46 protein-coding genes (1 of these 46 running past the window's edge) are annotated in these 57,671 nt (G+C 47.6%); 20 read left to right on the top strand and 26 right to left on the bottom strand.

Translation table 11 applies throughout. The features are described from left to right. The 5 genes in view from T360_RS0106300 to efp are tightly spaced (at most 36 nt apart) and all read right to left on the bottom strand, a layout consistent with a single transcriptional unit that may run on beyond the window. Nucleotides 1–103, bottom strand: the beginning of a protein-coding gene (locus T360_RS0106300) for a UDP-2,3-diacylglucosamine diphosphatase (protein WP_028912026.1). It extends 662 nt beyond the left edge of the window; 103 of the gene's 765 nt are visible here — the first part of the coding sequence; the start codon lies at nucleotides 101–103; the stop codon falls past the left edge of the window. Nucleotides 104–139: 36 nt separating this feature from the next. Next, the gene (locus T360_RS0106295) at nucleotides 140–460 is read right to left on the bottom strand and encodes a metal-sulfur cluster assembly factor (RefSeq protein WP_028912025.1); all 321 of its coding nucleotides are present in this window, start codon (nucleotides 458–460) and stop codon (nucleotides 140–142) included. A gap of 19 nt (nucleotides 461–479) precedes the next feature. Beyond that, a complete protein-coding gene (gene radC / locus T360_RS0106290; protein ID WP_028912024.1) occupies nucleotides 480–1,169 on the bottom strand; it encodes a DNA repair protein RadC in 690 nt (229 codons plus the stop codon). Then, on the bottom strand, nucleotides 1,166–2,200 hold the full coding sequence (locus T360_RS0106285; protein WP_028912023.1) for a glycosyltransferase family 2 protein: 1,035 nt from the start codon (nucleotides 2,198–2,200) through the stop codon (nucleotides 1,166–1,168). The genes radC and T360_RS0106285 overlap by 4 nt, the downstream gene beginning before the upstream one ends. Nucleotides 2,201–2,221: 21 nt before the next feature. After that, nucleotides 2,222–2,788, bottom strand: coding sequence for an elongation factor P (gene efp / locus T360_RS0106280; protein WP_013064453.1), 567 nt, complete (start codon nucleotides 2,786–2,788; stop codon nucleotides 2,222–2,224). A 175-nt stretch (nucleotides 2,789–2,963) separates the two neighbouring features. On the opposite strand from efp, the gene rpmH reads away from it, so the two are divergent. The 6 genes from rpmH (at nucleotide 2,964) to T360_RS0106250 (ending at nucleotide 7,827) form a co-directional block, all read left to right on the top strand. Further along, nucleotides 2,964–3,119, top strand: coding sequence for a 50S ribosomal protein L34 (gene rpmH / locus T360_RS0106275; protein WP_013063965.1), 156 nt, complete (start codon nucleotides 2,964–2,966; stop codon nucleotides 3,117–3,119). Between the two features lie 106 nt (nucleotides 3,120–3,225). After that, complete coding sequence (locus T360_RS0106270) at nucleotides 3,226–3,876, top strand: PASTA domain-containing protein (RefSeq protein WP_028912022.1); 651 nt, start codon at nucleotides 3,226–3,228, stop codon at nucleotides 3,874–3,876. After that, on the top strand, nucleotides 3,873–4,922 hold the full coding sequence (locus T360_RS0106265) for an RluA family pseudouridine synthase (protein WP_028912021.1): 1,050 nt from the start codon (nucleotides 3,873–3,875) through the stop codon (nucleotides 4,920–4,922). The genes T360_RS0106270 and T360_RS0106265 overlap by 4 nt, the downstream gene beginning before the upstream one ends. 26 nt (nucleotides 4,923–4,948) lie before the next feature. Then, the gene (locus T360_RS0106260) at nucleotides 4,949–5,938 is read left to right on the top strand and encodes a D-alanine--D-alanine ligase (protein WP_028912020.1); all 990 of its coding nucleotides are present in this window, start codon (nucleotides 4,949–4,951) and stop codon (nucleotides 5,936–5,938) included. A 30-nt stretch (nucleotides 5,939–5,968) separates the two neighbouring features. After that, nucleotides 5,969–7,153 carry an acyltransferase gene (locus tag T360_RS0106255; protein ID WP_155949399.1) on the top strand — a complete coding sequence of 395 codons (1,185 nt, stop codon included), beginning with the start codon at nucleotides 5,969–5,971 and terminating at the stop codon, nucleotides 7,151–7,153. Next, the gene (locus T360_RS0106250) at nucleotides 7,150–7,827 is read left to right on the top strand and encodes a NigD-like C-terminal domain-containing protein (protein WP_036929033.1); all 678 of its coding nucleotides are present in this window, start codon (nucleotides 7,150–7,152) and stop codon (nucleotides 7,825–7,827) included. The genes T360_RS0106255 and T360_RS0106250 overlap by 4 nt, the downstream gene beginning before the upstream one ends. Here the strand turns inward: T360_RS0106250 and T360_RS0106245 are convergent. After that, nucleotides 7,824–10,085: a TIM-barrel domain-containing protein gene (locus T360_RS0106245; RefSeq protein WP_028912017.1), complete on the bottom strand. Its 2,262-nt coding sequence runs from the start codon at nucleotides 10,083–10,085 to the stop codon at nucleotides 7,824–7,826. The two genes, T360_RS0106250 and T360_RS0106245, sit on opposite strands and share 4 nt — an antisense overlap. Before the next feature lie 253 nt (nucleotides 10,086–10,338). On the opposite strand from T360_RS0106245, the gene T360_RS0106240 reads away from it, so the two are divergent. The 5 genes from T360_RS0106240 to T360_RS14785 all read left to right on the top strand — a co-directional run bounded on the left by T360_RS0106240 (nucleotide 10,339) and on the right by T360_RS14785 (nucleotide 20,202). Continuing rightward, nucleotides 10,339–13,644, top strand: a complete 3,306-nt coding sequence (locus T360_RS0106240; protein WP_028912016.1) for a TonB-dependent receptor — start codon at nucleotides 10,339–10,341, stop codon at nucleotides 13,642–13,644. Nucleotides 13,645–13,663: 19 nt separating this feature from the next. Continuing rightward, entirely contained in the window at nucleotides 13,664–15,397 is a 1,734-nt protein-coding gene (locus T360_RS0106235; protein ID WP_028912015.1) for a RagB/SusD family nutrient uptake outer membrane protein, read from the top strand. Between the two features lie 23 nt (nucleotides 15,398–15,420). After that, nucleotides 15,421–16,704 carry a glycan-binding surface protein gene (locus T360_RS0106230; RefSeq protein ID WP_028912014.1) on the top strand — a complete coding sequence of 428 codons (1,284 nt, stop codon included), beginning with the start codon at nucleotides 15,421–15,423 and terminating at the stop codon, nucleotides 16,702–16,704. A 12-nt stretch (nucleotides 16,705–16,716) separates the two neighbouring features. Beyond that, nucleotides 16,717–18,564, top strand: a complete 1,848-nt coding sequence (locus T360_RS0106225) for an IPT/TIG domain-containing protein (RefSeq protein WP_155949398.1) — start codon at nucleotides 16,717–16,719, stop codon at nucleotides 18,562–18,564. Between the two features lie 75 nt (nucleotides 18,565–18,639). Next, on the top strand, nucleotides 18,640–20,202 hold the full coding sequence (locus tag T360_RS14785; protein ID WP_081772718.1) for a cellulase family glycosylhydrolase: 1,563 nt from the start codon (nucleotides 18,640–18,642) through the stop codon (nucleotides 20,200–20,202). A 66-nt stretch (nucleotides 20,203–20,268) separates the two neighbouring features. Here T360_RS14785 and T360_RS15725 read toward each other — a convergent pair whose 3' ends face one another. Continuing rightward, entirely contained in the window at nucleotides 20,269–22,038 is a 1,770-nt protein-coding gene (locus tag T360_RS15725) for a glycoside hydrolase family 5 protein (RefSeq protein WP_051523436.1), read from the bottom strand. Nucleotides 22,039–22,538: 500 nt separating this feature from the next. On the opposite strand from T360_RS15725, the gene T360_RS0106210 reads away from it, so the two are divergent. The 7 genes from T360_RS0106210 to T360_RS0106180 all read left to right on the top strand — a co-directional run bounded on the left by T360_RS0106210 (nucleotide 22,539) and on the right by T360_RS0106180 (nucleotide 34,637). Next, a complete protein-coding gene (locus T360_RS0106210; protein ID WP_028912012.1) occupies nucleotides 22,539–25,811 on the top strand; it encodes a TonB-dependent receptor in 3,273 nt (1,090 codons plus the stop codon). Between the two features lie 15 nt (nucleotides 25,812–25,826). Then, the gene (locus T360_RS0106205; RefSeq protein ID WP_081772717.1) at nucleotides 25,827–27,716 is read left to right on the top strand and encodes a RagB/SusD family nutrient uptake outer membrane protein; all 1,890 of its coding nucleotides are present in this window, start codon (nucleotides 25,827–25,829) and stop codon (nucleotides 27,714–27,716) included. A gap of 21 nt (nucleotides 27,717–27,737) precedes the next feature. Next, nucleotides 27,738–28,454, top strand: coding sequence for a hypothetical protein (locus T360_RS0106200; protein WP_155949397.1), 717 nt, complete (start codon nucleotides 27,738–27,740; stop codon nucleotides 28,452–28,454). 68 nt (nucleotides 28,455–28,522) lie between these two features. Then, nucleotides 28,523–30,262 (top strand): DUF6057 family protein, encoded by a 1,740-nt coding sequence (locus T360_RS0106195; RefSeq protein WP_155949396.1) that lies wholly within the window; start codon nucleotides 28,523–28,525, stop codon nucleotides 30,260–30,262. 8 nt (nucleotides 30,263–30,270) lie between these two features. Then, a complete protein-coding gene (locus T360_RS14775; protein WP_036929101.1) occupies nucleotides 30,271–31,746 on the top strand; it encodes a PD40 domain-containing protein in 1,476 nt (491 codons plus the stop codon). A gap of 12 nt (nucleotides 31,747–31,758) precedes the next feature. Beyond that, the gene (locus T360_RS0106185) at nucleotides 31,759–33,150 is read left to right on the top strand and encodes a DUF6057 family protein (protein WP_028912008.1); all 1,392 of its coding nucleotides are present in this window, start codon (nucleotides 31,759–31,761) and stop codon (nucleotides 33,148–33,150) included. Beyond that, nucleotides 33,147–34,637 carry a PD40 domain-containing protein gene (locus T360_RS0106180; protein WP_081772715.1) on the top strand — a complete coding sequence of 497 codons (1,491 nt, stop codon included), beginning with the start codon at nucleotides 33,147–33,149 and terminating at the stop codon, nucleotides 34,635–34,637. The genes T360_RS0106185 and T360_RS0106180 overlap by 4 nt, the downstream gene beginning before the upstream one ends. 31 nt (nucleotides 34,638–34,668) lie before the next feature. On the opposite strand, the gene T360_RS0106175 is transcribed toward T360_RS0106180, so the two are convergent. After that, the gene (locus tag T360_RS0106175) at nucleotides 34,669–36,942 is read right to left on the bottom strand and encodes a glycoside hydrolase family 9 protein (RefSeq protein ID WP_081772714.1); all 2,274 of its coding nucleotides are present in this window, start codon (nucleotides 36,940–36,942) and stop codon (nucleotides 34,669–34,671) included. 28 nt (nucleotides 36,943–36,970) lie between these two features. After that, the gene (locus T360_RS0106170; protein WP_028912005.1) at nucleotides 36,971–37,999 is read right to left on the bottom strand and encodes a low specificity L-threonine aldolase; all 1,029 of its coding nucleotides are present in this window, start codon (nucleotides 37,997–37,999) and stop codon (nucleotides 36,971–36,973) included. 115 nt (nucleotides 38,000–38,114) lie between these two features. Here T360_RS0106170 and axeA1 point away from each other — a divergent pair, with 115 nt between their 5' ends. Both axeA1 and T360_RS14770 read left to right on the top strand, forming a co-directional pair. Beyond that, complete coding sequence (axeA1, locus tag T360_RS0106165) at nucleotides 38,115–39,563, top strand: acetylxylan esterase AxeA1 (RefSeq protein ID WP_028912004.1); 1,449 nt, start codon at nucleotides 38,115–38,117, stop codon at nucleotides 39,561–39,563. A 180-nt stretch (nucleotides 39,564–39,743) separates the two neighbouring features. Continuing rightward, a complete protein-coding gene (locus tag T360_RS14770; RefSeq protein ID WP_081772713.1) occupies nucleotides 39,744–40,703 on the top strand; it encodes an LD-carboxypeptidase in 960 nt (319 codons plus the stop codon). Here the strand turns inward: T360_RS14770 and T360_RS0106155 are convergent. The 17 genes from T360_RS0106155 to T360_RS16505 form a co-directional block, all read right to left on the bottom strand. Beyond that, nucleotides 40,681–42,594, bottom strand: coding sequence for a HAMP domain-containing sensor histidine kinase (locus T360_RS0106155; RefSeq protein WP_081772712.1), 1,914 nt, complete (start codon nucleotides 42,592–42,594; stop codon nucleotides 40,681–40,683). The genes T360_RS14770 and T360_RS0106155 overlap by 23 nt on opposite strands. 14 nt (nucleotides 42,595–42,608) lie before the next feature. Then, nucleotides 42,609–43,574 (bottom strand): acetylornithine carbamoyltransferase, encoded by a 966-nt coding sequence (locus tag T360_RS0106150; RefSeq protein WP_028912002.1) that lies wholly within the window; start codon nucleotides 43,572–43,574, stop codon nucleotides 42,609–42,611. Nucleotides 43,575–43,598: 24 nt separating this feature from the next. Further along, the gene (locus T360_RS15720) at nucleotides 43,599–45,674 is read right to left on the bottom strand and encodes a PP2C family protein-serine/threonine phosphatase (protein ID WP_231488117.1); all 2,076 of its coding nucleotides are present in this window, start codon (nucleotides 45,672–45,674) and stop codon (nucleotides 43,599–43,601) included. Between the two features lie 23 nt (nucleotides 45,675–45,697). Continuing rightward, nucleotides 45,698–46,939, bottom strand: a complete 1,242-nt coding sequence (locus tag T360_RS0106140; RefSeq protein WP_028912219.1) for a glutamate-5-semialdehyde dehydrogenase — start codon at nucleotides 46,937–46,939, stop codon at nucleotides 45,698–45,700. Nucleotides 46,940–46,946: 7 nt separating this feature from the next. Beyond that, on the bottom strand, nucleotides 46,947–47,714 hold the full coding sequence (gene proB / locus T360_RS14765) for a glutamate 5-kinase (RefSeq protein ID WP_051523432.1): 768 nt from the start codon (nucleotides 47,712–47,714) through the stop codon (nucleotides 46,947–46,949). Between the two features lie 3 nt (nucleotides 47,715–47,717). Further along, nucleotides 47,718–48,077, bottom strand: a complete 360-nt coding sequence (locus T360_RS0106130) for a YraN family protein (protein ID WP_028912000.1) — start codon at nucleotides 48,075–48,077, stop codon at nucleotides 47,718–47,720. A gap of 40 nt (nucleotides 48,078–48,117) precedes the next feature. After that, nucleotides 48,118–49,785: an AMP-binding protein gene (locus T360_RS0106125; protein WP_028911999.1), complete on the bottom strand. Its 1,668-nt coding sequence runs from the start codon at nucleotides 49,783–49,785 to the stop codon at nucleotides 48,118–48,120. A 34-nt stretch (nucleotides 49,786–49,819) separates the two neighbouring features. Beyond that, entirely contained in the window at nucleotides 49,820–50,377 is a 558-nt protein-coding gene (locus T360_RS0106120; RefSeq protein ID WP_028911998.1) for a helix-turn-helix domain-containing protein, read from the bottom strand. Between the two features lie 14 nt (nucleotides 50,378–50,391). Then, the gene (locus tag T360_RS0106115; RefSeq protein ID WP_028911997.1) at nucleotides 50,392–51,003 is read right to left on the bottom strand and encodes a hypothetical protein; all 612 of its coding nucleotides are present in this window, start codon (nucleotides 51,001–51,003) and stop codon (nucleotides 50,392–50,394) included. After that, entirely contained in the window at nucleotides 51,000–51,782 is a 783-nt protein-coding gene (locus tag T360_RS0106110; protein WP_028911996.1) for a pyrroline-5-carboxylate reductase, read from the bottom strand. Before T360_RS0106110 ends, T360_RS0106115 begins: the two co-directional genes overlap by 4 nt. Beyond that, nucleotides 51,779–52,918 (bottom strand): aspartate aminotransferase family protein, encoded by a 1,140-nt coding sequence (locus T360_RS0106105; protein ID WP_028911995.1) that lies wholly within the window; start codon nucleotides 52,916–52,918, stop codon nucleotides 51,779–51,781. Before T360_RS0106105 ends, T360_RS0106110 begins: the two co-directional genes overlap by 4 nt. 38 nt (nucleotides 52,919–52,956) lie before the next feature. After that, nucleotides 52,957–53,922, bottom strand: a complete 966-nt coding sequence (argC, locus tag T360_RS0106100; RefSeq protein WP_028911994.1) for an N-acetyl-gamma-glutamyl-phosphate reductase — start codon at nucleotides 53,920–53,922, stop codon at nucleotides 52,957–52,959. Then, nucleotides 53,919–55,121, bottom strand: coding sequence for an argininosuccinate synthase (locus tag T360_RS0106095; protein WP_028911993.1), 1,203 nt, complete (start codon nucleotides 55,119–55,121; stop codon nucleotides 53,919–53,921). The genes argC and T360_RS0106095 overlap by 4 nt, the downstream gene beginning before the upstream one ends. 50 nt (nucleotides 55,122–55,171) lie before the next feature. Then, nucleotides 55,172–55,777: a GNAT family N-acetyltransferase gene (locus T360_RS0106090; protein ID WP_028911992.1), complete on the bottom strand. Its 606-nt coding sequence runs from the start codon at nucleotides 55,775–55,777 to the stop codon at nucleotides 55,172–55,174. 11 nt (nucleotides 55,778–55,788) lie between these two features. Next, nucleotides 55,789–56,265, bottom strand: a complete 477-nt coding sequence (argR, locus tag T360_RS0106085; RefSeq protein WP_013064565.1) for an arginine repressor — start codon at nucleotides 56,263–56,265, stop codon at nucleotides 55,789–55,791. Between the two features lie 84 nt (nucleotides 56,266–56,349). Next, on the bottom strand, nucleotides 56,350–56,889 hold the full coding sequence (locus T360_RS0106080; protein WP_231488116.1) for a DUF4923 family protein: 540 nt from the start codon (nucleotides 56,887–56,889) through the stop codon (nucleotides 56,350–56,352). Between the two features lie 598 nt (nucleotides 56,890–57,487). Next, on the bottom strand, nucleotides 57,488–57,671 hold a 184-nt coding region (locus tag T360_RS16505), incomplete at its 5' end, for a hypothetical protein (protein WP_231488115.1).

The following is a 57,671-nucleotide window of genomic DNA, read 5'->3' as shown; positions in this document are numbered from 1 at the left end:
TGATACTATCGAGGAAACGAACCAGTCGGCGCTCCTGCATGCGCTGGTGCGGAATGGCCAACGAGCCTAAATGGGCATCGGATAAAAAATAGATATTTTTCATAACTGAGAACTGAGAGTTAAGAACTGAGAGGTATGGTTAATCAAATCCGAGCTCGACTCTTGCTTCTTCGCTCATCATCGACTGGTCCCAGGCGGGCTCGAACACGAGGTTTACATTTGAACCTTTCACACCCTCTACACTCTCTATCTTGGTGCGCACATCCTCCAGGATAAAGTCGGCAGCCGGACAGTTGGGGGCTGTAAAGGTCATGTCCAACTCAACAGAACTGTCGTCCTGTACATCTATCTTGTAAATCATTCCCAGGTCGTAGATGTTGACGGGAATCTCTGGATCGTAAACGGTCTTCAGTACATCTACAATCCGCTCTTCTATCTGTGTTTTCTCTTCTTGTGTCATAGCTGTATATCTTTGTTTGTTAGCATTTCCCTTGTTCGTGGTAGCTGTAGTAGTGACCATCGGTAACGATGACGTGATCTACAAAGTGAATATTCATCAGCTTGCAGGCATTGATGATGCTGATGGTTAGCTCGTTGTCTTGTCGGCTGGGCATGATACCGCCCGATGGGTGGTTGTGGCATGCCACCAACTGTGTGGCGTTGCAGAGTACTGCCTCGCGAATGATGAGGCGTATATCTACTGTTGTTGCAGTAATGCCGCCACGGGCAATACGCAGTTTTTTGATGAGTCGGTATTGCTGGTTGAGCAGCAGTACCCAGAACTCTTCTGCATCCAGGTCCTGCATCACAGGGCGCATGTGGTTGTAGATACGAGTGGCAGTGCCCAGGTCGGGGCGCTCCTCGGGTGTCTCCATCTGTCGGCGCTTGCCCAGTTCGCAGGCTGCCAGGATGGTGATGGCCTTGGCTGGTCCAACACCGTTATACTGGCATAGGTCGTGGATGGATTTCTTGCCTAAGGCATTCAGACTGTTGTTGCAGTCGGCCAGAATGCGCTTCATCAAATCCACAGCGCTCTCTTTGGTAGAGCCAGAGCCTATCAGTATGGCCAACAGCTCGGCGCTGCTGAGTGTGTCGGCACCCTGCGCTGCCATTTTTTCACGAGGACGGTCCTCCTCAGCCCACTGATTGATGTTCAGTTTCTCACTCACTTGTAGAAGTTTTTTTCGAAGGCGGTAAATTCGTCTTGTTTCAGTACGCAGCGTTTCCACCATGATTCGATGAAACCGAAGCCATAGCCCATCAACTGTACGAAGGCGGCAGGGATGCTGAGCAACCCCACCCACAAGCTCTTGTTCTGGATGCTTGAGTCGATGAAGAGGAGTAGGCTATATAATATAATAGGAACGCACGCGAGTGGCCAGAAGAGTGAGATGAGCAGCAAACCGATGACCCCCAGTGTAAAAACTGTTGGTAACAGATGTACTAACTTCATAGTGCCTGGATGGCGCTTCTCAAGATTGATGCGGGCGATACCGCTGTTATACACCTGACGGAAGAACTTGCGGAAGTCGGTACGGCGCTTGTGCCATACCCAAGCCTCGGGGATGAGGCGTGGCATGTAGCCTGCCTCGACAATACGGTACGAGAAGTCGATATCCTCGCCAAAACGCATCTTGCTAAAACCGCCCAACTGCTGATACACATCGCGACGGATGCCCATGTTGAACGAACGAGGATAGAACTTGTCGAGCTTGGCTTTTCCTCCTCCACGGATGCCACCTGTGGTAAAGAATGAGGTCATCGAATAGCTGATGGCCTTCTGTACCGGTGTAAACGAAGGATGGGCTGCATCGGGGCCGCCCCAGGCGACAAGTTGAGAGTGTACAGTGGAGAGTGTACAGTGATCATAACTGTCCACTGTCAACTGTAAACTATCCACTATGCTTTGCAGGTAGCCTTGTGGCAGCACTACGTCGCTATCCAGAATGATGACATATTCACCGCTAGCACGCTCGACGCCGTAGTTGCGACTCTGACCAGGGCCGCTGTTCTCCTTGGCGTAATAATGCAAATCAAGGATGCTTGCGTACTTGTCGCAAACATCCTTGCATGGTTTTATTGAACCGTCTTCAACAATAATTACCTCGAAATCCTTAAAAGCTTGTTGGGTCAGGCTTTCGAGTAATTCGTCCACTTCATCAGGACGATTATAGACGGGGACGATGATCGAATACTTCAATTCTTCAATCTTTATTAGGATTTACTCCTTTACACGCTGCAGGTAAGAACCGTCGCGAGTGTCAACCTGAATCAGGTCGCCCTCGTTGATGAACAGAGGAACACGAATCTCAACACCTGTCTCCAGAGTAGCTGGCTTCAGAGTGTTGGTAGCAGTGTCGCCCTTTACACCTGGCTCAGAGTGAGTAACGCGGAGAACGGTCTTAACAGGCATCTCAGCGTAAAGGATAGTACCATCGGTAGTGTCAGAAACAACCTCCACGATGTCGCTCTCCTTCATGTACTCATGACCGATTACGAGCTCGTTGTCGATGGGGATCTGCTCGAATGTCTCCTGATTCATGAAGATACGACCAGACTGATCCTCATAGAGGTACTGGTAAGGACGACGCTCGATGATCACATCCTCGAGCTTCTCACCGATGTTGAAGCGACGCTCCAGTACGCGACCGTCTGAAACGTTCTTAACTTTGATAATCATGATGGTGTTACCCTTACCTGGCTTGCGGTGCTGGAAATCGATACACACCCAGATGCCACCGTCCATGCGAATGGCGGTGCCTTTTTTAATGTCTTGTGAATTAATCATAAACCTTTAATATGTTACTTTTATATCGTTTTCGGGTGCAAAGGTACTGCTTTTTTGGAAAAAAACATAAAAAGTTTAGCTAAAAATCGTATAAAATTTGCGTATTTCAAAAGAAATGAGTACTTTTGCACCCCAAATCGGTAAATAAATAACAAAATTAAATAAGTATATCACAATGAAGAGAACATTTCAGCCACACAATCGCCGTCGCGTAAACAAGCACGGCTTCCGTGAGAGAATGGCCACAAAGAACGGTCGTCGAGTATTGGCTGCTCGTCGTGCTAAGGGCCGCAAGAAGTTGACAGTTTCTGACGAGAATCACGGAAAGTAATCCGAGAGGAACTTAGAAAATGAGTTAAAATAGAAAGAAGTAGAGTGAATTCTTTGCTTCTTTCTGTTTTTTTATGTACTTTTGTGCCGAAATAGAGAAGTAGAAGATGAAAACAAAAGAATTCTTCGGCAAGTTCTGTAGTAAGTTCCTGATTTGGAACCTCGTAGCGATGGCGCTCGTCGTCGTATTGCTGATAGTAGGCGTGAACTACGGACTCGACTGGTACACCCACCATGGTGAGGGTATCCGAGTGCCGAATATTGAAGGTGTGAATATTACCAAGGCCCGCGAGATGATGGAAGAGAAGGGACTTGAAATCGTGGTTACCGACTCGGGCTATAATAAACGCCTGCCAGCCGACTGCATACTGACACAGAGTCCTGATGCAGGATTGACTGTGAAAGCAGGCCATACCATTTATGTGACAATCAACTCTTCGAACTCACCATCGGTGGCCATCCCCGATGTGGTGGACAACAGCAGCTATCGTGAGGCTGAGGCAAAACTGATATCATTAGGATTCAAGGTGCTGCCACCTCAGTATGTTACTGGAGAGAAAGACTGGGTTTATGGCGTGACATGCAATGGTCGCCGTGTGTCGGCAGGCGAGCGCGTGTCTATTGAGCAGCCGATCACTTTGCAGATTGGCTCTGGTCGATATGGCTTGGATGAAGAACTGAACGTGGTTGGCTCAGATGAGCTTGGCGTGTCTGGAGGCGACGGCGATGTGGATGATTTTGAAGAGGTGAAAGAATGATTGACGACAATATCGATATAGAAGAACAGGAGCAGGAACAGGAGGATTTGTTGTACGAACACTTCCGAATGGAGGTGGATAAAGGGCAGGTGCCCATACGTATCGACAAATATCTGGTGGAGCATCAGCCACACTCTAGTCGCAACCGCATCCAGCAGGCTGCCGACGCAGGTTTTATTCATGTGAACGACAAACCTGTGAAGAGCAACTATAAGGTGCGCCCAGGCGATGTCATCACACTGATGCTCGATCGTCCGCATTATGATACCACGATAGAACCTGAGGATATCCCGCTGGAAGTGGTTTACGAGGATGACGACCTGATGGTGATCAACAAACCGGCAGGTATGGTGGTGCATCCTGGTTGTGGCAACTTCAACGGTACACTGGTCAATGCCATCGCCTGGCATCTGAAGGATCTGGCCAGCTATGACCCTAACGATCCCGAAGTTGGTTTGGTGCATCGTATCGATAAGGATACCAGTGGACTGCTGGTAGTGGCCAAAACGCCCGATGCCAAAACGTCATTAGGAAAACAATTCTTTAATAAGACCACCCATCGCAGCTATAATGCCCTGGTGTGGGGTAACTTTGTAGAGGATGAAGGTCGTATCGAAGGTAATATCGGTCGCGACCCTAAGGACCGTCTGCGTATGGAGGTGTTCCCACCCGATTCAGAGATAGGTAAACCAGCCGTGACCCATTACCGGGTGATGGAGCGTTATGGCTATGTAACGCTGGTGGAGTGTATCCTCGAGACTGGGCGCACCCACCAGATACGTGCTCACATGAAGCATATCGGTCACCCCTTGTTTGCCGATGAGCGCTATGGCGGAACAGAAATACTGCGTGGCGAGCGCACTGCCAGCTACAAGGCTTATATCCAGAACTGCTTTAAGCTCTGTCCGCGTCAGGTGCTGCATGCCAAGACCTTAGGTTTTGTGCACCCACGAACAGGTGAACAGATGGACTTCACATCGGAGTGGCCTGCTGATATGACGGCCCTGATTGATAAGTGGAGAAAGTATTTGAAAGTTAAGAGTTAAGAATTAAGAGTTAAAAAAATATAGATATGAAAAACTTGAAGAGAACTATTGCCATCGTTTGTGGTGGTGACTCATCAGAACACGACGTTTCTCTGCGCTCGGCACAGGGACTTTATTCATTTTTTGATAAGGAACGCTACGATGTGTATATCGTAGATATCAAAGGACAGGACTGGCATGTGGAGTTGTCAGATGGAACTACAGCTAAGATTGATCGAAACGATTTCTCGTTTATGGAAAATGGCGAGGCTAAGGTTTTCGACTATGCTTATATCACCATTCATGGCACCCCAGGCGAGAACGGTCTGCTGCAGGGCTATTTCGATCTGATTGGTCTGCCTTACAGCACCAGTGGCGTATTGGTTGAGGCTATGACTTTTGATAAGTTTGTGCTGAATCAGTATCTGCGTGGCTATGGCGTCAAGGTGGCCGACTCACTGCTGATTCGTCAGGGCTACGAGGAGCTGGTGAGCGACGACGAGATTGAAGAGCGTATCGGCATGCCTTGTTTCGTGAAGCCTGCTGCCGATGGTTCATCTTTCGGTGTGTCGAAGGTTAAAGAGAAGGATATGCTGGCTCCTGCCATCCGTAAGGCCATGCTGGAGAGTCCTGAGATTATGGTTGAGAGCTACCTCGAAGGTACCGAGATTTCAATCGGTGTATATAAAACCAAGGAGAAGGCAGTGGTTCTGCCTGCCACCGAGGTGGTTACCACTAACGAGTTCTTCGACTATGACGCCAAGTACAACGGTCAGGTTCTGGAAATCACCCCAGCCCGTTTGCCCGAGGATGTCACAGAGCGCGTTCGCCAGATTACTTCGCACATCTACGATATCCTGCATTGCAATGGTATCATCCGTATCGACTATATCATCTCGAAGGAGGGTGACATCTCGATGCTTGAGGTGAACACCACACCTGGTATGACAGCTACCAGCTTTATTCCTCAGCAGGTGCGTGCTGCAGGCCTGTCGATGACTGATGTGCTGACAGAGATCGTGGAGAATCAATTCTAGTGGACAGTTGAAAGTGGAGAGTTGACAGTTATGATGACGGAGAGAGCGGAGTTTGATGCGATTAGGCCCTATGAGGCAGGGGAGATGAAGCAGGCGTTCGAAGAACTGCTTGCCGACCGACAGTTTAATCTGGTGATGAAGGGCTTTGCCCCTTGGTTGCCTAAAGTGGTGCGTAATGGCTTGTTGCGCCTGGCTTTTGCTGGTATCAAAACGCCACTCGACTTCCAGAAGCGATTCATGAAGCCGGTGGTAAACTACATCATCCGCAAACATACCGACGGCTGCGTCTTCGACGACAGACAGTTAGTGGAGAGTAATCATACCTCTCAACTCTCACCTCTCAGTTCTCACCTTGACGCCCGTTTCACGTTCGTCAGTAATCATCGTGATATCGTGCTCGACTCAGCATTTCTCGATGTCAAACTGGTTGAGGCTGGTTATCCCACTACCGTTGAGATTGGTATTGGCGATAACCTGCTGATTTATCCTTGGATCAAGCGTCTGGTGCGCATGAACAAGGCTTTTACCGTGCGCCGTGGCTTGTCGTTGCGCGAGACATTGGCTGCCTCGCAGCTCATGAGTCGCTATATCCACTATGCCGTGACGCAGAAAAAGGAGAATATCTGGATTGCACAGCGCGAGGGTAGGGCCAAGGATTCGAGTGACCATACCCAGGATGCTGTGCTCAAGATGCTGGCGATGGGGGGCGACCTGAAAGAACTGAATATCGTACCGCTCACCATCAGCTACGAGTATGATCCCTGCGACTATCTGAAAGCACAAGAGTTTCAGCAGAAGCGTGATAATCCCGCCTTTAAGAAGAGTAAGCAGGACGATCTCGACAATATGAAGACGGGTATTTTTGGTTATAAGGGTCGTGTGACTTATCGCCCTGCTGTTCCTATCAACACCTGGATTGATACACTCTCAGGCTTGCCTAAGACAGAGTGGTTTAAAGCCTTGGCAGAGCTGATGGATCGCGAGATACATCGTGGTTACGAGCTTTACCCTTGTAATTACATCGCCCTGGATGAGTTGAATGGCAATCAGGCCAACGCTGCTCACTATACCGAGGCTGATGTGAAGCGTTTCAATCAGTATCTGGCCGGTCAGATGGCCAAGATTAATCTGCCCAATAAGGATGAGGCATTCCTCCGCGAGCGCATGCTCACCATGTATGCCAACCCAGTACGCAACTTAATGGCCGCCCAATGAGAAAGTTTCTGCAACTCATAGCCATCATCGTTCTCACCTCTCACCTCTCACTTCTCAGTTCTTGCTCGCAAGATGCCTACGATAAGGGTGAGGGACAGTACTCATGGCTGCGTGGCGACTTTGCCGAGGCTGTTGTGAACAGCAACCAGCAGGTGACGAAGATAGAGACTGACGACGGTGATGAGTTGCCGCTTGTTAAACCCTACGAAGCCAAATGGATTATGAAGGCCGATACCACCTATCGCTGTATGCTTTATTATAATAAGGTGAAGAATCAGGCCGAAGTGCTCTCAATGAGGCAGGTGCCTTGTGCTGCGATTACGCTCTTAAAGGATCTCAATACCCCCTTGCTAACTGATCCGGTGAAGTTTGAAAGCACCTGGATGAGCAAGTCGGGCAAATATCTGAATATGGGTCTGCTGCTCAAGACGGGGGTGAGTGATGATTCTACTGCCGCCCAGAGTCTGGCTATTGTCAGTGATACGCTGATCAGGCATCATGATGGTAAGCAGATCCGCCATCTCATCCTGTATCACGACCAGGGTAACGTGCCAGAATATTATTCTACCAAGGTGTACATGAGTATCCCTACAAACAGAATTGATGCCGACTCCGTTAGAATCAGCATCAACTCCTACGACGGTGAGGTCATCACCAAGCACCGTATTCGTTAGTTCGCCTTATATACCTTATTATATATAGCGTTCCAGTCTATCTGGTCGGTGCGCTGTGCCAGTGGGACGTGTGGTATCACGCTGCCATCCTTCACCAGTATGATGCAGGGGATAGCACCTGCCTCGATGGTTTGATAGCCACCCTCGTAAACCTTACCCGTCTGATAGTCAATCCACTTGCCCTTCGGCAGATAGACGTTGCGACTGTTGCCACTTTCTAACAAGGGTGCTACCAGCATCTTCGAGCCGAACATATATTCATCCTCTACATACCAGGCTCCCTGATCGTGTGGGAACTCTACCAGCAGGGCACGCACCATCGGTAGGCCGAGCTGTGAACACTCCTTGGCCTGCTCCCAAACGTATGGCATCAGCTTATATTTCATCTCAGCGCAGGCACGGAAAGCATCGGTAAACGACTCGGAGATGAGCCATGGCTCGGTGGGAGGGGCACCGTGGGCACGGGTGTGACTGCTCAGGAATCCGAAGGGTAGCCAACGGCGATAGATATCCTCGGGCGAGGCTGTGACGAAGCCGCCCATATCATGGCTCCAGAACGAGAAGCCGCTCAGGCCGAAACTCAGTCCGCCTCGCAGGTCGCCCAGCATGCCGGTGTTGGTGGTGGCAGCATCGCCTCCCCAGTGCAGGGCATAGCGCTGACTGCCTGCCCAAGCCGAGCGGGCCCAGATGATACCTTCGCCGGGATGATTGCGCTCTACCACCTCCCACAGGGCTTTGTTGTAGCGCAGTGGATAGAGGTTATGCTCGTAGAGACCACCCTTGCCGCTATGGTAGAAACCGTTGTAAGGAGCTGCCTCACCAAAGTCGCACTTGATGGTAGAGACTCCTTGTTTCATCAAGCCTTCTATCTTCTGCTGGTACCAATCGATAGTCTCTGGGTTCGAGAAGTCGAGGATGGCATCTTCGACAGGCATGCCGCCAGTGGCATTCTTTACGTGTATGCCCTTGTCGATAATCTCGTTAAAGAAACGGTTCTTGGGCGTGAAGTAGGGCAACTGCCACAAACAGGTGTGGAAACCATCCTTGGAGAGTTGCTTCAGCATCTTTACCGGGTCCTTAAAACGATCTTTGGCAAACTGGTAGTCGCACTGCCAGTCGGTACCAAACCAACCCGTATCAAAATGTATCACATCGGCTGGGATGCGGTTAGCTCTGAGCTGACGTGCTATCTCCAGACCCTCTTCCTGAGAGAAATAGGTGATACGACTCATCCAGGTGCCGAAACTCCACAGTGGGGGTAGGGGCGACTTGCCGGTAATCTCGGTATATTCATAAAGGATATCCTTCGGCTCACCAAAGAACACGAAGAAGTCCATCTGCTCATCGGCCATAAACAGGCGGTCGGCACCGATATACGAAGCACCGAAATCGCAGGTGACGGGTGCTGAGGTGTGCATAAAGATACCGTAGCCGCGATTCGAGAAGAAGAAGGGCACGGGCTTATACTGTCCGTCGGTCTCTGGTCCCTGTGGGTCGGTAACGCTCAGATGAACCTTCTGGCCCACCTTATTAAGAGAGGTGAACGACTCACCGCAGCCATAGATACGCTCGCCTGGCGCCAATGTGAGCACGGGGTTGATGCTGCGTGAGTTGTCTGAACCACGTTTGATAAACGAGAAGGGCTGCAGTTTCACCTGTGAAGAGTCGTTATCGATGCTGTGGCGCGTCTGGGTCAGCACCTTGCCGTTGGCATCCTTAATCACCAGTCGCCAGGGATACTGCTTAATTTCTATACTGCCGTATTGTGACTGGTAGGTGATGGCATCAGCTGTCTGTGAGGTCTTCCACATGGCGCCTGCCCCTTTGGTCTTGAATCCATCGCAGAACATCACATCCTCCTGGTCGCTGTTCTTTGGTTCAACAGGTGATGTCAGCATGCGGATGCGTGCTGTTCGGGGTGAGATAAACTCAATCTTGAGTTTCAGGTTGGGATCATTGTCGTATGCCGCATCGGGGAAGTCGAGCATCTGCATGCGTACAGGCCAATAGCCGTTGAGATTGAATGCCTGGCGCGGCGACAGGCGGTAGCGTTTCCACTGCACCAGTCCTTCGCCCTTGGCGGCATCGAAGCTCACCAATGAGTCGGCAAAGAAATAGGTGTTCGACAGGTCGTAGAAGTCGGTCGACATGTCTTTTTGCATACACTGCAGGTATTGTACCCCTGCGTTGGTTTGGATCTGTGCCGAGGCGACCCCTGTCAGCCAGGCAGCACACATGATTGATAATAGGCGTTTCATATTTATACTTTTTTGTCAGTGGTGCAAAGGTACAAAAGGTTTTGGAAAAATGACGCTTTTTTCGGATTATTTGAGGGGGTTATCATCAAAAAGAAAGTATTAGGCAGAAAAGTATTAGTATTTATCAAACAAAAGTATCATGATTTGTTTCGTTTTGCTTAACTTTGCACCCAGAAATTGTTAGATCAAAACTACAAACTGAAGATTTGTATTGACTCAAAAGAAAACCAAGTTATTAATATTAACACTAATTATGAATCGCAATTTTGGAAAGACAGCGCTGCTGTTGAGTACCATGGCCTTTATCGGGCTTGGATACTCTTCAAACGCCTACGCCGCCGCTTCTCCTCAGGAGATTCAGCAGGCAACGAAGAAGATTACAGGTACTGTAGTCGATGCTTCGGGCCCCATTATTGGAGCCAGTGTGGTTGTGAAAGGCACGTCGAACGGTGTAGTCACCGACTTCGATGGTAACTTCCAACTGAACGCAAGCCCAGGACAAACCCTGGTCGTTTCTTACGTTGGTTACCTTAAAAAAGAGGTAAAGGTTACTGCTAACCAGACAAACATCCAGATCACTCTTGAGGAGGACAAGCAACTGCTTGACGAAGTGGTTGTCGTGGGTTATGGTACGATGAAGAAGAGTGACCTCTCTGGTGCTTCGGTATCTCTTGGCGAGCAGGCACTGAAAGGTTCGGTCATCACCTCGCTCGACCAGTCCCTTCAGGGACGTGCTACTGGTGTGACAGCTGTTACTACCTCGGGTGCTCCAGGCTCAAGCTCGTCTATTCGTGTGCGTGGTATCGGTTCTATCAATGCCAATCAGGAACCTCTTTATGTCATCGACGGTGTCATCGTTCAGAGTGGCGGTCAGTCGGGTGCCGACTATGGATTGGCCGACCGTCTGGGTAACGGTAAAGTGTCAACCATCTCTCCACTGTCAACTCTTAACCCATCGGATATCGTGTCGATGGAAATCCTGAAGGATGCTTCTGCCACAGCCATCTATGGTGCCCAGGGAGCCAATGGTGTCGTGCTGATTACCACAAAGCGTGGTGTGGCCGGTGAGGCAAAGTTCAGTTATGATGGTATGCTGGCTGTAAACCGCCAGATGAAACGTCTTGATATGATGAATCTCCGTGAGTATTCAGAGTACTATCAGGACTTCGTCAACGATGGTTGGATCGTCAAGAGTCAGGCCAACCAGAACTATTCTGATCCTTCTATTCTGGGTAATGGTACCAACTGGCAGGATGCTATTTTCCAGACTGCCATCCAGCATCAGCACCAGCTGTCTGCCCAGGGCGGTACGGATAAGATCAAGTACTATGTATCAGGTAACTTCATGAATCAGGAGGGTACCATCATCGGTTCAAACTTCAAGCGCTATTCGGTTCGTGCTAACCTCGATGCACAGCTGAAGTCATGGTTGAAACTGGGTATGTCAACCACTTTCTCTACCACCAATGATGACCTGAAGAAGGCTGATGGTAACGAGGGTATTATTACCTATTCATTGACTACGCTGCCTGATATTCCCATCTACGATGTATTCGGCAATTACTATGCTGAGGTGCGTGAGGGTTATACCAACCCCAACCCTGTGGCCCTGGCCAACATGAACTCATACACCTTGGAGCGCCGTAAGCTCACTGGTAACATCTTTGCTGAGATTACCCCCATCAAGAATCTGGTATGGCATGCTGAGCTGGGTTATGATATCTCCGACTCAAATGCTGAGACATGGGAACCATCGGTTGACTTGGGTGGTTGGCAGAAACCAGCAAACCAGGATCACTGGCAGAGCAACAATAATAAGTTCTGGCAGCTGAAGAACTATATCACCTATTCTGGCAACTTCGATAAGCACCACTTCACAGCGATGCTCGGTCAGGAGTGCTGGGAGTCAACATGGAAGTATCAGGGCATCACTGGTCAGAACCTGCCACGTAATGATGTGCGCAACCCATCGCTGGCAGAGAAGACCGATCGTGATTTCACATCAGGATTCGGAAGTGCATCAATGGCTTCGTTCTTCACGCGCGAAACCTATAATTATGATGATCGCTATTATGCCACTTACACCTTCCGTTATGATGGCTCGTCAAACTTCGGACCTAACAACCGCTGGGCAGGCTTCCACTCTGTTGCTGCTAGCTGGCGATTCACCAACGAGCAATTCATGAAGAACGTTAAATGGTTGAGCAATGGTAAGGTTCGTGTAGGCTGGGGACAGACAGGTAATGCCAATATTGGTGGCTATAAATGGGGTGTCGCCCTGGGCGTCATGCCTTCTGCACTCGGACAGTCATATCGTCCTACTGGTCTGCCCAATGAGTCTATCCAGTGGGAGACCCAGGAGCAGATTGACTTAGGACTCGACCTTGGCTTCTTCAACAACCGCGTCAACCTGACTATCGACTGGTATAAGAAGGAGTCGAAGGATATGCTGATGAAGATGCAGTTGCCTTCATACCTGGGTACACAGGGTAACGGTTCTTCTGCACTCTCTGCACCTTATGGAAACTACGGCACCATGCGTAACACCGGTCTTGAGATCGAGGTGAAGGCTACTCCCGTTATCACCAATGACTTCAGTTGGGAGACCGACCTGCAGTTCTCGTTCAATAAGAACAAACTGGTAGCCCTTCAGGGAACAACATCGGCTGCTATCATCGGTTATGGTCAGTGGAGTGACGTTGTAGCTGTTTCTTCTGTTGGTCGTCCTATGTACGACTTCTATGGCTATGAGGTTGAAGGTGTCTATAAGGATTTCGACGATATCCTGAACTCACCTGTTAACACACTCTATGCTCAGTCATGTATCGACAATGGCGACGGTACCTTCAGTCATGTGACCGATCCTTCTAAGTATAGCAAGAGCAATACCGTATGGCCTGGCGATCTGAAGTTCAAGGATGTGAACGACGATGGTAAGATCGATGAGAACGATAAGACCAACATCGGTTCACCACTGCCTAAGTTTACTTTCGGTTTCAACAACACCTTCAATTATAAGAACTTCGACTTGTCAATCTTCATCAATGGTTCTGTTGGCAATAAGGTGATGAACTACACCTCTATTCCTCTGACTTCTATGACCAGTACATGGAACAACCAGATTCAGGAGAAGATTGCCGACCGTGCACAGTTGGCTGCCATCGACCCTGCTAAGGTTTACGCAGACGGTGGTCAGTGGTACAATGACATCACTAATGTTTATGTGACCAACCCTGGCACCAGCACACCACGTGTGGCTATCGGTAATACCTACAACCAGAATATCTCTAGTCGCTATATCGAGGATGGAAGCTATATCCGCTTGAAGAACATCTCGCTGGGCTATACCTTCCCCAAGAAACTGGTGAACAAGCTGTATCTGGAGAATCTGCGCCTGTACTGCAACCTGCAGAATGTACTGACCATCACAGGCTATGATGGCTACGACCCAGAAATCGGAGCTTCTACTACTGATGCTAACGGTTATGTGTTCGGTCTTGATAACGGACGTTATCCTTCACCATTCACATGCACATTTGGTGTAAACATATCATTCTAATAATAGGAGGACAAACATTATGAAAATAAATAAGATTAAAATATTGATGGCTGCCTCTGTCATTGGTCTGGGACTGACCTCGTGTGAGGACTTCCTGGATCGTCCAACAGAAGACAGTTATGTGGCTGGCGGCTATTATAAGACCGATGCCGAGTGTATCGCTGCCGTTGACTATCTATATAACTCACCCTGGTATGATTTCCAGCGTGGATTCTTCAAGGTGGGTGAGGTACTTTCAGGTAACTACTATTGGGGTTCAAGCCCTTACTTGAACTTCTCGCTGAACTCTAATGACGAGGACCTGAGAAACATGTCGTATTCACTGTGGGCTGTCAACGGTCACTCAAACGTAGTGCGTAAATATATTGAAGGTGGTGGCGCTTCACAAGCCATCAAGAACCAGACGATGGGTGAGTGCCTGCTTTGGAAGGCGATGGCTTACTTCTATCTGGTACGTACTTTCGGTGATGTGCCCATCGTGCATGATAATGCCGACATGATTTCAAGTGGTACATACAATGAACAGCCAAAAGTACAGAAGGCCGACGTTTATGAGTATATCGTGATGACACTGGAGAAGGCCATCGAACTGCTCCCAGAGCATTGCACAGAAGGTCGTCTTGACAAGTACTGCGCAAAAGGACTGTTGGCTAAAGTCTATCTGACCAAGGCTGGTGTCAGCGGACAGCTGAACAGTAATGATCTTCAGATGGCAGCAACGCTGGCTAAGGACGTTATCGACAACTCTGGTCGCTCACTGGAGAAAAACTATGCCGACATCTTTAAACTCGAAGGCAATAAGTCGCCTGAGAACATGATTGCCTGGCGTTGGGTTGTCAGCAGTCAGTGGACATCTCAGAACACGTTCCAGTCTGACCTCGGTATGACCGGTATGGACGAATATGGTGACGTCTGGGGTGAATGGGGTGGTCCATCTGTTGACCTCCAGGATGCTTTCGGATTCAATGTGCTCGACGACCCTTCTACACGTCCTGACGTGGACACCCGTCGTAAGGCCACAATGATGACTGTAGGCGATGTGATTCCATATCTCTGGCGCGATAAGGGTGGTTTCGACTACATGCGTTTTGAGTACGACAAAGACTACAATTCAGCAGCATGGGGTGAGCATCGTTCACCAACAGGTTGTAACGTAGTGAAGCATCTCTATGGTAACAATGCTGACCACGTGACTGTGCTTGGTACATCTGCTGCCCGTATGGCCAGTTCTCTGTGCACACCAATACTGCGCCTAGCTGATATCTATCTGGTGTTTGCTGAAGCAAAGGTGCTGCAGGGACAGGGTACCGATGCCGACGCTCTGAAGGCTTTCAATGCCGTTCGTCAGCGTGCTATTCCTAATGCACTGGCTGCAACATCATTGACATTTGATGACGTATGGAAAGAGCGCCGTCTTGAGCTGGCCTGCGAGGGCGACCGCTGGTACGACTTCGTTCGTCTGGCCTATTATAACCCAGACCGTGCTATCTCAGAGCTGAAATCTCAGCGTCGTAACCAGTACTGGAATCTTAATCTGACATTCAAGAACTACTACCAGACTGGTCAGTGGCTGCTTGAGAACAAAGATGACGATGGTAATGCCCAGAATACTACTTACGACGAGGATACTCCTGCTCCAAACGTAACTGTCAACAGTTTCACCATCCCATTCCCAATGGAGGATCTCACCTTCAACCCACTGCTGAAGGAGGATGCGATCCATGTGGATGTACGTGAGGCATATCAGTATTAATCATTTAATAGACATATCAAATCATGAAAAGATTATTCAATAGTTTCTTGCTGCTGTCGGCTGTCGCTGTCACATCTGTATTCACAGCCTGCGAAGACGAGCCTGATAAGTACAAGATTAGCGATGGCAATCCAACCATTCGCTATATACGCCCTGTAAATGTGGAGACTGCAGACTCTATCCTAACGGGTGCTTACATGGACAATAATATCTGCATAGTTGGTGAGAATCTGCGAAGCATCACCAAGATGCTTTTCAATGATCAGGAGGCCAAGTTGGTGCCAAGCTTGATTACCGACAATACCATGATCGTGACCGTGCCTGGTCAGATTCCTGGTGAGGTGTTTAATAAGATCTTTATGGTCAACAACGACAACGATACCACCACTTATGACTTCAAGGTTCTGGTGCCTGGACCAAGCATCAACAACATGAGCAATGAGTGGGCTAAAGCCGGTGAGCAGGCTACCATCTATGGAAACTATTTCGTGGATGATCCTAATACACCACTGACGCTGACCATCAACGGTACTAAAGTGGCCATTGAGGATTATGACATCAGCCACCTTACATTCACTATCCCAGAAGGGATGAAGGAAGGTCCTATCGAGGTTGCAACCGTATATGGTAAGCAGAAGGCAAAGTTCTACTACCACGATACGCGCGGTATGATGTTTAATGACTTCGGTACCTACGATGCTGGCACTCTTTCTACTGGTCTTACCAATCATGGTTGGCATGGACAGAAGATTGTGAGTGACGAGAACTCTCTCGATGGTAGCTACTTGCTGCTTGGTGACTGCGATGTGGAAGATGGTACATGGGCAGATGGCAATCTCTCGTTCGAGTATTGGCCTGGCGATTGGGATGGCACATTCACTGGTGTTAACTCACGCCTGTCTGACCTTGTGAGCTTTGCCGACTTCGCTAATATGGCACTGAAGTTTGAGGTGAACATCCCAGCAAGTAATCCTTGGACTAACCTCTCTATGCAGTGTATCTTCTCTGGTGATGCTCAGGTGACATTGCCTACTGCTAATAACACCTTCTTCAATGGTACCGACTATCCACGCGGACTCTGGACACCATGGAGCAAGACCGGTTCGTACGACACTGGTGGCAAATGGGTGACAGTAACACTGCCATTCTCTACCTTTAAGTATAAGAACGATGGTACACCTGCCGGTACACCACTGACAGCAGACTGCTTCACAGGTCTCACACTCTTTGTTTGGAGCGGTGTAACCAGTGGCACCACTTGCCATCCTATCATCCGTATCGATAATATCCGTGCGGTAGCATACTAAACTCATAAAAACATGAAGACAATGAAAATATATCGTAAAATATCAGTATTGGCCATGGCTGCACTGGTGCTTGCTTCGGGTTTTACCAGTTGCAGTAATGACGAACTCGATACCAACCAGTACAACAAAAGCGGCGTGAATATTTTGGGATTTGGTCCCATGCCTATCACCCGTGGTGCAACCATGCGTGTCACGGGTACCAAACTGAACGAGGTTCAGGAGGTGCTCTTCCCTGGCGGCAACCAGAAGGTTACACCATCTTCAACAACCATCAATGGCGAGTTCCAACTTCAGAACTCACAGGAGATGACGGTTACTATTCCCGATCAGTGTGTGCCAGGAAAACTGCGTTTGGTAACTAAAAGTGGCGATGTCGTAGAATCGAAGACTTTTATTACTTTCGCAGAGGAAATCAAGGTTTCATCTATTGATCCTAATCCTATTCATCCAGGTGACATTCTGACAATCAAAGGTGAATATGTATGGAATATCGGACAGGTTGTATTCTTTGACCATGTCGTCGTTGATGCGGAGAACTTTGTTGTGAATACGCGCAATGAAATTCAGGTTCGTGTGCCTATGGAAGCAAAATCTGGTGAGGTGGCTTATAACGATGGTTCAGAAGGTGCAGAGAATATTGTTTTAGCCAACCTGAGTGTGGATGCGGCTAAGGCTACTGCTGTGTCGAATGCTACTCCTGAGTTTGGCGACGAGATCACCATCACTGGTGAAAACCTCGATCTCGTTACAGATATTGACTTCCCTGCTGTAGATGATGTTAAAGACTTCTCTGTAAGCGCAGATGGTAAGTCGCTCAAGGTGAAGGTTCCTGCAACATGTGTGTCAGGTACGGTAACTCTGAATTCTGCTTCTGGTCTGACCACTTCTGTTGATATCACCGTGCCACAGGCAACTGTCAGCAGCATTAATCCTACAAAGGATGTGAAGGTGGGTAATACAATTACAATCACTGGTGAGAAGCTCGACCGTATCGTAGAGCTGGTATTGCCTGGTCTGGATACCCCTCTGAAGAAGGGTGAGTTCACCCAGAGTGCTACCCAAATCAGTTTCGTGGTTCCAGAAGGCATGGGCGATGGTAAGGTAGTGCTTGTTCAGCATGCTAACTACAGCGTAGAGTCGGATAAGATCTCGATGTATAGCGAGGCTCCTGAGACTACTATCTGGTCTGGTAATAAGACGATTGGCAACTGGGACGGCTCCATGGGTGATTTGTCATGGGGTGGCTATGACTGGTCAACAGTTAAGCCCGGACAGGTGCTGACTATTTACCTGACTCCTGATATGTCTGCTGGTTGGTCGCAGATCCGTGTTGGTAATGGCTCATGGGCTGCATTGCCAGGAACTGCTGATACCAATGACTTGACGGCTGGTGATACGAAGTTCTCTGTCACACTGACTCAGGCAATGATCGACGAACTCACTGCCAATGGTGGTCTCGTGCTCTGTGGTGCTTACTTCACTGTAACCAAGGTGACTCTCTCTATCCTCGAGGAGACCATCTGGAGTGGATCTACAGCATTAGGAAACTGGTCTGGCAATGTCGGTGATCTGTCGTGGGGTGGCTATGACTGGAGTCAGGTAGCCGTGGGTACAACCCTTAAGCTTTATTATGAAGTTGACCCATCGGTTGGATATATTAATATCCGTTTCGGTAATGGCTCTTGGGCAGCACTGCCAAGCACACTCAGTTGGGGCAATGACGGAAATGCAACACCAGATCCTTCTGAGACATCTATCAAGACTGTTCTTACAGCCGACGATCTTGATCAGCTTGTAAACGCTGGTGGTTTGGTTATCTGCGGTGCAGGTGTTATTTGTAAGAAGGTAGTTCTTCAATAATACTCAAAGAGCAGAGTGCCCATGAATAGTAGGGGCACTCTGCTTTCTTTTTTTTACTAATATAATAATGTGACAATGAAGAGAATTGTTTTTTGTTATCTTGCTTGTTTGTTATTCTCATGTTTCGCGTTTATAGCTTGCGGCAGTAGTAGTGGTGAGGAACCCGCGCCTCAAGTAACTATCAATTTGCGTTCATGCAGTATAACGGAGGGACAAGAATATACTGCCACGTCACTGAAAGAGGTAACCGTCTCTTACAATAATGTGGTGGCAGTCAGCTCTAATGCTAATATCACACTGAACGACACAAAATGTACAGCTAAGTCGAGTGCCACCACTGCGATGGACGTCGTCATCACACTGCCTACATTGGAAGCAGGTAAGACCTATGTTTTAACCATACCCGAAGGGGCTATCGTGAGCAAGGCGGACAACAGTGTAAAGGCACCTGCCTATAAGGTGAGCTTCACCACAAAAGGAGGCGCAAAACCTATCAATAACGATGCTACGGCCCTGGCTCAGAAACTCGGTTGGGGCTGGAACCTGGGTAACCACTTCGATACCAGCTCGGGCGAAGATGGTAAACATCCGCAATGGGGATACTGGGATAATGCCACTCCAACAGCAGCCCTCTATACCAATCTGAAGAATGCTGGCGTCAGTACCGTGCGTATCGGCGTGACTTGGGGTAACTACCAGAACACCAGCACATGGGAGATTGAAGCCGAGTATATGGCTGAGGTGCGACAGAATGTGGAGTGGGCTGAGGCAGCAGGACTGAATGTAATTCTGAACCTGCACCACGATGAATACTGGCTCGACATCAAGGGTGCCGCAAACAATAACCTCATCAACGACGGCATCAAGACACGAATTGAGAAGACCTGGAAACAGATTGCTGAGGCTTTCAAGGATAAGGGGGACTTCTTGTTCTTTGAGTCGTTCAATGAGATACAAGATGGCAAATGGGGCTGGGGCGACAACCGTACAGATGGTGGCAAGCAGTATAGAACGCTGAACGAGTGGAACCAGTTGGTAGTAAATACTATTCGTGCTACTGGTGGTAATAACGCGACACGCTGGATAGGTGTGCCTGCCTATGCATCGAGTCCTGTATATGCTATTGACAACTCGTTTGTCCTGCCTGCCGATGCTGCCAACCGTGTGATGGTAAGTGTGCATTTCTACGATCCTAATACCTTTACGCTGACACCAGAGAACAGCGATGGTAAGTCGGAATGGGGCCATACAGCCGCAGAAGGCAAATATCAGGCTTCCAGCAACGAAGATCATGTTGTTGAGGTGTTCCAGAACCTGCAGGATAAGTTTGTTGCCAATAATATTCCTGTCTATATCGGTGAGTATGGATGCGTGATGCATAAGTCGGATCGCTCCAACCGCTTCCGCAACTATTACTTAGAGTATGTTTGTCGTGCTGCCCATACTTATCATATGCCGCTATGCATCTGGGATAACAACCAGACTGGAGGAGGCAATGAGCATCATGGCTATTTTAACCACAATGACGGCTCCTATCAGAGCGGGATGGAGGCGTTGATAAAGACAATGATTAAAGCTGCTACGTCGGATGAAGCAGGCTATACATTGGAATCGATTTACAACAACGCACCGAAATAATCATCAAGAAGAGCGCTTACGTATTACAGTAAGCGCTCTTCTTTTTATTGTTATTGGCAGTCTTTCTTATCTGCCGATATACTTTTTGCCGTTTTGGATGTAGAGACCTTTCTTGGGAAGGCTTATCCGCTGACCTTGCAGATTGAATAATCTATCATCATGCTGAGGTTTCAGCTTGATGCTCTGTATGCCAGCAGTAGGAGTGGCCTCGGTGCTGAGTGTGCAGCCCCAAGCAGTAGTTGGGGTCAGTTTCACTTCTGTGTCATCGCTCTTGATAAAACAAACCTTTGTGATTTTGGCTTTGGTGGCTCCAACATTGGTTTGTAGAGTGATGCGCGATACCGTAGAGCCTGTTGTAGAACTCTCGAAATTGACGGTGGTTGTCTTCGAGTCTTCCGACAGGGGATAGTAGCCTTCCTTGAAGCCTGAATCTTTTGATGAGTCTTTGTCGCCATATACTTTCACTTGCAGTTTGTTGCCGTAGGCCTCATCTGTTTCTACGCGGATGGCCTTGTATTCTTCCAGTTTCAGAGGCGTTACGCCGTTGTAATTACCATAGAGGAACAACTCTGACCACTCTTTCTCGTAGTCCACGATATAATTGATGTCGAAATCGTTCTCGGTAGGATAAGCGCCTACAAAGTCGCTGCCATGATAGGCTTTAGTGATGCATTCGGCCAGGTCGGGCTGGTTGAAGGCGGGCAGAGAACGAAAGGCACCATCCGAAAGTCCCATCCAGTAGAAGGTGGCTACGTTGTTTTCCTTACATTTCTTAATCATGTATTCCACAAACTCGAACATCACTTTTCTGCGTACGTCATAGTCTGTCTTGCCGTCGCCTTCATCCACATTGGCTGTGCCCCATTCACCAAGAATCATAGGGACGCCTTTCGAAATGAAGGTCTTCTTCCAGGCTGCTACCATGTCGTCAATCTCTTTCTTGACGTTGTTTATACCATTGGCAATATTAGGATAGTCGTGTACCTGAACAATCAGGTGTTTCTCTGCGTTGCTGGCAGGGTCTTTGGGGAGGGTGAGTTGTGTCAGCGGTTCTTTCAAGTGGTTGTTCCAGGTACCGCTACCGCAGCAGGCGGCATAAGTGTTCACTACCAGATTGCGCGTGGCATTATTGCCGCCGGTGGCACGCACGGTAGTCACAAAACTCTGGGCATAGCTGTTGATGGCATTATAAGCCGATGTGGCAACAGTTGCATCGTATTGCCCTTTCGCAGCGTATGAGGCAAAGCACCATGAGTTCAACTTGTCGAGCATTTCGTTGTAGCTCTCAAACAGCAGGTGCTCATCGTAGTCCTTGAATTCCTCTGCTATCTGTTTCCAGAGGTTCTCATATTTGGTTTTGTTCTGCTTATAGTTGGCCTCGTCGGCTTTGATCCATGACTTAAAACTGTCTCTATCGGCTCCAGTATCGTGGTGCACGTTAACGATACAGTACAGTCCTTGGTCTATCACATAGTCCACCACTTCGTGTACACGTTTCATCCATTCGGCATTTACCTTGCCGTCTTTATCCATGTGGTTATACCAGGTCACAGGTACACGGATGGCACCAAAACCAGCATCCTTCATCATCTTGATCAGTTCTGGCTTGGCCTTGGCTTGTCCCCAACAGGTTTCCGATTCCAGTCCTTGCTGGCCCCAGTAGCTATCTTTTGTAAAATCGTGGTAGTTCTGGTTGTTGGCCTCAAGGGTGTTGCCTAAGTTCCAGCCTACACCCATGTTAACTACTGCTTTGCTGGCAGCCTCAAACTCTTGTGCTTTTGCCTGCATGCCTAGGAGCAGCAGCAAAGACAAAAATGTACAAACTTTCTTGTTCATATTAGTTTTAGATTGATAATTCGCCCGCAAAGATATGTACTTTTATCGACATAAACAAGGATTTTTCAGAAAATTTTCTCGTACGCGTACCTTATTATATTATTAGAAATCTTACAAGTTATTCACATTAATTTAGTAAAAACCCCGTTTTTGGTGGTGTTTAGGTCACACTTTTACCCTCTTTTTGATAGTTTTTACGTATTTTAAATGTTAAAAATGTGGTTTGAGCAAAAAAGTATCAGTTTTTGTCAACCAATCTTTATATAGTTTCTAAATAATTCATTACCTTTGCCACCGAATATAGGAGTGTACAAATTCAACTATTCCAATTAGTAAAAACTTAAAATCAAACTTATGACCAGTAAAAATTCGTCTTAGCGTGTGATTTTGTGCTCCTTGTATATCTGATATATGAGGGGTAGATCTTAGGAATCCTTTATGGTATCCCTTTGTACCACTAGCTTATTTCAAACCAATTATCTATAGTTTAAAACTTAAGTATGAATCGAAATTTTAGAAAGACAGCGCTGCTGATGAGTGCCATGGCTATGTTCGGCCTTGGTTACTCTTCGAATGCCTACGCCGCAGGAGCTCCTCAGGAGATCCAGCAGGCAACGAAGAAGATTACAGGTACTGTAGTCGACGCTCAGGGCCCCGTTATCGGAGCTAGCGTAGTTGAAAAAGGTAAATCCGGAAACGGTGCCATTACCGATTTCGACGGAAACTTTACTCTCAACGTTTCGCCAGGTGCTACGATCGTTGTATCGTACATCGGCTATGTTACTCAGGAAATCAAGGTTGGTAATCAGTCAAACTTCAACATCACACTGGTTGACGATGACGCCTTGTTGGACGAAGTTGTAGTTGTTGGTTACGGTACCATGAAGAAGAAGCTGGTTACCGGTGCTACAGTTCAGGTAAAGGGTGAGGAAATCGCCAAGCTGAACACAACCAACGCACTTGAGGCTATGCAGTCAAGCACTCCTGGTGTACAGATCACCCAGTCTTCTGCTCAGCCAGGTAAGGGTTACAAGGTTTACATCCGTGGTATCGGTACCACAGGTTCTGCTTCACCTCTGTATGTTATCGACGGTGTAGCTGGTGGAAACCTTGACGGTATTAACCCTAACGATATTGAGAGCATCGACGTATTGAAGGATGCTGCATCGGCTGCCATCTATGGTGCCCGTGCTGCCAACGGTGTAATCCTTGTTACTACTAAGCAGGGTAAGGCCGGTAAGATCGAACTCAGCTATAATGGTGCTATGGGTTGGTCAAAGGCTTATAAGCGTCCACAGCTGCTCAATGCACAGCAGTACATGACCATCTTTGACGAGTATAATTTCAATACTTCTGGTGCAAAGATTAATTGGGCTGACTATGTTCCACAGGATATTCTCAACAAGGTGAACAATGGTTGGGAAGGTACCGACTGGTGGGGTGCATTCGAGAATAACAATGCAGTTCAGCAGAACCATTCAGTAACACTGACTGGTGGTACTGACCGTTCTAAGTTTGCTATGTCTTACACCTATACTGGTAACGAAGGTATCATGGGTGCTGACAGAGCTTCTTACTACAATCGTCACACTATCCGTATCAACAGTGATCATGTGCTCTTGAAGGTCAAGGATTTCGATGCTATCACCATCGGTGAGAACATCTCTATCGGCTATAACAAGAATCACGACCTGGCTGAGGACGGTATGTACTGGAGCTATATCCACAGTCTGCTTCAGACTTCTCCACTGGTTCCACAGTTTGCTGACAATGGCGATATCTACGCTTATCAGAATCCTGATGGTACACCTGCTTATGGACAGGGCTGGAATCCTTCTATGTTCAGCAACCCATGGGAGAATCTGTCTAAAGGTGGCTTCAACTCAATGGCTGAGAGCCGTAACTTCAATGCCAGTGCTACTGGTTTCATCACCATCCAGCCTATCAAGGGCCTGAGATTCCGCTCACAGTTCAACTATAACTGGGGTTCTGGTGCTTACCGTAACTTTGGTATTCCTCGTGCTCCAGCAGAAGGTTCTGCTATCGTTGACTCATATAACGTTAGCCAGAGCTCTTGGATGAACTCTTCATTCTCTGTAGAAAATACACTTACTTACGATCTTCCTATTATTGCTGGTCATAAGATTAGCGCTATGGTTGGTCAGAGTTACCAGAGCAGTGCTTGGGGTACAAACCTCAGCGGTTCTAACAAGGTTAAGTTCGGCGAGCAGCTTGCTACCCTGAAGAACTGGGATTCAGCTTGGCTGTCTAACCTGAAACTGACAAGTGCTACCGATGCTTCGCTCACTGGTAACCCTAATGACGAAGAGTATCTTGCTTCTTGGTTCGGTCGTGTAACTTGGGACTGGAACGAGACTTATATGGCTACCGTAACCATGCGTTATGATGGTTCAAGTATCTTTAACGATGGTAAGCGCTGGGGCTTCTTCCCATCAGTATCTGCTGGTTGGGTACTCACCAACGAGAAATTTATGCAGAGCACTAAGAGCTGGATGGACTTCTTCAAACTCCGTGCTTCTTGGGGTCAGAACGGTAACTGCGCTATTTCTAAGTATCAGTATCTGGCTACTATCGCTATGTCTGGTGATGCTAACGACAGTGGTTATAAGTTCGGTTCGGACATGGAGACTTCTACAAGCGGTACTCCTAACACCGGTGCTTATGCTAACATCGTTCCTAACCCTGACCTTACTTGGGAGACTTCTGAGCAGCTCGACTTAGGTTTCGACGCTCGTTTCCTCAACAGCCGTCTGGGTGTAAACTTCGACTGGTATAAGAAGACCACTAAGGACTGGTTGATCACAGGTCCAATGATTGCTATCCAGGGTACCAATCCTGCTGCTATCAATGGTGGTGACGTAGAGAACACTGGTTTTGAGCTCGCTCTTACTTGGAACGACAATATTGGTAAGGACTTCAGCTATAACATTGGCGTGAACCTGGCTACCAATAAGAATAAGGTAACTCGTATTGCTAACGAGAACCACTATCTGAATGGTGCTGGTAACCTGCTTTCACAGGGTACTGAGTATATCTACCGTGCTGAGGAAGGCAAGCCTATCGGCTACTTCTATGGTATGTCTTACAGCGGTATCTGGCAGAATCAGGAGCAGATCGATGCAGCTCGCGCTGCTGGTAAGGCCGTTCTTGACAATGCTCAGCCTGGTGACTGCATCTGGGATGACTGGAACAACGATGGCGTGATTACTTATGCTGAAGGCGATCTTTGCGACCGTCATGAGATTGGTAATCCTAACCCAGACTTCACCCTTGGTATCAACCTCGGTTTGAACTATAAGGGCTTCGACTTCGGTGTTAACGGTGCAGGTGCATTCGGTCAGCAGATCATGCGTTCTTACCGTTCATACGGTGACGACCCCGACCAGAACTACGATACTACTATCCTGAATCGTTGGCATGGTGAGGGCACTTCTAACAGTCAGCCACGTATCTCTGCTACAGGTCACCAGAATACTATCTGGGTATCTAACCGCTATATGGAGGATGCAGACTACTTCAAGATTAAGACTGTAACTCTCGGTTACGACTTTAAGAACATCTGGAAGTCTTGCCCATTCCAGCAGCTCCGTTTCTATGTACAGGCTCAGAACCTCCACACCTTCACAAGCTACACTGGTCTCGATCCTGAGGTTGGTTCAGCCGGTGGTGGTAATGGTTGGGCATCTGGTATCGACCTGGGTCTTTACCCAACCGCACGCACATTCTTGGTTGGTGCAAGTATTAAATTCTAATTCGATATTTAAGATATGAAAAAATATATTTTATCATCGTTAGCTGTTTTGTCAGCAGCAGCGTTTACATCTTGTAACGACATGCTGGATACAGATCCACGTGTTACTGAGATGACACAGGCTACTTTCCCTGGTAAGCCTGCCGATGTTGAGGCCTTGAATGCAGCAACCTATAGTATCATGAATACCATGGGTGGCGGCGACTCAGATAACCAGAATATCTTCTTCTGGTGGGAAGTTATGTCAGATGACTGCTACGGAAGTGGCGGTTTGCAGGACAACAAGGTAAAGTCACTTCATCACCTTGTAGAGATGAGTACAAGCCAGTTTGAGACTCCATTCATCCTCCTGTATGGTGGTATCTCACGTGCTAACAACCAGATTGAGACTATTGATAATGTGCCCTGGACAGATAAGCAGCAGGCTCAGCGTAACCAGTTGCTTGGTGAGGCTTACTTCATGCGTGGTCTCTACACCTTGTGGCTCACACAGCTGTTTGGTGATGTGCCCCTAATCACTTCTACCACTATTACTCCTGAGATGGAGGAGCAGGTAAGTGCTGAGGATGTAATCTATCCACAGATTCTCTCTGACTTTGTTTCTGCAAAGAGCTTGATGGGTACTGATAAGGGCTTTGGTGATGGTCATGCCAACAAGTATGTTGCCGAGGCATTCATTGCTCGTGCTTACATGTTCTGGGCTGGCTTCTATAAGAAGGTAGGTGAGCTCGCTACAGGTTCTGCTCCTGCTATCACACTGGTAGAGCAGGAAGGTTGCTCAGGTTCTCTTTCTCAGGCTGATGTTGTCAGCGGTCTGAAGGAGATCATTGGCAGTGGTGCTTACAAGCTCTGTGAGGACTACCGTTCACTCTGGCAGTATTCTAACAGCTTGCTGTGGGCTGAGGCTCAGGATGATGCAGATCATGGTTATGCCTTCATCAAGGATATGAAGCGCGAAAACTGCTTCGATATGCCTGGTATGGGTAATGGTAACACTGAGGAGCTCTTCCAGATCCAGTTTATGAATGCTTCAAGCTGGAACATCGGTGGTACTTACAACGCTCAGCGTATGTATTCTAACTACATCTCTGTATTCTGGGGTCTGCGTAATGGTGCTTCTAACCAGAATGGTGACCGCAACAATACTTATCCATTCAACCAGGGTTGGGGTCAGGGTACTCCTTCTTGCAACATCTGGGACGACTGGACAGATGCTGAGAGATCTGGTGAATATACTGACCTCCGTAAGAAGGCTTCTCTGATTGATCTCGATAATGAACTCGCTAAGTACACCTATGAGAAGGATGACTGTGAAGAGTCTGGTTATTCTGTGAAGAAGTATGCTGAGGTTAACCTCGATGCATGCGGTGCAAACAACGACACATGGTGGTCTCAGGCTCCTGGTTATACCAGCAGCTCTCTTGACAACAAGATGCAGGGCGACCACTTCGAGGATTTCTATCTGATGCGTTATGCTGACGTGCTTCTGATGGCTACCGAGCTTACTGGTGATGCTTCTTATATGAACCTGGTTCAGAAGCGTGCTGGTGTTCCTGAGACTCCATACTCTCTGAAGGCCGTTCAGAACGAGCGCCGTTGGGAGTTCGCATTCGAGGGTCTGCGTTTCAACGATTTGCGTCGTTGGTCTGGTAAGGATGCAGGCGAGAGCTCAATCGCAGCTAAAGCTCTTCAGGCTCAGGCTGGTAAGAAGATTGTTTGCCTCGGCGACAAGTCTAACAAGCGTACAATGGAGCACATGACTTGCTCTTGGGCTGAGCGTTATGCCGCTACTAATGGATTCTTGGCAAAGCCACAGACTCAGATTACTCTGATGAATGGTAAGATTGAGCAGAACCCAGGTTGGGATGCAGCTGATGCTAAGACTCAGTATAAAGTTCTTTATTAATGTAATAAAATCGTAATCAATATGAAAAAGATATTTTTGATGTTATTCGCAGTATGTGCCTTTGCAGCATGCGATCCCGTTCATGAGGATATCAGCAATGCCGGTCACATCACTGTTGATGAGCTCAAGGCAATGACTACTGTTTCTGTAGATAAGGCAGCCAGTGGTCAGAACGGAAACGTTATTACCTGCTCAACTTCGGCTCCTGTTAATGCCAAGTGGTCTATTGGAGGTAAGGATTTCGTTAGCAATTTCGCTAAGAAAAAGATGAAGCTCGGTGCTTATACTGTAGTTCTTACAGCTCTTTGTCCTGATGGTACACAGCTTACAGCTGAATATCCTGTAACTTGCGACGAGATCACCGATCCTCTGACCAAGTACACCCTCTGGGAAGGTGAATTCACTGTTGGCGGTTGGGATGCTGCTCCTCTGCGTTTCAGCGATTCTGAAGGTCAGAATTTCCCAACTCTTACCGACGACTTCTACTTCGGTTTGAAGACCCTGATTCTTGACGTTAAGGAGGCCAGCGATGGCTGTACTGCTCGTGTCATGAACGGTTGGTGGAGCTCTACTTATGCAGATAATATTCCATTGACTTCAGGTATGAAGTGGGAGGTTACCATTACTGAGCAGATTGCTAAGGAGTGTGCTAAGGGTAATGGTGGTGCTGGTAAGGACCTGAACCTGCTGATTACAAATGGTTCTGCAACATTCACAAGTGTTTACTATGAGGAATAATCGTTCCTTGTTGTTATAACTAAAATGAGGCTGGCTCAATCAGTGAGCCAGCCTTTTATAGCCCAAAAATGACTAAAAAAACTAATATCTCCAGAGCCATCCTCTATGTAAGTATGTTGGCTTTTATTTCATTTGCTGTATATCTGCTTTATCTTAATCAAGAGGTATTATATACGGCACATGATCGCTCTGAATTTCTTTATGGAGCGCCTTTTTACTGTTCGTTACTATCAAAACCTTTTGGTTTGATGCAATATGTGGGCGCGTGGCTCACACAGCTCTGTTATTATCCAACCTTAGGTACATGTATCCTGATTCTTATCTGGGGGGTCATCTTCTATGTAGGGACCAAAGCGTTCCGGCTACAGGGAAGCGCCTCGGCATTGATGCTCTTGCCTGTTGCCTGTCTGCTTACTTCTATTGTTGACCTGGGTTACTGGATCTACATCTTTTCTATTCGTGGCTACTGGTTCTCGCAGTCAGTAGGCTATCTCTTGATGCTTCTGCTGCTATGGGCTGCAAGCAGTACACCTAGAAAGTGGCACCTTGTTTGGTATCTGGTGGGCTTTGCTTTGTACCCTGTTTTGGGGTGGTTCGCCTTGCTCTTTGTAATTTGTCTGGTGGTTACCGGTAAACCTACCTGGCGTGAATTATTAGCTATCATCCTGGTGCTCTTTACCGCTGCTATCTGGCGTGCGTTACTATATTCCGATCAAAAACTGGCCGATGTGGCATTGGCTGGCTTCCCACAATTTGTGACACCGGTGGAACATAGTGACCAGTTGTCTATCCCATTCTGGGTGCTGGGCGCTATTTCTATACTGATTCCTTTATTCCGTTACTACCTGAACCATGGGATTGTTCCAGTGCTTTGTGCTGTATCGGCTATAGCTTTCTGCCATGTATTCATGTTTAATGAGCCTCGTTATATTGACGAGATGCGTATGGTGCGCTATGCCGAGAGCGACGACTGGAAAGGAGTGCTCCAGGTGGCCACAGAAAATCATAAACCTACAACAACGATGGTTATGCTCCGGAATATTGCGCTGATGAACGAAGGCGGACTGCTTGACCGTTCGTTTAAACTTGGCAATAGTGGGGTAGATGTATATCAGCCTGATACACTCCATATCAGTATGATGAACATTGCGGCACCGCTGGTTTATTATAACTATGGTAAGATGAATTATGCTACGCGGTTGAGTTTTGAAAATACTGTAGCCACAGGACTGTCGCCTTTCTATATGAAGCTCTTATGGCGTTGTGCTGATGCAACAGGTGAAAAGAATTTGGCCGGACGCTATCGTAAGATGCTGCAGCATAACCTGTTTTATGAGCATTGGCATCCTGCTCCAATTACAAATACTGTAAAAGAGTTAAACAACTCGTTCGATGACGAGATTAATGGTGTTGAGAATGATAGTGAGCGCTATATTATCAATAGCTTTAGTCATTCTGCGGATACAGTCAGTCAGGTGGCTTCTGAACAGGCTTTGTTCTATTCCATGATACGTCGCGACTCACGTTGTTTCTGGGCATCGTTGCGCAAGTTTGTGAAACTGCACCCTGGCGGCAAATTCCCGTTGCATGCTCAGGAGGCATATATCATGTATCTTGATAAAGCCCCCGAAGAGAAGCGTATGATGCTCCCTGTAGAGCAAGAGGTCTATGACCGCTATAAGCTGTTCTGGGAAGCACTTGGAAGTCATGTAAAAACTGGCGTGAAACTAGAAGATGTAGGTGTGAAGATGCAAGCAGAATGGGCCGATACCTATTGGTGGTATAATATCTTTGGACGAAAATTGTAATGACGTATATGAAAAGATTAAGAATAATATTGCTGGCGTGGGGGATATTGCTTCTGGCATCGTGTGTGAATCACCCTGATGTGCCTGCGTCAAGTCGTGATGCAAAATGCTGGCCTACGATATTTCCTGATTATAATGACGTTACCGTGCCTTGTAATATTGCGCCGCTTAACTTTATGTTGTCTGCTGATGAGTATGAGGCATGTGTGGCACGAATCAGTACGCCTGATGGCATGCAACAGACGTATGGCGATGGTGTGAAGGTGCTTATCCCTGAAGAGGAATGGCATGCTATGCTTCTGGCGGCAAAGGGCAGAAGCATCAAAGTGGAAGTATGGGGTAAAAAGGCTGATGAATGGTTGGCTTTCACGCCCTTTGAGATACATATTGCTGAACAGCCTATAGATGAATATCTGTCATACCGTCTGATAGAGCCATCGTATATTGTTTATGACTATATGGAGATAGCTCAGCGCAACCTTTCTTCGTTCGAGGAGAAGCAGATTTTTAATAATAAAGTGGCGTGCGACAATCCAAAGGGGCAGTGTATCAACTGTCATAGTTATCAGAACTATAAGACTGATAACATGCTGTTTCATGCCCGTGCTACTCGTGGAGGAACTGTTATCGTAAATGATGGCAAGATATCGAAGGTGGACCTGAAGCGCGATTATACGATATCCGCTGGTGTATATCCGGCATGGCATCCTACAGCTAAGCTTATCGCATTCTCTACCAATGAGACGCATCAGGTATTCCATACGGCAAATGCCAACAAAGTGGAGGTGTTTGATACGGCAAGCGATCTGGTGCTTTATGATGTGGCAACAGATTCTGTAAGCATTATCAGTAATGATTCAACGTTGTTAGAGGTGTTCCCAACCTGGTCGCCTGATGGAAAATACCTTTATTACTGCAAATCGGTTCCCCTCCCCGAAGAGATGCACGATAAGGATATCAGGACAACCTTCCAAAAAGTGCAATACAATGTATATCGCCGTGCGTTTGATGTGGCTTCGCATGCTTTTGGTGATGAAGAACTGTTGTATGACGCTGCTTCACATGACAAGAGTGCTACCTTGCCTCGTATCAGTCCTGATGGGCGTTATCTGCTCTTTGCTGAAGGGCAGTATGGCTGTTTCCATATCTGGCATCATGATGCCGATATCGTTTGTTTGCCACTTCATGAAGAGGGTAACCCACGCCTCAATCTGAATCGACTGAACAGTAAAGGCTTTGCCGAGAGCTATCCCACTTGGTCGAGCAATGGTCACTGGATCATGTGTGCCAGTCGTCGTGATGATGGCAACTACAGTCGCGTCTATATTGCCTATTTTAATAAGGGAAAAGTGGGGAAGGCCTTTATGCTGCCGCAGGAAGACCCAGAACAAAACATCACCCGACTGAAAAGTTATAATCGTCCTGAGTTCATGATAGAACCTGTTAAGATAGGAGTGGATGAATTTAGTAGAGTGTTTTTCTAATAATGTGTTCAGATGAAGAACTTACAAGTATTATATACGCTCCTTTTTGGTGTAGCGGTAGTGCTTTTCTTTGGACTGGCCTATCCGCATCATCTCCATTATCAGGAGCAGTTCCAGCTCTTTCTCTTCGATAGCAACTATGTGTGGGATATCGTCAAACAGCCAGGTGGCGTGGCCGACTTGCTGGGGCGGTTCTGTACACAGTTTTTTCTGTATGCCTGGGTAGGGGCGATTATTATTGGTGTGCTTCTCTCAGCAGTACAGCTTCTGATGTGTCGCGTGGCTCGTTGGGGCTGGCTCTATGGATTGAGTTATGTGCCTTCATTCCTGCTTTGGTTGTTCTTGCTTGACGAGAATGCACTGATGAGTGGTGTCTGGGCAGTATTGATAACGTTGCTTGTAGCATGGGGATTATTCCGACTGCCACGTGGATGGAAGCAATACGCTGCGATAGTGGTAGCCATCCCAGTGCTCTATTGGCTGGTTGGGCCCGTGTCTCTTCCGCTTCCATTTAGTGAGTTGTGGCATGGCGTGCATTATTATCGTTATCCTGCCGAATTCCCCGTGATACTCTGGAGTGCTGCTCTGTCAGTTTTCATGCTTGTGCTGATGGTGCGCATCTTCCATAAATGGACCAATACTTTGAAAAAGCCCATCGTTACACTGATTTCTTTCGCAGTGGTGGCTGTTGTGATGGGAAACGTGGTGTGGAAGAATAGCAATTTCAAGGCCGAGAAGGTGATGCAATACGATTTTATGGCCCGCTATCAGCAGTGGAATCGTATTATTGAGACCATCAATAAAGAGAAACCTAACAATCAGATTGGTGTGACGGTGCAGAATCTGGCGTTAGGTATGCATGGTCTTCTGGCCGAGCATCTTTTTGCCTATAATCAGAATGGCCTTGCTGGTTTGTTGCCTGATGTCGGCACCGATGCCATCAGTCCTTTGCCAACAGCCGAGGCCTTCTATCAGTTAGGTATGATTACTGTTGCTCAGCGCACGGTGTTCGAGGCACAAGAAGCGATTCTTGATTTCCAGAAGAGCGGACGCTGCTACAAACGTTTGGCGCAGACCAATCTGATTCTCGGCAACTATGAGGTTGCACGTAAGTACCTCTTAGCCTTGCAAAAAACACTCTTCTATCGTGATTGGGCCACGAAGACACTCCCATTATTAGGTGATGAGAAGGCGATAGCCAAGCATCCCGAATACGGACGTTTGCGCCAGATGGGCTACCAAGAGAATTTCTTCTTCGGCGATCATGTTACAGCAGAGATGCTTCAGAAACTAGTAGCGAGCAATGCCAATAATCGCTTGGCTTTTGAATATCTGAAGGCTTACTACTTGCTGACAGGCGATCGTGATAACTATACCAAATTATTACTTCATTCCATTAAATGATGAGAAAGATATTATTAGGTGTTAGGTGTTGGATGTTGGGTGTTGGGTGTTGGATGTTGGCATCTTGCACAGTGACACCTGAAAATGCCAAGCAGGAGGTGTCGTTGCCTCATATCTATCCGGATTATGTCGGGGTGACCATACCTGTGAATATAGCTCCCCTTAATTTTAATATGGCTGATGAAGGGGCCTTGTTTGTTGATGCTGTCATCACCGACCGTCATGGTAACAGTTTGCGTGGACAAGGTGATGAGACTGTTGACTTTGATCTTGACGACTGGCATCAAATGCTACAACAGAACCGTGGCGACTCACTGAGCGTCACCGTGTCTGCTAAGTATGATGAAGGCTGGCATACCTATAGCCCCTTTTCTATCTATGTCAGTTCGGACAGTATCGACTATGGTATCTGCTACCGACTGATAGCACCAGGTCATGAAGTGTGGAGTAAGATGGGTATTTACGAGCGTGATCTCTCTACGTTCGAGGAACATGCACTCATTGAGAATACCCAGTTTGAGGGGTGTGTGAATTGCCATAGCTTCAACCGGGCTAATCCCGCAGATATGAGTCTGCATATCCGTGGTCCTCATGGTGCTACCTTACTGCGCAAGGGCAACGGACCTATCACTGCTTATAACACTAAGACAGACCAAACACTGGGCTTGTGTGTGTATCCCTATTGGCACCCTTCCGGGCGTTATGTGGCCTATTCTACTAATGTGACTAAACAGACGTTTCATAGTGCTCATCGCAACCTGATAGAGGTGTTTGATGAGGCTTCCGACCTTCAGGTGTATGATGTGGAGAAGAATGAACTGATACTTTCGCCACTCGTCAAGCAAGACTCTATTTATGAAACCTATCCAGTGTTCTCTGCCGATGGGCGTTCGCTCTATTTCTGTGCGGCTCGGGCACTGCCAGAGGATAACCATCAGTTAGACTCAATTCGTTATAATCTCTGCCGGATAGACTTCGACCCTGAAACAGGTAAGTTTGGTGATAAGATAGAAGTGGTTGTTGATGCCGAGGCGCTTCATAAGTCGGTGTCTTTCCCTCGTCCGTCTTACGATGGCCGATATCTTTGCTACACAATTTCTGATTACGGCCAGTTCAGTATCTGGCATCATGAGGCCGACCTCTATCTGCTTGACTTTAAAACCAATCAGAGTCGGCCTATGATTGAGGCTAACTCTGAGGATACTGAGTCTTTCCATAACTGGAGCACCAATTCACGCTGGCTGGTGTTTAGCTCGCGTCGCGATGATGGTCTTTATACACGTCCTTATTTCTGTCATATCGATGATAAAGGCACTGTGAGCAAGGCATTTATGTTGCCACAACGCAACCCACGCCGATTCTATCGTGAGCGTTTCCTTTCTTATAATGTGCCAGATTTTGTCATCGCTCCGACACATTTCGATGGGCATAAGGCCAGTCAGATTATCAACGCTAAATCCAGGAAGGATTTCGGCGTACGCAAATAAGAATGGGAGCCACGAGCTCCCATTCTTATTTTTATCTGATGGCGTAGAGGTAAGCTAAGAGAGCCATCTTGCCGCGCATGGTTTCACGCGGCGTGAACTCACCATTTACCCAGAAGTAACGCTGGTTGAAATATGACTCCTGGCGTGGCCACCCGCCATTGTTCCAGTCGGGATAACAGTAGGCTAAGATGATCCGGGCATCACCGCCGTTATGTCCTGGCGACCATGTTTCGGTGCCATTGAATGGTGTCTGACCTGGATGAGTGCCAGGGGCACCATCGTTGCGTCCTGTAGAATAGACATCGGTGATATGGCGCTCACCTAGTCCCGTCATCTCTACGATATTGCCGGGGTTGCGACCGAGCGCCCAGCCAGCTTCGATAAACATGATATGCTCCAGTTGCTTGCGTTTAGCTTTGTCACCCAGATAGTGAGCCAGCATTACCAGTTGCAGGTTCTGGGAGGTCTGCCAGCGACCATCGTTGGCGGCGCGGCGTGATGGGCGCTGCTGTACGTGCGAGATATTATACTTCTCGGCCTCGGCATTGATGGCGGCCTTTATGTCCTGATACAGCTCGGAATAATGGCGGGTGTGAGGACAGGTCATATAGGCTGCTGCTGTCCAAACCGTAGCAATGCTTACCTTGTATTTCTCCTCAGCAAAGATCTTCTCCCACTGTTCGTCGCCCGTTACATTATAGAGGTAAGCGGCAGCCATCTGGCGGAAGTCGCGACCGCGCATCTGCATCGAACCGATGTCCTGGCGGTCGTCGAGCTGCTGGTTCTCTTGGCGCTCAGCAAAACGGAAGGCCTTGATGGCTTCCGCGGTATAGTATTGGCACAATGAGTCGTTCTTGTTCTGACGGAAAGCCTCGGCCAAGATAGCGCAGTTGGCTGAATTGGCCCAAGCAGCCATGGTAGTACAGCCTGCCTGGAACATGACGCTCCAATCGGCGCATGGGTTGGTGACACCCTGCGAGTAGGCTTCGCCGTCACGGATAGAGAGGAAGAAGTCAACCTCGTTGCGTGCCTCGTCGATCAGGTCGGGGATACCATTACCACTCTCACGGATACCAAGGGCATCCTCATTCAGTTTCCCACCAGAGAGGACATAAGGCAGGAGCATATCATAGATATTGCTGACATGAGCCAGATGGCGATCCCAGTCGAAGGCATCGGAGTGGCCGCCTTTCACCTCGGTGTTAACAGGGTTTCCAGGCAGACGGTGTTGCCAGAAGATAGACTGCTTGAGTTGCTTGAAGTGGGGCTCATCCCAGACATCGGTGTGCAACTCGCGCCAACCGGGGCTCCAAGGGTGGAAATCGGTTTTGTAAACAGTGAAGCCCTTTGGATCGGTCTCAGGAATGAACTGAGGCTGTCGGGGTGCAGGGAACACGTGTCCGGTGTCGATAGGTTCGCCCAGGCGCATATAGTAGTAACCGCGTACTGAGTAACGATAGGGTTCATAATAGATGTCATCAGCCACTTCAAAGTCCATGCTGCATCCTACATCCTCAACTACCAATCGGTAGCAGCCAGGCTTGTTGGCACTGAAGTCGATGTTCCACACATCGGTGCTGATAAGACTTTTACCTCCGGCTTCTTTGGAGGAAGCTGAGGCTGGCTGCCAGAACTTCACGACACCCACCTGTTGTTTCTTCTTGGTGTTGACATTATAGAGCCAGACACGGCGACCTTCCAGTGCCTTATAGTCGCGCTGACCGCCATCACCTAACCACTGATACAGATCGGCAGCATGTATAGCCTCCTGTGGTGAATAACCGATGATATTGACGTGGACTGCCTCTGACTGGTTATTCCATACATCAAAACGTATAGAGGCTTCGGCTTTGTCGGCACCGATACCTGTGGGGATGGCTACCTTGTAGGTGCATCCCTGCTTCATTGATTGGGGCATTTGGATGAATAGCCAATGGTCGAGTTCGCTCGTCAGTGTGTGGTCGAAATTCATAGGCTTCGACTTTCGCCATACTGCCAATGGCTGGGCTTGGCCGAAGGCTTTGTCGTCGGGCGAGCTGAGCCGCCACAGACCTGCCTTCTGGGCTTCGGCGACTTTCAGTCTCTCGCCGAAAACCAGAAGGGTGTCGTCGCCCTCGGCAAATGAGTGTCCAAGATAGGCACTCGGTCCTGTACCATTATCACGATAATGTACTTCGCCATCGCGGAAGTGCAGCATCAGATAATCCTTGTCGATCACTTTGATGCCCAATAACTTGGTGGCATCAGCTGGTGTTGCTGTTATCAGGAACATGCCTGTGAGCAGGGTTGAAAATAGTTTTTTCATCGTTTTTAGTTTGGTATATGTTTTGAGTTTAGTCTAATAATCTTTCCAGCTCGTCAAGTTCTTCTTCGGTAGTGGCCCAACTGGTAACAAATCTACAGATGGTGTGATATTTATCGGCTTGACCAAAGTGGGTGAACCTCATCTTCTGTTCCAGTTTGTCAACCTGTTCGTTGTCGATAATCACAAACTGTTGGTTGGTGGGTGAATCGACGTAGAACTTGAAATCTTTGCGGATAAAGATCTCCTTCATGCGCATCGCCATCTTGATGGCATGCTCGGAGAGCTTAAAGTAGAGGTCGTCAGTGAACAACGCGTCAAACTGCAAGCCAATCAGAGCACCTTTGGCAATCACGGCACCATGCTGCTTCTGGATAGAGAAGAAGTGCTTATGTGCATTCTGGTGAGTGAACACGACAGCTTCACCACATAGTGCACCTATCTTGGTGCCACCGATATAGAATACGTCGCAGTGGCGAGCCAGATAGGGTAAGGTGATGTCGTTATCCTCTGCCATCAGACCATAGCCCAAACGCGCACCATCGATATAAAGAGGTATCTCGTAATGCTGACATACCTGATAGATGTCGTTCAGCTCTTTAGCGCTGTAGAGCGTACCGAACTCTGTGGGGAAAGTGATGTAAACCAAACCAGGATGCACAGCGTGGTCTTTGTTGCCATCGTGCATATAGTCGTCCAAATACTTGTCGAGTGTAGCGGCCTCCATCTTGCCATTGTTGTCGGCGATGGTGATAATCTTATGCTCGGTGAACTCCACGGCACCTGCCTCATGCACATTGATATGGCCACTGCCCACACAGATGACACCCTCATACTGATACAGCATGGAGTCGATGGTGGTGGCATTGGTCTGTGTGCCGCCTGTCAGAAAGAATATCTGAGCATCGGGCAGACCACAGGCTACACGGATGCGCTCTTTAGCACGTTCGCTGAACTCATCGAAGCCATAAGGTGTTGGTTTGGCATCGTTATATTTAATGAGGTTCTCCAAAACTTTTGGATGAGCCCCGTTGTTGTAGTCGCATTCAAATGATATCATATTTTGTAATCAGTTTATTTTGCGTGCAAAGATAAATAAAAAATCTGATAATTGTTTGCTTACCTCGACTAATATTTGTATTTTTGCACACAAATTAATACATAAAGCTGTAACTATGAACAGAAAACTATTCATGACAGGCCTGTTGATGCTTGCAATGAGCATGCAGGCACAAACCGCAAGGAAGTTTACGCTGAACCTGACTGATGACGGTAAGGCTCAGATGGTGTGTTATCTGCCGGAGAATCCTTCGGGCAGAGCCATTGTTGGTGTACCTGGAGGTGGCTACTCGATGCTTTCAAATACCCATGAGGGCTATCTGGCATCCGACTGGTTGAATCAGCAGGGTATCGCTTATTTTGTAGTGAACTATCGCCTGCCTCATGGTGATCGTACTATCCCCGTGGGCGATGTGGAGCATGGTATCCGCATTGTTCGCGATTCTGCCAAGGTGTGGCATGTCAATCCTAATGATGTGGGCATCATGGGCTTCTCGGCGGGGGGTCACCTGTCGTCGGTTATTTCAACGATGGCGCCTTTTGAGGTGCGCCCCAATTTCTCGATACTTTTCTATCCTGTGATCTCGATGGATGAGCGTGTGTCGCATAAGTGGTCGTGTATCAACTTCTTGGGCGAAGAGGGGCACAAGGATAAGCAGATGGTACAAGCCTTTTCTACCCAGAATGCGGTGCGTAGTCATCTCACACCACCTGCCTGTATCATCAGTGCCAACGATGACCGCTTGGTGCCTGTGGTGACTAACGGCATACAGTATTATTCTGCCATGCGTAATGCTGGCAATGAGTGTAGTCTGTTTATCTATCCGTCGGGCGATCATGGCTTTGGGTTCGGTACTTGGTTTAAGTATCACGACCAGTTGCTCCAAGACCTGGGCAATTGGTTGAAGTCGATTCCTGCTCCCAAGGAGAATGCTATCCGTGTGGCTTGCATTGGCAATAGTATCACAGATGGTTTTGGAATAGATATGCGTGCTAAGTATGGCTATCCTGCACAGTTGCAAGGCATCCTTGGCGATGGCTATTGGGTGAAGAACTTTGGCGTTTCGGCTCGTACGATGTTGAATAAGGGCGATTTCCCTTATATGAACGAAATGGCTTGGCAGGATGCCCTGGCATTTAAACCCGATGTGGTTGTGATAAAACTTGGCACTAACGACTCGAAACCCGAGAACTGGAAGTATGGTGCAGAGTTTAAGCAGGATTTGGAACAGATGATTAAGACGCTGCGCCCAGATCTGGCTCAACCAGCTAAGAAAGGTAAGAAAAAGGTGAAGGCTGCTCAGCAACCTGTAGGTCCAAAGATTCTGCTTTGTACCCCTATTCCGGCATTCAAACCTAGTTGGAATATCAATGACAAGGTGATTACAGATGAGATTATCCCCATTCAGCAAGAAGTGGCTCAGCAGTATGGTCTTCAGGTAATCGATCTGCACACGCTGATGCTTAACGATGGTGATAAGGTTGTGGAAGATGGTATTCACCCCAATGAGAAGGGCGCCAAAAAGATGGCAGAAATCATAGCCACAGCCATCACGACAAAGTAAGCATTGCTTCTTCTATATATGCACGCACTTGACTTTCTAGCCAAGTGTGTGCATCTGTTTTGGCGTTTTTAATAGAAGAAAACTGTTAATTAATATTTTTTCTTACTTATATTCACAGAATTTAATTATATTTGCAATCGATATCTGATTTATTAACGAGGTAACTAAAACAAGGACGAAATGGAAAACATGATCCTTCCGCCATTTTTGAAACCTGGCGATAAGGTTGCTCTTATATCGCCAGCTTATTGGGTGGCGCAAGAGGCTATTATGGAAGCAGCTGCCGTAGTTGAAAGCTGGGGGCTGCAGCCTGTTATAGGCGAACACACAAACTGCTTGAATGTTGATGTTTATGCAGGTACTGCCAATGAAAGGGCGTCCGACCTTATTTGGGCGCTTGAAGATGACAGCATCAAGGCCATTATCTGTACGCGTGGCGGTTATGGTTCTATTCACTTGCTAAATCGTGTCAGTCAGGATATGTATAGAAAGCATCCGAAATGGCTGATTGGTCATGGCGACGTTACCACCTTGCTGTATGCTGTGGCTGGTGCTGGTGTGATGAGTCTGCACGGACCAATGGCATATCAGATCAGTGCCAAACAGGAACCAGCATCCTCAGTGCTGCGCAATATCCTTTTCGGTAAAGTGCCACAGTATGGACTTGTCAGTAGCTCGCACAATCAGTGCGGTCATGCTGAGGGCATTCTTATCGGTGGCAACCTTTCCAGCTATTCGGCTATTGCGGGGTCACGGTTTAACTTACCTCCTGGTAAAGATATTATTCTGTTTCTTGAAGAGGTAGAAGAGACGCTTCACGATATTGACCGCTTGTTTTATATGTTGCGTTTACAATTGGATTTTGAACGCGTAAAAGGTATCATATTTGGTTCGTTCAGTTCTATTAAGTTCGATTTGCAGTATGGTAGCGTAGAGCAGATGCTGATAGCTCACCTTAACGATCTTGATATTCCTATAGCCTGCGGTTTCCCGTTTGGTAGTAATACTTGTATGCCAATGATCGAAGGTGCACCATGTGTGCTGGATGTGACTGCAAACAGAACTCTGCTCACTTTCAATATAGAAGGTGAGGCAGAGTTTGTGGAATTGGAGAATGCTACTCCGCATTTAATGCGATGACAAAGCGGGCACCTTGCGTGAAGGTTGTGTCAAGGTAAAGGGTGTAGCCCATTGAGGTGGCCAGACTTCGTGCCAAGGCTAAACCGATGCCCAGACTATGTTCATTGGCATTGAGACGAACGTAAGGCTCAAAGATACGCTCAGCATCGGCATCAGAAATCGTAGGTCCTTCATTGCTTAACGATACGGTGTAAGTACCGTTGGGCTCCTTATGGCAGTTCAGCAATACTGTACCGCCAGTGGCATACTTGTTGACATTGCTCAGCAGACAATTTATGATGACCTCAAACAGCGGATTGGTGCGGATGATGACATCATCACTTATGTCGGTCTTATACTCAAGTGTCAGTTTACGCTCTTTCTCAGCATTAAGATCCGGACCAGTATGCTGCAGGTCGTAACTGTTGAGAATAGAACGTAGCGACTCGTTCAGATGCAGGTCGACATTTTTTAATAGTGGTGCACCGTCGCCATAGAGGCTATATAGTACCAGCTTGTGGGTTGATGTAGCCACATTGTATGCATTGCGGCATACTTCCGAGCGGAGTACCTGATATTCTTCGTGAGGAATCTGACCATTGGCTTCGATAATCATCTCTGCTGTACCAATGAGCGAGAGCAGCGGTGAACGGATAGCATCCATACAGGTGCGTCTTTCTTCTTCGGAGATGCTAATGGTGCCTTGGGCATACGAGTTGAGTACAGGATCCATCATAGACTCTATATTACGCGCTGCGGCCACGATATCACTGTATCGCTTGATGCGTTCTTCGGGCTTCAGATTAAACTGTGGATCGTTGAAGATGCGTGAATAGTTCATCAGTACGTTGATGGGCGACTTGAGCTTCTCCAATATCGTGGTAACGAAAGCACGACGGATGGCCTGACCTGCCTCAGTTTTTCGGCGAGCTTCCTGCAGTTGCTGGAATTGCTCTTTAAGGCGATGGTTTTTTAAATAGCGGTAGATGAGAACGGCTATCAGCAGCGCAATAATGATTAGTGACATAAAGCCTACTGTCAGCAACTGCTTTTTTCTAAGTTCAGCTTTGTCTTGTTCTGCCTGCAACAGGTTGATGTCGCGTGAGGCATCCATCAGCAATTCTTCCAGCACCTCGCGCTCGTCTAGTTGCTGCAGACTGTCTTTCAGTTCTGCTGCTTCGTATGCTTTCTTCCAATCGCCCATTTGGTCGTAGATGTCTCTGCGTAACTCTGTGGCCATCAGTTCTACATCAGTAGAGTCGCTCCAGGCCAAGGCTAGCTTGTAGTCCTTGTTCATGAGCGCGTGGCACACCATCACCTGGAAAAGGTTGGCACTATTAAACTGCTGAGGGAGATTCTGGCGTATGCTGTCGTATCGGGCAAAATAGTGTTTAAAGGCTTTATTGTCGCCCATCTTACTAGCCAGAATACAGCGAAAGCCGAGCACGCCACTATCGTACATGGGGTTCTGCAGCATGTGCTGTGGCAGACTGTCGAGACAAGCCATGGCCTCGGCAGGTTTGTTGAAACTCATCACCTGAGCTAAGGATAGGTAGCAATTGAATACGGCCACATCGTTCTTTTTCCGATCTACAGTCTGGAGTGCCTTACGGAAGTAGGTCTCTCCCATCTCGGGCTGGTTTCTGCCGGTATAGAAGAATCCCAGACACATGTTCGGCACATAGAGATACTGTTCATGATGATGCTCACGGATTTCATCGGTCATACGATGAATCTTGATAAAAGCAGGGTGGAAATGCTTTTGATTAACGTCGTTAATGACTTCTATCATCTGTGAGTGGTAGTACTTGCTCAAATCCTCCGGTTTTGAGTCATCAGCATACGCTTTTATTGTGCTGCCAAAGATGAATGCAGCTATAACAATTAATAACTTTAGAAGTTTTTTCCTCATGAGTTATTGGTTGTTTAAAGTGCTTCGAGCATACGTTTGATGACTACTGAACAACTGATTTCACGGTTGGCTGCCTCGGGGATAACCAAACTGTTGGGGCTCTCGATGACATCGTCGCTAACAATCAGATTGCGACGTACGGGCAGACAATGCATAAACTTACCATTGTTGGTCCACGACATGTGTTCGGTGTCTACGGTCCATGAGCGGTCGTCACAGGTTATCTTGCCATAGTCGGCAGGATTGGTTACTCCAGGATTACTCCAGTTCTTGGCATAGATGAAGTCGGCACCTTCGAAGGCTTTCTTCTGATCGTACTCCACGCGTGCATTACCTACGAACTTTGGATCGAGCTCATAGCCTTCGGGGTGGGTGATAACCAAATCTACATCGGGAGCTGCATTCATCCACTGAGCAAATGAGTTGGGTACTGCCTGGGGCAAAGCACGGCAGTGAGGTGCCCATGTAAGCACTACCTTCGGGCGCTCAACTACCTTGTGCTCCTCGATGGTGATAAGGTCGGCAAAGGCCTGCAATGGATGAACAGTGGCTGTCTCCATGGCAAACACGGGGCGACCGCTGTATTTGATGAATTGCTGGAGTACGGTCTCAGCATAGTCATATTCGCGATCGCTAAGTCCGGCAAAGCTACGCACACCAATCAGGTCGCAGTAGCATCCCATGACAGGGATGGCTTCCAACAGGTGTTCGCTCTTGTCGCCATCCATGATGACGCCACGCTCTGTCTCCAGCTTCCAGGCACCGGCATTCACGTCGAGCACGATGACATTCATGCCCAGGTTCATGGCGGCCTTCTGGGTGCTGAGGCGTGTGCGCAGTGAGTTATTAAAGAATATCATCATCAGGGTTTTGTTCTTGCCCAGATGCTGGTATTTAAAACGGTCGTTCTTAATCTCAAATGCTTCGGCCATGGCTTTGTCCAATGGACCGAGGTCTTCTACGTTGATAAATGATTTCATATTTTGTTTTTTATTTTTTAATGTTCAATCTTCAATGTTCAATGTCTTGAGGCACATGATGGTCATGTCGTCGTTAGGTTCTGCACCGTTGCGATGGCGCTCCACCTCTGCTTCCATCAGTTCTACTACATGGCGTGCATCTTTGAATTTCGTATGTCGTAGTATGTCGAGCATGTGGTCATCGCCGAACTGTTCTTGTTTAAGATTCTCGGCTTCATTTAGTCCGTCGGAATAAATGAAGAGAGGACGCCCCTTGATGGATGCTATCTCCTCGCCGATATAGTCAAGTTCTGGCCACAGACCGATAGGTGCATTCGGTTCCATCTCAAGGAACGAACCACGTAGCTCGTCACCTCCAATCACAGGGGGATTATGACCGGCATTGCAGAAGTAGAACTGGCCTGAGATAAGATTCAGCTGTCCGATGAACATGGTGACAAACATGCCATTGTCGTTTTTCTCTGTCAGTTCATTGTTCAGTCGGGTGGCTATTGCAGCTGGCATCAGGTGCTGTTTGGCCAGAGCACGGAACAGGCGTGTGGTTTGTGCCATGAACAATGATGCGGGTACTCCTTTTCCAGATACGTCGCCTAAGCAGAAATACAAGATGTCATCCTCGAGCAGATAATCGTAAAGGTCGCCACCAACCTCTTTGGCTGGAGTCATCGATGCGTAGAGGTCCAGGTCGGTACGTTCGGGGAACTCATGTGGTACCATCGACATCTGGATTTCGCGGGCAATGCGCAGCTCGCTCTCGATACGCTCTTTGGCAGCAGTGGTTTGTTCAAGCTGATCGTAGGCTGTCTCTAACTTATCGTAGGCCGCGGTCAGATCTTTCATGTGGCAACTACGGCGGTATAGGTAGATGCAGAGGAAGGAGATGATGAGCAGGCCCACGCCTAAGGCTGTCCAAAGGGTGATGCGTTCTGTCTTCTCCTTGTTCTGTTCCAACTCGAGTTTTGACTGGTACTCGCTTAGTTGCAGCTGCTGTGCATGTCGATCCAGACTGTCGTTCTTAAGTTTTATCGAGGCGTGACTCAGTTCTATCTCGCGATTCTTCAGCGTCAGGTCTAATGCTTCTTTCTCCAAACGTTCTTGTTCCAGTTCGTTTGCCTGGCGTTCCAGAAGTAGTTCCTGGTTGCGCAGCTTCAACTTCTTGGCTTCGTTTTCGGCTCGGATGATGTCCATCTGCATGGTGTGCTCTGCCGATTGTTTGCGTATGTCGGCCGTGTTGATAGAGTCGCTAACCCTTTTATATTCCTTGAAGTATTGTAGGGCATCTTCCCATTTCCCCATCCATTCGTAAGCATAAGAGATGAGCTGGGCTCTTTCTTGGGGAAACTTCACCTTTTTGGCTAATTCAAGCATCTTCTCGTAGTCGCCATTGATACGGGCATGGTAGATTTCTATATCGCTAGCAAAGAGGGAACGGTAGTTGTATTTCTCTGATACTTTCTTCCATTCCGTATAGGCCTTGTTCAACTCTGTCTTTTGTTCGGCCCCTTGATAATACATTGCTGCAATGCATCGGTAACTCCATGCATCTACTATCGAAGGTCCGGAGAGGTTGGGCTCTTTAAGGGCTTTGTCGGCCATTTCAAGTACCTTCTTCTGGTCTCTGCGATTGTGATAGATTTTTGCTAGTCCCAAATAGGCCGGAGCGGCATTGATATGGGGCAAAAATGATTGTTTATATTTTAAGGCTTTTAAGTAATTCTGCTCAGCTTGTATTTCCATTCTTAGTATGCTTGATTGACTGGCAGTGGTAAGTGATGAATAATAAATACCCAGTTTACTGTCGTGTTGCTGGCTATACTCGTTCAGAGCCTTGGCTATCTCGATGCCTTTGTCTCTGCTGACTTTTGAGAATGCGAAGGAGGCCTGATTGGCCCAGGTTCTAAAGAAGAGATTCTCGTCTTTTGCTTTCAGACATGCCTCTTTCAGTTGGTCGGTGACATTCATGAATTGCTCAACCTCGTGTGAGGAATACAGGCGGTACATTTCTTTTGTCAGTCGATCAAGTTCGGCCTGATGACTTTGGGCAGCCACTGCAAGTGGCAGCAAAAGGAATAATAGGTATATAGTAATTGTTTTTTTCATATCGTTCCCTCCTTAATTATTTCTTATGGTCGCACCTGTCCTTCGCCTTCGATGAGCCACTTGTAAGTGGTTATCTCCTCGAGTGCCATAGGACCGCGCGGACCGAGCTTCTGAGTGGAGATGCCAATCTCGGCGCCAAGACCGAACTGGGCACCATCGGTAAACGAAGTAGGGGCATTCCAATAAACACAGGCTGCATCAACATGGGCCTGGAATATACGTGCCGTTTGCTCGTTCTTGGTGATGATGGCCTCGCTATGGCCGCTACCGTTCTGGTCTATATGGGCTAATGCCTCGTCAAGGTTGGCTACGGTCTTGATGGCAAGTTTATAGTCCATAAACTCGGTTCCAAAACTCTCCTCAGTGGCATGCTCCAGATAAGGATACTTGCCATCGATAGCAGCATAAGCCTGGTCGTCGGCATAGATGATCACCTGCTTTTCGGCCAACGGACTTACTAACTCTGATAATATATCTAATCTATCTCGATGTACTAACAGGCAATCCAGCGCATTGCAAACCGACACACGGCGTGTCTTGGCATTCAGGATGATGGCTCGACCCATCTCAAGGTCGCCATCTTTATCGAAATAAGTGTTTACCACGCCTGCACCAGTCTCGATGACCGGGATGCGGGCTGTATCGCGTACAAAGTCGATGAGTTTACGACCGCCGCGTGGAATACAAAGATCTACATATCCTACTGCATTCAGCATCTCGCCAGTAGCTTCGTGGGTGGCAGGCAACAGGGCTACCACATCTTTAGATACGCCATATTGCTGTAATACCTCATGAATCAAAGCAACCTCTTCTTGGTTGCTGCAGTCAGCATCCTTACCGCCCTTTAGAACACAGGCATTGCCGCTTTTGAAGCAGAGCGAGAAAACATCAAAGGTAACATTTGGGCGTGCCTCGTAAATCATGCCAATCACACCAAAGGGCACGCTGACACGGCAAAGACGAAGACCGTTGGGTAGCGTTTTTTGTTTGGTGATATGGCCTAATGGCGAGGGTAGGGTGGCTACGTTACGCATGTCGGAAGCAATATCCTCCAAACGACTGTCTGTGAGTTGCAGACGGTCGTATAGTGGGTTGGCTTTATCCATCTTAGCCAAATCCTGGGCGTTGGCCTTCAGTATTCTCTCCTTATTCTTGACGATGGCATCGGCAACGGCATGGAGTATTTCGTTGCGTTGCTTATCGGTAAGCAAAGCCAGACTCTTGCTGGCACGTTTTACACGCTCGAATGTATCTTTAAGTTGCATAGCTCTATTAGGTTAGGAATTCTGTATGAGGTGTTGACTCTGGTCTCTCTATCAGGTCGATCAGGATATCATCACGGGTGCCATTGGCGATGATGACATGTATGCCTGCCGACTGGATATTGCTAGCCGTGTGGTACTTTGAGTGCATGCCACCTCGACCGAAGGCGCTCTTTTCTTCCTTGATATATTTGGAGAGGTCAGTGCAGGGAGCAACTTTCTGTATCAGTTCTGAAGTTGGGTCGTCGGGATGACCTGTATAGATGCCGTCAATGTTTGATAGCAAGATGAGTGAATCAGCCTTCATCATCTGTGCGATGAGGCCCGATAGTTCATCGTTATCCGTAAACATCAGCTCGGTTACCGAAACGGTGTCGTTCTCATTGACGATAGGGAGCACATCGTTCTCAAGCATGACCGTCATACAAGCCTGTTGATTGCGATACTGCTCGCCGGGCTGGAAATTTTCCTTCATGGTGAGTACCTGACCAACATGAATGCCAAACTCGCGGAATAAGTCATAGTAGAGACCTACAAGCTTAACCTGACCAACAGCTGAAAACAGCTGACGCTGCTCTACGCTGTCGAGCGAGTGATCGACTGTCAGTTCGCGTCGGCCACAGGCTACGGCACCTGAGGTGACGAGTATGACCTCAATGTCCTGCTTGCGTAACCAGGCTATCTGATCTACAAGACCTGACATACGGGTAACGTCTAATTTGCCATCGGCACGCGTTAGTACATTCGAACCTACTTTGATAACAATTCTTCTTTTCATCTTCTAATATAATGGTACATCTTTGATATGATCGATTTCGGGCTTTCCGCCTATCATGCCTACTACAGAGATGATGTCGAACCTTATCTCACTGTTGATGCGGCGAAACTTGATGTAGTGGTTGATGGCCAGACGCAGGCTTTGCAACTTGCGGTAATCAACAGCCTCTTCCGGTTCACCGAATAATCGGTTGCGACGGGTCTTTACTTCGACAAATACCATACTATTGCCGTCTGTGGCGATGATGTCGATATCCCGACGCCCCGATTTCCAGTCGCGTTCAATAATCTGATAGCCATTTTGTCGTAGATATTCTGCGGCTTTATCTTCGCCCCATTTCCCTAACTCATTATGTGCAGCCATCACTAATTATCAATGTTCAATGTTCAATCTTCAATCAAACCTATTTCTCAGCGTCTTTCTTGCGAATCTCTACACGGCGGATCTTACCGCTGATGGTCTTGGGCAACTCATCAACAAATTCCACAATGCGAGGATACTTATAAGGAGCCGTCTCCTTCTTGACATGCTGCTGAAGTTCCTTTACAAGGTCTTCACCCGCTTTGTCTTTCCATTCCTTGCCGAGTACAACAGTGGCCTTCACCACCATGCCACGGATATCATCTGGCACACCAGTAATGGCGCACTCAACCACGGCAGGGTGAGTCATCAGGGCGCTCTCTACTTCGAACGGACCGATGCGGTAACCCGACGACTTGATAACATCGTCGATACGTCCTTCGAACCAGTAGTAACCATCTTCGTCACGCCAGGCCATGTCACCAGTATGATAAATGCCGTCGTGCCATGCCTCGCGGGTCTTCTCTTCATCACGGTAGTAACCCTTGAACAAGCCAATAGGCTTCTTGTCGCCTACGCGTACCACAATCTCACCTTTCTCACCATCCTCACAACTGGTACCATCGGCACGAAGCAGATCGATATCATACTGGGCGTTGGGGATACCCATCGAACCGGGTTTCGGGGTCATCCAAGGGAAGGTGCCGAGCGTCATGGTTGTCTCTGTCTGACCAAAGCCCTCCATCATGCGGATGCCGGTTTTCTCGTAGAACTTATCATAGACGGCAGGGTTTAAGGCTTCGCCTGCAGTACAGCAATACTGGAGACTGCTTAGGTCGTACTTGCTCAAATCCTCACGAATCATAAAACGGTAGATAGTGGGGGGAGCACAGAAACTGGTAACCTTATATTTCTCCATCTGGCGTAGCAGGGTGTCGGCATTAAACTTCTCATGGTCGAAAACAAACACAGTTGCACCGGCAAACCACTGACCATAGAACTTGCCCCACACAGCTTTACCCCAACCGGTATCGGCAACAGTGAGGTGGAGTGAGCCCTCATGCAGGTTATGCCAGAAAACACCGGTGGTGAGGTGTCCCATCGCATACAGGTAATCGTGGGCTACCATCTTTGGTTCGCCACTGGTTCCAGAGGTAAAGTACATAATCATGGTGTCTTCGTTGTTATTAACGAAAGCAGGACGCTCAAACTTAGGCGCTTTTACTACCTCAGTCTGATAATCGCGGAATCCTTCGGGGATGGGCTTACCATGATCAGTAATGGTGATATATTGTTTTACCGTAGGACTCTCTGGCATGGCCAGGCGAATTTGTTCGCAAACATAAGCATCATCCACACAGATGATGGCCTTGATAGAGGCACGGGTATTACGATACACAATATCGTGTTTGGTGAGCATGTGGGTTGCAGGGATGACGATGGCGCCAATCTTGCAAAGGGCCAGCATCACAATCCACCACTCGTAGCGGCGCTTCAGAATCAGCATCACAGGGTCGCCCTTGCCGATACCAATCGACATGAGGTAGGCGGCAGCCTGGTCGCTCTGTTCTTTCAACTGCTGATAGGTGGCACGTATCTCCTCGCCCTGGTCGTTGGTCCAGAGCAATGCTAACTTCTCGGGTGCTTCCTCTGCCCACGCATCCATGACATCGTAGGCAAAGTTAAAGTTTTCTGGAATGATGAATTCCAGATTCTTATTGTAATCCTCTACAGACTCGAAATGTGTCTGCTTTAAAAATCTTTCTACCATAAATTCAATTTTTCAATAATATAATCCTTCAACTTTACTCGACGGTGAAGGCGAGGAATTTCACGGGCTTGTCGCCTACTGCCAGCATGCCGTGGGGCTTTGATGAGTCGAAGTAGATGCTGTCGCCTTCGTCAAGAATGATGGTCTTGCCACCAATAAAAAGCTCCATCTTGCCCTCGAGTACCATATTGAACTCCTGACCGGGGTGAGTGTTCTTATATATGGTGCGTGCACCTGGTTTGGGTTCAACTGTTACAATGAATACATCGGCATTGTGGTTTACAAAACCGCTAACCAAGCTCTGGTACTTGTAAGCTTTGGTACGTTCAACACTCATGCCCTGACCTTTACGAACCACGAAATATGATTTCATATGAGGTGCCTCGGCAAACATCAGCTCTTCAGCTGATACACCGTACTTATGGGCTATCTTCATGAGGTTTGAGATGGTGATGTCAAGTTCACCCTTCTCAATCTTCTCGTACTTTTCTGAGTCGATGCCGATGGTCTCGGCCATCTCACTGACTGGAATGTCGAGAACATCGCGCAATCCGCGAAGGCGTTCTCCTATTTGTTTTAATTGCTCATCCATATTTTCTATGTTATTTATCGTTCATCAATAATTTTGTAATTTGCATATTTTTCTTTAGGGAAGATGAAGAGATTATCATCTATATTGCCAGCTTGAAAGTTTGAGAAGGTGATGGTTGCCCAGAATAGACTTACCTTGATACGCAACTTCTTGGGATAATAGTTGCCAGGCGTGAGTAGGGCAATGATTTTCTTCATCTTGACTTTTGTGCCTGGTTTGGCTTCGAGGGTGACTAGCAAACCTTCTGGATCCTTTGCAATAGCGTAGTTATAGCTGTCGGGCTCAAACTTGAACATCTGTAACTTCTCGTCCTTCTTGTTTACCTTGGGGTCGTGGAGTTCCACAATTTTCTTGTTGGTGCGTACGATATGTTTCAAATCTCCATCGTCATAGATGATGGTGTTCTTATGTTCTGATATACTCTTTTTGCCTTTGTTGCATGAATAGCCTTCTTCCTTATATAAGCTAAGGATGTTGAGCTTATAGTTAAACTTAACACCCTCCTGACCATAGATATGGTTCCATGCCGTGTTGAATACACGTTTGGCCTGACGCGCATTGGGCGTATCTTGTGCCGATGCTGTCAGACAGAAGAATGTCAAGAGTAACAATAGCTTTCGTATCATTTCAGTCCTGCTTTTAGTCCTCGGATAACTGCTGAGGTGAAACCAGCATGCTCCATCTCATTGAGGCCTTTGATGGTAAGTCCGCCAGGGGTGGTAACCAAATCGATGGCGGCTTCGGGATGCATGCCGCTGGCTTCGAGTAGTTCTACAGCTCCCTTCATGGTTTGCATCACAATCTTCTTGGCGTCGTCGGCCTTGAAGCCTAATTCTACACCACCTTCAGCTGCTGCACGGATGTAGCGCATGGCATAAGCGATGCCACAACTGGCAAGGGTGGTGCCTGATGCCAGGTGCTGCTCGTCGGTGAGGAGCGAGGTTCCCATGTCATTGAAGATGCCCTGTATCAAATCTGTTTGCTCTTTCTTGGTATTGTCGCATGGCACAATGAATGTCATCGAGGCCAGTTCGGCAATGGCAATATTGGGAATCACCAGGAAGAGTGGGGGGCAGTTGGCACCCAACCATTCCTTAATGCTTGTAGAAGGAACGCCTGCGGCGATCACAATCAGAAGTTGTTTGTTAGGATTGAGTTCGGCTTTGATGTCGGTGAGTACACGTTCTACCAACCAAGGTTTCACCACCACGCAAACAATATCAGCTGAACTGGCTGCCTGGTGGTTGTCGGTCGTGACGTTTACGCCTAACTTGGCAAACTTATCAACAACCGCCTGCGAGGGATCGCTTACGGTAATATCTTCGTTCTTGAACTGCTGACCTTTGATAAGGCCTTCAACAGTGGCGCCGCCCATGGCACCAGCTCCTATTACAGATATCTTCATAATTCTTCGGGTTTAACTCTAATCAGTCTTTCGATAAAGTCGTCGGCCTCTTTCTTGGTGAGGCACAATGGTGGTAGCAGACGCAGAATGTTCTGACCTGCACAGCCAGTGAAGCAATGCTCGTGCTTGATGAGTGGCTTGCGAACCATCGCATGCGGCATGTCGAGTTCGATACCAATCATCAAACCGCGACCGCGCACTTCCTTGATGTGTGAACTGCCAATGTTGCGGATACCTTCCATCAGGTAGTCGCCAACCTCGCGGGCATTCTCTACCAATCCCTCGTCCTCAAATACATCGAGTGTAGCCAATGCTGCTGCACAAGCCAAGTGGTTACCACCAAAAGTGGTTCCTAACTGTCCGTAAACAGGCTCGAATTCTGGCGAAATCAGCACGCCGCCCATAGGGAATCCGTTTGCGATACCCTTGGCAACAGTGATAATGTCGGGTTTGATGCCTAACCACTGGTGGGCAAAGAACTTTCCGCTACGACCATAGCCGCACTGAATCTCATCACAAATGAGCACTGCACCATAACGTTTACAAGCATAAGCCAGCCCTTGCGCAAACTCTGGTGTGGCCATCTGGATACCACCAACACCCTGGATGCACTCTAGAATAACAGCTGCCACACCGCCTTTCGACAATTCGCGAACCCATGGCTCCAAGTCGTTGAGAGGCAGAAAACGGGCATGGTGGTTGTCGTTGATAGGAGCCACAATCTTAGGATTGTTGGTTACCTCAACAGCCAGACTTGTACGTCCATGGAATGCTTTCTCGCAACTCAGCACACGGGTGTTGCCTGTTTTAAACGAAGCCAGCTTCAAGGCATTCTCGTTAGCCTCGGCACCAGAATTAATCAAGAATAACTGATAATCATCGTAACCAGAGATCTTGCCTAAACGTTCGGCCAACTGTACTTGCAGCTTGTTGATAACAGAATTTGAATAGAACCCGAGGTTCTGCAGCTGTTCTGTTACCTTATTTATATAATGGGGATGAGAGTGGCCGATACTGATGACTGCATGTCCACCATAGAGGTCGAGATATTCCTGACCTTTGTCGTCCCATACTTTACAACCTTTTCCTTTTACGATGTTTACATCGAATAACGGATATACGTCGAACAGTTTCATAAGCTTCAATTTTACAATTTTTCAACTCTTCAATTCTTTTAGAATGCACTTGCCTTTAGCTTCAGTCCGGCAGTCTCGTCGATACCGAACATGATATTCATGTTTTGTACAGCCTGACCTACAGCACCTTTCAGTAGGTTGTCGATAGCAGAGGTAACCAGTAGCTTATTGCCGTATTTCTCTACATGTACCAAAGCTTTGTTGGTGTTTACTACCTGCTTCAGGTCGATGGCTTTGTCGCTATAGTGCGTAAAGGCTGCGTCTTTGTAGAAGTCCTTATAAGCCTCGATAACATCCTCTACTGGAGCTGCTGTCTTGATGACTGCAGTGCAGAAAATGCCACGAGCAAAGTCGCCGCGATAGGGGATGAAGTCGATATCTGCATCCAGATAACCCTGAATTTGTTTCAGCGACTGACGAATCTCGGCTATATGCTGATGCTGGAAGGGCTTGTAGATGCTCAAGTTGTTGTTGCGCCACGAGAAATGGGTCGTAGCTCCTGGCTTCTGACCAGCACCAGTAGAACCGGTAATGGCATTGACGGCTACATCTTCTTTCAGTAGGTTGAGATGGGCTGCTGGTAGCAAGGCTACTTGGATACAGGTGGCAAAGCAGCCTGGGTTGGCCAGATGCTGAGCCTTCATGATCTCTTCCTTGTTAATCTCCGGCAGACCATACACATAGTCATGATTACCTTTGATGCGGAAGTCCTGTGCCAGATCGATGATCTTTACGTTATCAGGAATGGTATGCTCTTTCAAGAATGCTTCGCTCTTACCGTGACCGAAACAGAAGAATATCACATCAACCTGATCAAATGGCATCTCGCTGGTGAACTTCAAATCGGTGTCACCAATCAGACCTTCGTGCACATCCGATACCAGATTGCCTGCATTACTCTCTGAGTTAGCAAACACAATCTTTGCATCGGGGTGGTTCAATAGCAGACGAATCAACTCTCCGCCTGTGTAACCGGCTGCACCTAATATACCAACTTTTATCATCTTTGTTCGTCTTTATGGATTCCGTAGTAAACACGCAGTGGTGTGCTAGATACCTTGATAAAGCCCTTTGCTTCATCGGCTGTCCAGCCTGTCTGTGTCTCACCATACTCGCCAAGCTTGCTTTTTGTCAAATCGTTGGCGCTGTCAATACCTACTGTTTCGAATCCGAAGGGACGGAGCTTCAGAATAGCGGTACCTGTTACATGGCGCTGACTGCTGGTGAGCATAGCCTCAATATCTGGCATCACTGGCTCCAGATATTGACTCTCGTGCAGGAACATACCATACCAGTTGGCAACCTGATCCTTCCAATACTGCTGCCACTTAGAGAGGGTTGACTTCTCCAACAGGCGGTGAGCTTCGATGATGAGCTTCGGAGCTGCTGCCTCGAAACCTACACGGCCTTTGATACCGATGATGGTGTCGCCCACGTTGGCATCACGACCGATGGCATAGCTGGCACCAATCTCTTCGATTTTTTGGATGGCCTTCACCTTATCATCAAACTTTTCGCCGTTAACAGCAACAATTTCACCCTTGTCGAACTGTATCTTCAACAGTGTCTCCTGTTCCTTGGCAGTTACGTGCTTCAAATAAGCCTCTTCAGGTAGTCCTTGAGTAGGATCGAGCAGTTCGCCACCGCAGATACTGGTGCCCCAAATACCTACATTGTATGAGTACTTCAGCTTGGTGAAATCGGCAAAGAAACCGTGCTCGTTCAGATAATCAACCTCTTCCTTACGGGTCAGTTTCTTATCGCGCGTCAGGGTAATAATCTCAACACCGGGGGCCATTACAAGAAAGGTCATGTCGAAACGAATCTGGTCGTTGCCGGCTCCAGTAGATCCGTGAGCGATGGCATCGGCACCAATCTCCTTTGCATAACGGGCAATGGCGATAGCCTGGAAAATACGCTCGCTAGATACGGAAATCGGATAGCAGTTGTTTCGCAATACATTGCCGAAGATCATGTACTTCAGTGATTTCTCATAATACTCGTGAGTAACATCGAGGGTTACGTATGCTTTTGCGCCGAGTTTAAAGGCGTTTTCCTCGTTTTTCTTCAACTGCTCGTCGCTGAAACCACCGGTGTTGGCGCATGCTGCATAGACATCCCAACCATCCTGGGTGAGCTTCATTACTGTGTAAGAGGTGTCGAGACCTCCTGAAAATGCGACTACTACTTTCTTGTTTGCCATATCTTTGTTGCTTTTTATTTTTTAACCTTTTTACTTTTTTACCTTATACGCTATTCTTCTTTCCCGTCAATCTTGCGGATGCGTGCCAATACGTCGTCTGAGATTTTTGCAGGAAGATGCTCTGTGGGATCGTAGAGCATAGCTGTGCAGATGCAATATTTACGACCTGTACGATGCAGTACATCAACATTGCAGCAGCCTTCACAACCTTTCCAGAAAGCTTCGTCATCAGTTAAGTTGGCGAAAGTTACTGGTTGATAGCCCAGTGCGGTGTTCATTGCCATTACTGCGGCACCGCTTGTCAGTGAGAAAATCTTGGCGTGTGGCCATCTGGTTCTGGCTAGTGTGAAAGTCATATCCTTGATACGCTTGGCAATATGCTTGCCTCTGAAGTCGGGATGAACTATCAATCCCGAGGTGGTGACATATTGCTGGTTTTCCCACGTCTCAATATAACTGAATCCGGCAAAACGGCCTTCCTTGGTCAGGGCAATGACGGCTTTGGCCTCCATCATCTTCTTGGCCAGATACTCATGCGTTCTCTTGGCTATACCTGTACCGCGCACCTTTGCTGCCTCTGCAATGGTGTCGAGAATAGTATCTACATACTTCTCGTGTTCAGGTCCTGCTACCAAGACTTCAATTTCTTCTTCCATTTCTATCTACTTTATTTCATGTTTGGTACCACGTCAGTCAGGGCTTCTACCACATCCTGATGTTTCACACCTTCTTTAATTACTATGAATATGGTGTCGTCGCCAGCGATGGTACCTAATATCTCGGGTACGTCGCTGTTGTCGATGTTCCAGGCAATCGAACTGGCATAACCAGGACGGGTCTTGATGATACCCATGTTGCCTGAAAAGTTGATACTGATAAAGCCTGGAACCTTCATCATCTCGCGGATGCTGTTGGGGGTGCTAACTCGTTTGTACATCGTCTCGTTGGGGAGAACGTACACGTAGTTGCCACTCATAGAGGCAGCTTTGGCAACCTTTAGTTGTTTCAGGTCACGACTCAGGGTGGCTTGCGTTAGTTTGAAGCCTTCTTTCTGAAGGGCATTCAATAATTCGTCTTGGCTTCCTAACTGCTGACTTGATATGATCAGTCTCAGCGCTTCTAATCTGTTGGTCTTTACTTTCATCGCAGTATATTTATTCAGAAATCGGTTGCAAAATTATACAAAATTTCGCAACCAACCAAATATTTCTGCATATATTTGCAAATTTTACCGTTTCATATCGAATCCAACGCGTACGCCATCGTAATTTTTGCTTAAATCACCGATGGTTTGCAAATCTTTGTTTCCGCTCATGGCGGCCATGGTCTGGAGAACTGTCAGCAGTTTCTTGGATTCAAATAGGATTGAAATGCCATTTGCTTCCTTTTTGGCATAACAGTTCATACTGAGCAGCAGTCCCTTTAGAGTTATTTTCTGCGAAGGTTCGTCGAAAGTATATTTCCCACTAAAGGGAGTGCCTGCTATCTTGGATGTAAAAGTGCCGTCTTCGTTGAAGGTGATGAATGTGTTGCTTGCCGACAGACCAACTTGCTGATAATAGGGTAGCAGTTTTTCTTCAATTTGTACGGCAGCAACTTCTCCACCTGCTTTCGCTAAAAGATTCTCGCTGGTGAATGCACAGCCTGGTCCTTCGTATTTCCAAGTGGCGATTAGGTTTTTTGCCTTTATCTTGTCGAGACCGATAACGCTCGTTATTGCGTTTGTCAATCCAGTACCATTAGTCATCGCTCCTAAAACTTGTCCCATATTACCACAACTTGTCATTGCGATGCATGACAAAATTGCAAATCCTACTATGACTTTCCTCATTTCTAATAAATGTTTATTGATGGTTATTGTTTCTATTGGGATGCAAAGATAAACGAATTCTCTTAAATCGCAAAATAATTATCAGAAATTAACGCATACGTATGGCTCGCTTGTTTTTCTCTCCGAATCAACCCTCAAAATGACGTGAGTTAACTCAAAAAGACTTTTGAATTAGCTCAGAAAGACTTTTGAGTTAACTCACGGTTTTTGGGAGCAGGTCTTCTTGGTCTTATATATAATATTATAATGTGAATGAATATTCGCGATTGATGCATATCAAGAGTGACTAAAAAAATGCATGAAAAATGAAAATTTCTCTCGAAAAGTTTTGGTAGTTCCAAAAAAAGCCGTACCTTTGCACCCGCAAATCAGGAACACCACCTGACAAGCAACAAAAGAAAGAGTTCTTTGAAAGATTTACATAGACAGAAGTAGTACAAGAAGCGAGAGCAGAAATGCTCTTGGGTAAAAGAGAAACAAACCGTTTCAATTTCTTGAAGGATAGTCGTTCTGAATCAGAGACAAATGGTTATTTTTACAAGGCTTCTAGGAGCGAGAGAAATGAAAGCTTGCTTTCAATTTCCGAGCGACGACGAAGACTCGTAGAAAATATCGAAGATATTTTATACAATGAAGAGTTTGATCCTGGCTCAGGATGAACGCTAGCTACAGGCTTAACACATGCAAGTCGAGGGGCAGCATGATCGAAGCTTGCTTTG

This window comes from Prevotella sp. MA2016, assembly GCF_000619825.1.
In the GTDB taxonomy this organism is placed as follows: Bacteria; Bacteroidota; Bacteroidia; order Bacteroidales; family Bacteroidaceae; genus Prevotella.
This window is presented reverse-complemented; position numbering and strand designations above follow the sequence as displayed.

What these genes read in the sequence shown, in the direction of transcription:
- T360_RS0106175 (WP_081772714.1), bottom strand. Translation starts at nt 36,942, where the DNA reads ATGAAAAAACTATTTTCAACCCTGCTCACAGGCATGTTCCTGATAACA.
- T360_RS0106120 (WP_028911998.1), bottom strand. Translation starts at nt 50,377, where the DNA reads ATGGATGAGCAATTAAAACAAATAGGAGAACGCCTTCGCGGATTGCGC.
- T360_RS0106265 (WP_028912021.1), top strand. Translation starts at nt 3,873, where the DNA reads ATGATTGACGACAATATCGATATAGAAGAACAGGAGCAGGAACAGGAG.
- T360_RS0106240 (WP_028912016.1), top strand. Translation starts at nt 10,339, where the DNA reads ATGAATCGCAATTTTGGAAAGACAGCGCTGCTGTTGAGTACCATGGCC.
- T360_RS0106195 (WP_155949396.1), top strand. Translation starts at nt 28,523, where the DNA reads ATGACTAAAAAAACTAATATCTCCAGAGCCATCCTCTATGTAAGTATG.
- T360_RS0106170 (WP_028912005.1), bottom strand. Translation starts at nt 37,999, where the DNA reads ATGATATCATTTGAATGCGACTACAACAACGGGGCTCATCCAAAAGTT.
- T360_RS0106080 (WP_231488116.1), bottom strand. Translation starts at nt 56,889, where the DNA reads ATGGGACAAGTTTTAGGAGCGATGACTAATGGTACTGGATTGACAAAC.
- T360_RS0106250 (WP_036929033.1), top strand. Translation starts at nt 7,150, where the DNA reads ATGAGAAAGTTTCTGCAACTCATAGCCATCATCGTTCTCACCTCTCAC.
- efp (WP_013064453.1), bottom strand. Translation starts at nt 2,788, where the DNA reads ATGATTAATTCACAAGACATTAAAAAAGGCACCGCCATTCGCATGGAC.
- rpmH (WP_013063965.1), top strand. Translation starts at nt 2,964, where the DNA reads ATGAAGAGAACATTTCAGCCACACAATCGCCGTCGCGTAAACAAGCAC.
- T360_RS0106105 (WP_028911995.1), bottom strand. Translation starts at nt 52,918, where the DNA reads ATGAAACTGTTCGACGTATATCCGTTATTCGATGTAAACATCGTAAAA.
- T360_RS14775 (WP_036929101.1), top strand. Translation starts at nt 30,271, where the DNA reads ATGAAAAGATTAAGAATAATATTGCTGGCGTGGGGGATATTGCTTCTG.
- T360_RS0106140 (WP_028912219.1), bottom strand. Translation starts at nt 46,939, where the DNA reads ATGCAACTTAAAGATACATTCGAGCGTGTAAAACGTGCCAGCAAGAGT.
- T360_RS0106110 (WP_028911996.1), bottom strand. Translation starts at nt 51,782, where the DNA reads ATGAAGATATCTGTAATAGGAGCTGGTGCCATGGGCGGCGCCACTGTT.
- T360_RS0106180 (WP_081772715.1), top strand. Translation starts at nt 33,147, where the DNA reads ATGATGAGAAAGATATTATTAGGTGTTAGGTGTTGGATGTTGGGTGTT.
- T360_RS0106235 (WP_028912015.1), top strand. Translation starts at nt 13,664, where the DNA reads ATGAAAATAAATAAGATTAAAATATTGATGGCTGCCTCTGTCATTGGT.
- axeA1 (WP_028912004.1), top strand. Translation starts at nt 38,115, where the DNA reads ATGAACAGAAAACTATTCATGACAGGCCTGTTGATGCTTGCAATGAGC.
- proB (WP_051523432.1), bottom strand. Translation starts at nt 47,714, where the DNA reads ATGAAAAGAAGAATTGTTATCAAAGTAGGTTCGAATGTACTAACGCGT.
- T360_RS15720 (WP_231488117.1), bottom strand. Translation starts at nt 45,674, where the DNA reads ATGAAAAAAACAATTACTATATACCTATTATTCCTTTTGCTGCCACTT.
- T360_RS0106130 (WP_028912000.1), bottom strand. Translation starts at nt 48,077, where the DNA reads ATGGCTGCACATAATGAGTTAGGGAAATGGGGCGAAGATAAAGCCGCA.
- T360_RS0106095 (WP_028911993.1), bottom strand. Translation starts at nt 55,121, where the DNA reads ATGGCAAACAAGAAAGTAGTAGTCGCATTTTCAGGAGGTCTCGACACC.
- T360_RS0106185 (WP_028912008.1), top strand. Translation starts at nt 31,759, where the DNA reads ATGAAGAACTTACAAGTATTATATACGCTCCTTTTTGGTGTAGCGGTA.
- T360_RS15725 (WP_051523436.1), bottom strand. Translation starts at nt 22,038, where the DNA reads ATGAACAAGAAAGTTTGTACATTTTTGTCTTTGCTGCTGCTCCTAGGC.
- T360_RS0106090 (WP_028911992.1), bottom strand. Translation starts at nt 55,777, where the DNA reads ATGGAAGAAGAAATTGAAGTCTTGGTAGCAGGACCTGAACACGAGAAG.
- T360_RS0106230 (WP_028912014.1), top strand. Translation starts at nt 15,421, where the DNA reads ATGAAAAGATTATTCAATAGTTTCTTGCTGCTGTCGGCTGTCGCTGTC.
- T360_RS0106205 (WP_081772717.1), top strand. Translation starts at nt 25,827, where the DNA reads ATGAAAAAATATATTTTATCATCGTTAGCTGTTTTGTCAGCAGCAGCG.
- T360_RS0106255 (WP_155949399.1), top strand. Translation starts at nt 5,969, where the DNA reads ATGATGACGGAGAGAGCGGAGTTTGATGCGATTAGGCCCTATGAGGCA.
- T360_RS0106225 (WP_155949398.1), top strand. Translation starts at nt 16,717, where the DNA reads ATGAAGACAATGAAAATATATCGTAAAATATCAGTATTGGCCATGGCT.
- T360_RS14770 (WP_081772713.1), top strand. Translation starts at nt 39,744, where the DNA reads ATGGAAAACATGATCCTTCCGCCATTTTTGAAACCTGGCGATAAGGTT.
- T360_RS0106125 (WP_028911999.1), bottom strand. Translation starts at nt 49,785, where the DNA reads ATGGTAGAAAGATTTTTAAAGCAGACACATTTCGAGTCTGTAGAGGAT.
- T360_RS0106150 (WP_028912002.1), bottom strand. Translation starts at nt 43,574, where the DNA reads ATGAAATCATTTATCAACGTAGAAGACCTCGGTCCATTGGACAAAGCC.
- T360_RS14785 (WP_081772718.1), top strand. Translation starts at nt 18,640, where the DNA reads ATGAAGAGAATTGTTTTTTGTTATCTTGCTTGTTTGTTATTCTCATGT.
- T360_RS0106210 (WP_028912012.1), top strand. Translation starts at nt 22,539, where the DNA reads ATGAATCGAAATTTTAGAAAGACAGCGCTGCTGATGAGTGCCATGGCT.
- T360_RS0106155 (WP_081772712.1), bottom strand. Translation starts at nt 42,594, where the DNA reads ATGAGGAAAAAACTTCTAAAGTTATTAATTGTTATAGCTGCATTCATC.
- T360_RS0106245 (WP_028912017.1), bottom strand. Translation starts at nt 10,085, where the DNA reads ATGAAACGCCTATTATCAATCATGTGTGCTGCCTGGCTGACAGGGGTC.
- T360_RS0106270 (WP_028912022.1), top strand. Translation starts at nt 3,226, where the DNA reads ATGAAAACAAAAGAATTCTTCGGCAAGTTCTGTAGTAAGTTCCTGATT.
- T360_RS0106115 (WP_028911997.1), bottom strand. Translation starts at nt 51,003, where the DNA reads ATGATACGAAAGCTATTGTTACTCTTGACATTCTTCTGTCTGACAGCA.
- argR (WP_013064565.1), bottom strand. Translation starts at nt 56,265, where the DNA reads ATGAAAGTAAAGACCAACAGATTAGAAGCGCTGAGACTGATCATATCA.
- T360_RS0106295 (WP_028912025.1), bottom strand. Translation starts at nt 460, where the DNA reads ATGACACAAGAAGAGAAAACACAGATAGAAGAGCGGATTGTAGATGTA.
- T360_RS0106200 (WP_155949397.1), top strand. Translation starts at nt 27,738, where the DNA reads ATGAAAAAGATATTTTTGATGTTATTCGCAGTATGTGCCTTTGCAGCA.
- T360_RS0106260 (WP_028912020.1), top strand. Translation starts at nt 4,949, where the DNA reads ATGAAAAACTTGAAGAGAACTATTGCCATCGTTTGTGGTGGTGACTCA.
- argC (WP_028911994.1), bottom strand. Translation starts at nt 53,922, where the DNA reads ATGATAAAAGTTGGTATATTAGGTGCAGCCGGTTACACAGGCGGAGAG.